38 protein-coding genes (1 of these 38 cut by a window edge) are annotated in these 57671 nt (G+C 73.3%); 21 read left to right on the forward strand and 17 right to left on the reverse strand.

The window, feature by feature from the left end:
- The 5 genes in view from IEZ03_RS20840 to IEZ03_RS20860 are tightly spaced (at most 52 nt apart) and all read right to left on the reverse strand, a layout consistent with a single transcriptional unit that may run on beyond the window.
- Nucleotides 1–62, reverse strand: the start of a protein-coding gene (locus IEZ03_RS20840; protein WP_184880525.1) for a hypothetical protein. Its footprint begins 745 nt before the window's first position; 62 of the gene's 807 nt are visible here — the first part of the coding sequence; the start codon lies at nucleotides 60–62; its stop codon lies off the left edge, out of view.
- Between the two features lie 44 nt (nucleotides 63–106).
- Nucleotides 107–931 (reverse strand): hypothetical protein, encoded by an 825-nt coding sequence (locus tag IEZ03_RS20845; RefSeq protein WP_184880527.1) that lies wholly within the window; start codon nucleotides 929–931, stop codon nucleotides 107–109.
- Between the two features lie 52 nt (nucleotides 932–983).
- Nucleotides 984–9851, reverse strand: coding sequence for a WXG100-like domain-containing protein (locus tag IEZ03_RS20850; RefSeq protein ID WP_184880529.1), 8868 nt, complete (start codon nucleotides 9849–9851; stop codon nucleotides 984–986).
- An 8-nt stretch (nucleotides 9852–9859) separates the two neighbouring features.
- Entirely contained in the window at nucleotides 9860–10162 is a 303-nt protein-coding gene (locus IEZ03_RS20855; protein ID WP_131988841.1) for a WXG100 family type VII secretion target, read from the reverse strand.
- A complete protein-coding gene (locus tag IEZ03_RS20860; RefSeq protein WP_184880531.1) occupies nucleotides 10159–10560 on the reverse strand; it encodes a YbaB/EbfC family nucleoid-associated protein in 402 nt (133 codons plus the stop codon). The genes IEZ03_RS20855 and IEZ03_RS20860 overlap by 4 nt, the downstream gene beginning before the upstream one ends.
- 280 nt (nucleotides 10561–10840) lie before the next feature.
- On the opposite strand from IEZ03_RS20860, the gene IEZ03_RS20865 reads away from it, so the two are divergent.
- Nucleotides 10841–11068, forward strand: a complete 228-nt coding sequence (locus IEZ03_RS20865; protein WP_184880533.1) for a hypothetical protein — start codon at nucleotides 10841–10843, stop codon at nucleotides 11066–11068.
- A gap of 266 nt (nucleotides 11069–11334) precedes the next feature.
- Nucleotides 11335–12984, forward strand: a complete 1650-nt coding sequence (locus IEZ03_RS38595; protein WP_184880535.1) for a MinD/ParA family ATP-binding protein — start codon at nucleotides 11335–11337, stop codon at nucleotides 12982–12984.
- A 25-nt stretch (nucleotides 12985–13009) separates the two neighbouring features.
- On the opposite strand, the gene IEZ03_RS20875 is transcribed toward IEZ03_RS38595, so the two are convergent.
- Complete coding sequence (locus IEZ03_RS20875; RefSeq protein ID WP_184880537.1) at nucleotides 13010–13816, reverse strand: hypothetical protein; 807 nt, start codon at nucleotides 13814–13816, stop codon at nucleotides 13010–13012.
- A gap of 246 nt (nucleotides 13817–14062) precedes the next feature.
- Here IEZ03_RS20875 and IEZ03_RS20880 point away from each other — a divergent pair, with 246 nt between their 5' ends.
- The gene (locus tag IEZ03_RS20880; protein ID WP_229808435.1) at nucleotides 14063–14527 is read left to right on the forward strand and encodes a hypothetical protein; all 465 of its coding nucleotides are present in this window, start codon (nucleotides 14063–14065) and stop codon (nucleotides 14525–14527) included.
- Nucleotides 14528–14530: 3 nt separating this feature from the next.
- Here the strand turns inward: IEZ03_RS20880 and IEZ03_RS20885 are convergent, their stop codons facing one another.
- Nucleotides 14531–15952, reverse strand: coding sequence for a DUF1266 domain-containing protein (locus IEZ03_RS20885; RefSeq protein ID WP_184880539.1), 1422 nt, complete (start codon nucleotides 15950–15952; stop codon nucleotides 14531–14533).
- A gap of 104 nt (nucleotides 15953–16056) precedes the next feature.
- On the reverse strand, nucleotides 16057–16998 hold the full coding sequence (locus IEZ03_RS20890) for a DUF6177 family protein (RefSeq protein WP_221480561.1): 942 nt from the start codon (nucleotides 16996–16998) through the stop codon (nucleotides 16057–16059).
- Nucleotides 16999–17108: 110 nt separating this feature from the next.
- Here IEZ03_RS20890 and IEZ03_RS20895 point away from each other — a divergent pair, with 110 nt between their 5' ends.
- Both IEZ03_RS20895 and IEZ03_RS20900 read left to right on the forward strand, forming a co-directional pair.
- Nucleotides 17109–18542 (forward strand): LCP family protein, encoded by a 1434-nt coding sequence (locus IEZ03_RS20895; protein WP_184880541.1) that lies wholly within the window; start codon nucleotides 17109–17111, stop codon nucleotides 18540–18542.
- A 187-nt stretch (nucleotides 18543–18729) separates the two neighbouring features.
- A complete protein-coding gene (locus IEZ03_RS20900) occupies nucleotides 18730–19791 on the forward strand; it encodes a glycosyltransferase (RefSeq protein ID WP_229808436.1) in 1062 nt (353 codons plus the stop codon).
- On the opposite strand, the gene IEZ03_RS20905 is transcribed toward IEZ03_RS20900, so the two are convergent.
- Nucleotides 19767–22910 carry a sialidase family protein gene (locus IEZ03_RS20905; RefSeq protein ID WP_184880543.1) on the reverse strand — a complete coding sequence of 1048 codons (3144 nt, stop codon included), beginning with the start codon at nucleotides 22908–22910 and terminating at the stop codon, nucleotides 19767–19769. The genes IEZ03_RS20900 and IEZ03_RS20905 overlap by 25 nt on opposite strands.
- A gap of 92 nt (nucleotides 22911–23002) precedes the next feature.
- Nucleotides 23003–24499, reverse strand: coding sequence for a sulfatase family protein (locus IEZ03_RS20910; RefSeq protein ID WP_184880545.1), 1497 nt, complete (start codon nucleotides 24497–24499; stop codon nucleotides 23003–23005).
- Nucleotides 24500–24614: 115 nt separating this feature from the next.
- On the opposite strand from IEZ03_RS20910, the gene IEZ03_RS20915 reads away from it, so the two are divergent.
- The gene (locus tag IEZ03_RS20915) at nucleotides 24615–26090 is read left to right on the forward strand and encodes a family 43 glycosylhydrolase (RefSeq protein WP_184880547.1); all 1476 of its coding nucleotides are present in this window, start codon (nucleotides 24615–24617) and stop codon (nucleotides 26088–26090) included.
- On the opposite strand, the gene IEZ03_RS20920 is transcribed toward IEZ03_RS20915, so the two are convergent.
- Genes IEZ03_RS20920 through IEZ03_RS20930 form a run of 4 tightly spaced genes read right to left on the reverse strand, consistent with a single transcriptional unit; the run spans nucleotide 26072 to nucleotide 31132 of the window.
- The gene (locus IEZ03_RS20920) at nucleotides 26072–27655 is read right to left on the reverse strand and encodes a glycosyltransferase family 39 protein (RefSeq protein ID WP_184880549.1); all 1584 of its coding nucleotides are present in this window, start codon (nucleotides 27653–27655) and stop codon (nucleotides 26072–26074) included. The genes IEZ03_RS20915 and IEZ03_RS20920 overlap by 19 nt on opposite strands.
- Nucleotides 27652–28608: a glycosyltransferase family 2 protein gene (locus tag IEZ03_RS20925; protein WP_229808437.1), complete on the reverse strand. Its 957-nt coding sequence runs from the start codon at nucleotides 28606–28608 to the stop codon at nucleotides 27652–27654. The genes IEZ03_RS20920 and IEZ03_RS20925 overlap by 4 nt, the downstream gene beginning before the upstream one ends.
- The gene (locus tag IEZ03_RS38045) at nucleotides 28605–29810 is read right to left on the reverse strand and encodes a hypothetical protein (protein WP_229808438.1); all 1206 of its coding nucleotides are present in this window, start codon (nucleotides 29808–29810) and stop codon (nucleotides 28605–28607) included. Before IEZ03_RS38045 ends, IEZ03_RS20925 begins: the two co-directional genes overlap by 4 nt.
- Nucleotides 29807–31132 (reverse strand): hypothetical protein, encoded by a 1326-nt coding sequence (locus IEZ03_RS20930; RefSeq protein WP_184880553.1) that lies wholly within the window; start codon nucleotides 31130–31132, stop codon nucleotides 29807–29809. Before IEZ03_RS20930 ends, IEZ03_RS38045 begins: the two co-directional genes overlap by 4 nt.
- A 137-nt stretch (nucleotides 31133–31269) precedes the next feature.
- On the opposite strand from IEZ03_RS20930, the gene glf reads away from it, so the two are divergent.
- The 11 genes from glf to IEZ03_RS20985 all read left to right on the forward strand — a co-directional run bounded on the left by glf (nucleotide 31270) and on the right by IEZ03_RS20985 (nucleotide 48794).
- Nucleotides 31270–32439: a UDP-galactopyranose mutase gene (glf, locus tag IEZ03_RS20935; RefSeq protein WP_229808439.1), complete on the forward strand. Its 1170-nt coding sequence runs from the start codon at nucleotides 31270–31272 to the stop codon at nucleotides 32437–32439.
- A complete protein-coding gene (locus IEZ03_RS20940) occupies nucleotides 32436–34535 on the forward strand; it encodes a glycosyltransferase (protein WP_229808440.1) in 2100 nt (699 codons plus the stop codon). The genes glf and IEZ03_RS20940 overlap by 4 nt, the downstream gene beginning before the upstream one ends.
- Nucleotides 34532–35401 carry an ABC transporter permease gene (locus IEZ03_RS20945; protein ID WP_184880557.1) on the forward strand — a complete coding sequence of 290 codons (870 nt, stop codon included), beginning with the start codon at nucleotides 34532–34534 and terminating at the stop codon, nucleotides 35399–35401. The genes IEZ03_RS20940 and IEZ03_RS20945 overlap by 4 nt, the downstream gene beginning before the upstream one ends.
- Before the next feature lie 3 nt (nucleotides 35402–35404).
- The gene (locus IEZ03_RS20950) at nucleotides 35405–36187 is read left to right on the forward strand and encodes an ABC transporter ATP-binding protein (RefSeq protein ID WP_229808441.1); all 783 of its coding nucleotides are present in this window, start codon (nucleotides 35405–35407) and stop codon (nucleotides 36185–36187) included.
- 60 nt (nucleotides 36188–36247) lie between these two features.
- Entirely contained in the window at nucleotides 36248–38938 is a 2691-nt protein-coding gene (locus IEZ03_RS20955) for an HAD family hydrolase (RefSeq protein WP_184880559.1), read from the forward strand.
- Nucleotides 38939–38984: 46 nt separating this feature from the next.
- Nucleotides 38985–40046 (forward strand): class I SAM-dependent methyltransferase, encoded by a 1062-nt coding sequence (locus tag IEZ03_RS20960; RefSeq protein ID WP_221480562.1) that lies wholly within the window; start codon nucleotides 38985–38987, stop codon nucleotides 40044–40046.
- Nucleotides 40047–40116: 70 nt separating this feature from the next.
- Nucleotides 40117–40980 (forward strand): class I SAM-dependent methyltransferase, encoded by an 864-nt coding sequence (locus IEZ03_RS20965; RefSeq protein ID WP_184880561.1) that lies wholly within the window; start codon nucleotides 40117–40119, stop codon nucleotides 40978–40980.
- A gap of 257 nt (nucleotides 40981–41237) precedes the next feature.
- The gene (locus IEZ03_RS20970) at nucleotides 41238–43277 is read left to right on the forward strand and encodes a hypothetical protein (RefSeq protein ID WP_229808442.1); all 2040 of its coding nucleotides are present in this window, start codon (nucleotides 41238–41240) and stop codon (nucleotides 43275–43277) included.
- A gap of 181 nt (nucleotides 43278–43458) precedes the next feature.
- Nucleotides 43459–46437: an ATP-binding protein gene (locus IEZ03_RS38600; RefSeq protein WP_184880563.1), complete on the forward strand. Its 2979-nt coding sequence runs from the start codon at nucleotides 43459–43461 to the stop codon at nucleotides 46435–46437.
- A gap of 118 nt (nucleotides 46438–46555) precedes the next feature.
- Complete coding sequence (locus tag IEZ03_RS20980) at nucleotides 46556–48424, forward strand: AbeC-like domain-containing protein (RefSeq protein ID WP_506269202.1); 1869 nt, start codon at nucleotides 46556–46558, stop codon at nucleotides 48422–48424.
- 16 nt (nucleotides 48425–48440) lie between these two features.
- Nucleotides 48441–48794, forward strand: a complete 354-nt coding sequence (locus IEZ03_RS20985; protein WP_184880567.1) for a DUF5955 family protein — start codon at nucleotides 48441–48443, stop codon at nucleotides 48792–48794.
- A 28-nt stretch (nucleotides 48795–48822) separates the two neighbouring features.
- Here IEZ03_RS20985 and IEZ03_RS20990 read toward each other — a convergent pair whose 3' ends face one another.
- Nucleotides 48823–49680 carry a hypothetical protein gene (locus tag IEZ03_RS20990; protein ID WP_184880569.1) on the reverse strand — a complete coding sequence of 286 codons (858 nt, stop codon included), beginning with the start codon at nucleotides 49678–49680 and terminating at the stop codon, nucleotides 48823–48825.
- Between the two features lie 140 nt (nucleotides 49681–49820).
- Entirely contained in the window at nucleotides 49821–51740 is a 1920-nt protein-coding gene (locus IEZ03_RS20995) for a hypothetical protein (RefSeq protein ID WP_184880571.1), read from the reverse strand.
- A 367-nt stretch (nucleotides 51741–52107) separates the two neighbouring features.
- Here IEZ03_RS20995 and IEZ03_RS21000 point away from each other — a divergent pair, with 367 nt between their 5' ends.
- The 3 genes from IEZ03_RS21000 to IEZ03_RS21010 all read left to right on the forward strand — a co-directional run bounded on the left by IEZ03_RS21000 (nucleotide 52108) and on the right by IEZ03_RS21010 (nucleotide 55581).
- On the forward strand, nucleotides 52108–53358 hold the full coding sequence (locus tag IEZ03_RS21000) for a Mur ligase family protein (RefSeq protein WP_184880573.1): 1251 nt from the start codon (nucleotides 52108–52110) through the stop codon (nucleotides 53356–53358).
- Entirely contained in the window at nucleotides 53348–54073 is a 726-nt protein-coding gene (locus IEZ03_RS21005) for a type 1 glutamine amidotransferase (RefSeq protein ID WP_184880575.1), read from the forward strand. Before IEZ03_RS21000 ends, IEZ03_RS21005 begins: the two co-directional genes overlap by 11 nt.
- Before the next feature lie 77 nt (nucleotides 54074–54150).
- The gene (locus IEZ03_RS21010) at nucleotides 54151–55581 is read left to right on the forward strand and encodes a purple acid phosphatase family protein (protein WP_184880577.1); all 1431 of its coding nucleotides are present in this window, start codon (nucleotides 54151–54153) and stop codon (nucleotides 55579–55581) included.
- Nucleotides 55582–55748: 167 nt separating this feature from the next.
- Here the strand turns inward: IEZ03_RS21010 and IEZ03_RS38055 are convergent, their stop codons facing one another.
- Nucleotides 55749–56024, reverse strand: coding sequence for a MerR family transcriptional regulator (locus IEZ03_RS38055; protein WP_229808462.1), 276 nt, complete (start codon nucleotides 56022–56024; stop codon nucleotides 55749–55751).
- A gap of 749 nt (nucleotides 56025–56773) precedes the next feature.
- Here IEZ03_RS38055 and IEZ03_RS21020 point away from each other — a divergent pair.
- The gene (locus tag IEZ03_RS21020) at nucleotides 56774–57658 is read left to right on the forward strand and encodes an NmrA family NAD(P)-binding protein (RefSeq protein WP_184880581.1); all 885 of its coding nucleotides are present in this window, start codon (nucleotides 56774–56776) and stop codon (nucleotides 57656–57658) included.
- Nucleotides 57659–57671: the final 13 nt, after the last annotated feature.

Consider the following 57671-nt stretch of genomic DNA (forward strand, 5'->3'; position numbering starts at 1 on the left):
AGGACGACCGGCCGTTCGTTGTACACGAAGTACCGCGGATAGGTCTTCCTCACCAGCTTCACAACGACGACTCCCGTGATGGTTCGATGCCGGGCCGTGCCCGGCGCTAGGCCCGCGCCAGGCGGTCGAGTTCGTCCAGCCCGGCCGCCCGGCCCTCCTGCGCGTCGGCGGCGACACCGCCGGCGAGCGGGTCCTCGGGCGTCCCGCGGAGCCGCCGGACCGCGTCCGCCGCCGGGACGCCCGCACCGAAGGCGTGCGCCAGCCGTGCCTCCCAGAGCCCGCCCGCGATCTCCCCGTCGCGGCCCGCGGCGGCCCGCCGGAGATACGCCGCCGCCTGCTCCGACAGCGCCGCCCACACGTAGCCGAGGACCGTCCCGCCGCGCGTCACCGGGTAGAACAGCACGGGCGCCGCCGTCCGCGCCGCGTACGACGGCGGCCGGACGCTCACCAGCGGGCCCCAGCCCTGCGAGCGGTCCTCGGGCGTCCCGTCCGGGTACAGGCCGTCCTGCACGAGCGGCCCCGGCGACACCGGCGCGCCCGGGTTGGTCAGCTCGTGCAGGGCGCCGAGGCTCACGGCCCGGAACTCCCGCGCGTCCGCCGGGATCGCGCCGCCCACCGGGTCCTCCGCCGCGCCGACCCAGCCCCGGACCGCCTCCAGGGCGGGCAGTCCGCGGTCGTGCGACTCGTCCAGGCGGCGACCCCACACGGCGGCGGCCTCCGCGCCCGCCGCCTGGGCCGCGGTGCGCCGGACGAAACCGGCGGCCTTCGCGTTGGACTCCGCGGCCCACAGGTGCCCGAGCAGCTCCCCACGGCGGACGACGGGCAGGTACAGCACCGCCTGCCGGGTGAACCGCTCGTAGCCGGCCTTCGGCGGCCGGAGCCCGCCGTCGATGGGCGGGGCCTGCGGAAGGTCCGGAAACCCGTCACTCATGACGTGCGCGCCTTTCCCTCGTCACTGTCGTCCGCCCGCATACGCGCGCGGCTCACGGCGGCGTCCCGGGCGGGATGACGTCCGCCTCGATGGAGAAGACCGGCTGGGTGCCGTTCCACCCGGTCTGCACGACGTTCCTGATGTAGTACCTGGTTCCGCGTGGAAGCACGAGTTCCCGCTGGTCAGGGTACGCGCTGCTCTGGCCCATCCACACCCCGTGCGCGCCCTGCGGGAGGTTGAGGCTCAGCCGGTAGTTGAAGCCCTGCCCGTCGACCTCCGTCGTACCCGAACCCAGCGATGTCGACATGTAGCCCGGCTCGTTCTGCACGGCCCCGACGAGGAGCATCGGATGCCTGCCCGCCAGAGGCATGCCGTCCGAGGCGAGCATGAAATTCACGTCGTGCAGCCCCCGCACCGCCTGGACGGGTTCTGGCAGCGGCCGGCTCAGCGCCTGGTCGAGTTCGTCGATCCGCCGCCAGAAGGCGTCGGGCGTGGGCTCACCGCCGAGGTAGCGCCGCAGGAACTCGCGCTGCTCATGGTTCTTCCACATCTCCTGCAGCCGGGCCTCCGGGTCCGTCTGCGTGACGACGTGCTGGATCAGCCGGCGCTGGTAGTCGGTGAGGTCCGGCCGGTTCCACATCTGGATCAGCTGGTCCCGATGCACCGGCATGGCGCCGCCGTTCAGGTACGCGAGGTGCTGGACGTAGTTCTGCTCCGTGTACAGGTGGGTCAGGTACCGTCCCACGTCCGCGCCGGGCCGCAGGTGCGGATTCGGCATCGACTGCACCGTGTACCAGTGCAGCGCCTGCTGCAACTGGTGCGGCAGGTCGTGGTACACGTGCGCCAGCCGGTTCTCGCCGTACCGCTCGCCCTGCTCGTCGGTGTCGAAACGGCGGTAACCGTCCCGGTCGACGTGGCCTTCGCGCCGGAACCAGTCGCGCAGCCCCCGCGACTGCGCGTCGTCCCCGGGCCTGGCGGGATCCGTGCCGCGGTGCTCCTCCCGGCCCGGGGGACGGCCGTCGCGCCCGGCGGGCGATGCGGTGCCGTCCGGACCCGACGTCCGCCAGGTCCCGTCCGGCGGCCAGCCGGGGCGGGTCTGCCCGTCGGGACTCGTCCGGCCGGACGAGGCGTACACGTTGCCGTCGGCGTCCGTCCAGGCCAGTCCGCTGGGGGCGGTGACCGGCACGCCGAGCCGCTGCGCGAGCCGCGCGGCGAAGTCGCCGTCGCCGGTCCGGCACGACAGCAGCAGGACCTCGCGGCCGTTCCAGTTCGGGTCGTTGCGGATCAGGTCCGCCAGGTCGTCGGCGTCCAGCCGGCGGCCGCCGGGGAGCCGCAGCCCGTCCGCGTCGCCGTGCCCGTCCACCGTGAACCGCTGCGGGTCCGCCGGGACGCGCCGCGCGAGATCCCGCATGGCCGGGTCGGCGGGATCGTGGAACGACCGCCCCGCCGGGGTGGCGTCGCTGTCGCGGAAGACATCGTGCAGATGCTGCGGCAGACCGTCCGGAACGGTCTCCGGGGCGTCGGCCTCGTCCCGCCGGACGGGCGCGTCCTCGCGATCCGGTTCCGCGTCGCGAACGGATTCCGCGTCGCGGGAAGACCCCGGGTCCCGGGCGGGGTCCGCGTCGCGGGAAGGTCCTCTGCCGGGGGGCGGTTCCGCGTCGGGGGCGGGCTCTGCGGCCGGGGCCGGCTCGGTTTCCCGGGCGGGGTCCGCGTCGCGGGCCTGCCCGTCGCCGCGGTCGGTGCGCAGGTGCGGCGGCAGCGACTCGTTCAGCGCCGCGTCGAACCGCTCGTTGAGGCGCCGGTTGATCGCCTCACGGACGGCCCGCTCCTCCGGCGTCAGCGGCGCGTCGCGCTCACCGCGCGCCGCCCGCTCCTCCGCGACGTTCGGCAGGTCCCGCGACACCTCGTACAGCGAGTGCTCGTAGTCCGCAACGTCGTCGAACGACCGCAGGTGGAGGCGCAGCTCTCCGATGTGGCCGTTCGGCATCCGCACCGTCATCCGGATGTCGCGGTAGCCGCTCGGCTGCGGCTTGCGCAGCCGGTCCTTGATCGACACGATCTCGACATCGTGCCGCCGCGCGACGTCCTGGACCCGGTCCAGCGCCCGGTACAGGTCCGCGACGCTGTCGAACTGGACCTTCCCGCCCAGCAGGTCGTTGAGCGCGGACGCGTCCCCGTCGCTCTCGTTGATGATTTTGTCGAGGGCGCGGACCCGGTCCTTCGGCCCCGGCCGCATCTTGGCGTCGCCGGGATCGTTCGCCAGCTCGTTCAGCACGTTTCGGAGCGGCCCCGTGCCCTCCGCGGCACGCTGGTACAGCTCGTCCAGGTACCGGTTGACGAACTCGTTGTCCTTCGGGAGCGGCCCGCCGCCGGCGCGCTCCCGCTCGGCCTCCAGCGCCGCCTCGTCGAACCCCGGCTGCTTCGGGGACTTCCCCGGCCCGATCTCATCGATGACCCGGTCGCTGATGGCGACCTGCCAGTCCTCCAGCGGCGTCGGCGTGGGCTCCACCTGGCCTTCGCGCAGGATCGTGCCGGCGCCCCGCTCGTTCACCTCCCGGACCGAGTCCTCCAGGATGCGCACGGCGTCCGGATTGGTCAGCAGGCTGTGCAGCGTCCTCGGCCGCGCCAGCAGCGAATGCCGGAGCGAGTCCTCGGCCGGTGTCAGCGGCGGCGGGCCGCCGCCCTCCACGATCCGGGCGAGCTGGGGATGGTTCGGCAGCCGGTTCCGCAGGTCGTCGTCCAGCAGATCACCGAGCCGGTTCCCCTTGTCGTCGACGATGGTCCCGCGGGCATCGTCCACCACCCGCCGGATCTGCTCGTTCTCGTGGATCCGCCGCATGAGCTCGGCATCGGCCGTCCGCTGCGGCGCGCCGTCACCCTCGGCCGGCCGGGGCGCCGCGGACTGCATCGGCGCCCCGGACTCACTTCCGGTCGTGCCCGCGAGCATCGCCGGCGCGCCTGGCGCGGGTGCTTCCGGAGCGGCCGTGCTGCTGGTCGGTGCAGCCGCATCCGCAGCGGGAGTGCCTTGCGCAGGCGCAGCGGGCGTCGCCGGTGCAGGCGTGCCCGTGCCCGGTGCGGGGGTGCCCGTGCCCGGTGCGGGGGTGCCCGGTGCGGTCGGCGTGGCCGTGCCTGGCGTGGGTGTTCCGGTGGCCGGTGCGGGAGCACCCGGTGTGGCCGTGTCCGGCGATTGCGTGCCTGCGGCGGGAGTGGCCGTGTCCGCCGCGGGCTCGCCGGGCGTGCGAGCAGGGGGTGTCGCCGGAGTGGCCGGGCCTGCGGCCGGCGCGGGAGTACCGGGCGTGCCCGCCGCGGCGGCGTCCGGCGTGGGCGTGCCCGCGGCCGGGGCGGGCGTGGTCTGCGTCGGGGTGCCCGTGGTCGGGGTGCCCGTGGTCGGGGTGCCCGTGGTCTGGGTGCCGGGTGTCTGCGCGGTCCCCGGCTGGGACGTCTCGTACCACCCGTAGTGGGCACGGGCGTCCGGGCGCGGCGGGACCGGGGCGCCCGTGGACGCGGCCGGTGATCGCGGGGTCTCCGCGGCCTGCGGCGCTTCCGCGCTCCCGCCGGTCTGCGATGGCTCCCCGGTCTGCGGGGTCTGCGGGGTCTCGCCGGTTTGCGGGTCGGGCGGGGGCTGGTCGCCGTTCGGCTCGGGAGTGGGGCTGCTCCGGCGGAACCTTGGCTGTCCCGCGTCCCCCGGCTCGGCGGCCGTGTTCCCGTCCGTGCCCGGTGGGCGGGCCTGGCCGTTCCCTGCGGCGGGATCGGCCGACGGCGTCTGCGGACCGGTGCTCGCTGGGGCGGGGTTCGGCGGGACGGGCGGCGTGCTTCCCGGCGGCTGGGCGGGCGGGGCGGTGCCCCCGGGCGGCGAGGAGGCGGGAGGCGTCGTGCCGCCACCACTGCGCTGGCTCGGGTCGAGGTTGTGGTAACTCCGGTAGTGCGTGGTGGTGACCGGGGGGTTCTGGGAGTTGTCGGTCTCCGTCCAGCGGGTGTGGACGACCTCCGGAGTGATCCTCGGATCGTTCGGTTCCGGGAAGAAGTCGATCCGCTCGATCGTGACGTCGGGGTTGCGGGTGTGCCGCTGCTCGAGAAGGCTCTCGAACGACTGGCGCCAGGTGTCGGAGGGGAGGAGGTCCGCGCCCGAGTTCCCGCGGTTCGTGGGGCTCCACTGCGGGAAGTAGTTGATCCGCTCTCCCGGCCCCCGCCCCTCGTGCGGGAAGATGTGGCCGCCGTCGAAACGGCCGCCCGGGTACTCGCCGGTGCCCTTGCCGATGTGGCCGACCTTTTTCTGGACGGCCTCGTTGCGCTGCTCGTCGTCCGAGTGGGGCGTGTCGTACTCGGGACGTCCGCTGGCCGTGTCCGTCTGCCCGCGGCCGTCGGTGTGGAAGAGGAACGTCCCGGGCTCGACGCCGTTGTCGCCGAAGTCGCCGGTGCGGGCGGCGTCGGGCGGGTCGAGCGGCGGGTTGGGGTCGGCGGTCTGGAAGCGGTCGTGCGGCTCGACCAGGTAGTGGGTGTCGGGCCGGGGGACGCCCCACTTCTTGACGGTCCTGTTGCTGTCGCCCAGTTCCGGGTTGTAGCCGTGCTCCCGGTCGCCGTACCACGTCCGGACGTGCGTGACCTGCCGGTTCGCGTCCGTCCAGAAGACGCCGTGGAGCTTGCCGTCCGGGCCGCGCACCTCGATCCGCGAGTTCGGCGGGAGGTCCTGCCGGGCCGAGAACGGGCCGTCCGCCCCGACGTCGTAGGTACCCGGCCACCGCACCGGCGTCGCGTCCGGCGGGGGGTCGAACCTCGTGGCGGCGGGCGCCATGCCCTCGTCGCCGCCGGTGTGGGGCTCGCCCGTGAAGATGTGCGGCTCGTCGAACCCGAGCTCGACCTTGTGCGTGACGCCCGGGTCGGGACGGGTCAGGTCGACGTTCTCGTTCGGGTCGACGGTCGGGGCGCCGGGGTCCGCGGGCGTGACGTTGGTGACGTGGGTGACGTTGCCGTCGCCGTCCGTGTAAGCCTCGCTTCGGGGGACCTGGTTCCCCGCGGCATCGGTCTCGTAGACGGTGTACTTGGTGTTCGGCTCAAGCGGCGCCTGGTCGACCACCCGGTCGCCGGGCGCGAGATCGATGTTCTCTTCGCGGGTGTACGACGGCGGTGCCCAGTCGGCTTGCTGGTGAGGCAGCCCGCGCCCGGCCGGAGGATCGGTCCGCGCCTCCGCTTCGCCGTCCCCCGGCGGCGTGTCGTCGCCGGCGCCTTCGTCGGTGCTTCCCCGCCGGAAACGGGGGTCGCCCTCTCCCGGTCGAGGCTCGTCGCCGGAGCGTTGAGGCCCCTCGTCCGTGCGGGGCGGTGCGCTGTCCGCGGGCGGTGCGCTGTCCGCCCGTGGCTGCGTGCCGGTCGGGGGCGGCTGCGTTTCACCCGCCCGGGGCGGGGTCGCGTTGCCCTCGGGCGTCCGCCCCTGGCCGGCGGGTGCACCCTCCGCGGGGCTCTCACCGACCCGGTTCTGTGCCGGCGAGGTGTTCGGATCGGCCGGCGGCGCGTTGGGGTCGGGTGGGGGCGTGTTGGGGGTGGACGGCGGGGTGTTCGGGGCGGGGTTCGCCGGACCGCCGGACGCCTGGGGGGTGTTGGCGGGGGTCTGGGCGCCGAGGTGGCGGTCCATGACCTCGCCGATGGCGCGAGCCAGGTCGCGGGGGTCGTCGGAGAGGCGGTACTCGGTGAACGCCTCCGCCAGCATCTCGTGCGGGTCGCCGGAGCCGTACTCCGACAGCCCGTCCGCGACCCGCTGCTGCGTGGCGGGGTCGTGCGGCTGCGTCGCGTCGTACGGGATGCCCAGGGCGTTGGACACGGCCTGGTTCAGGTCGGCGAGCATCTGCGGGTCGTTCAGGAGCTGCTCGCCGAGGTGGTGCCCGAACTCGTGCGTGAAGACGCCTTCCGTCGAGCCGCCGCCGGGCACGGTGAACCCGGTCTGTTCCTCGCTCGCGCCGTCCTGTGCGCGCTGCGCGTTGTCGGAGAAGGCGTCGTCGTTGATGTAGATGCCCGGGTCGTTCGCACCGGGTGTGGCGTAGGCGAGGACGTCCTCGTTGCCAGGCCCGAGGGACTGGGCGAAGTCCTCGGAGCCGATGTGGGACAGGCCCCGCATCGTCTCGGGATAGTCGGCGGCGAGCTGCCGGATGGCGTTGTTGATCTCCTGTGCGGCGGCAGGGTCGAGCGGGCTCGACGAGAAGTCGACGGTGGGCGCGTCATTGCCGAACTGGCTGAGGGCGTCCCGCGCCTGCTGCTCGGCGTCCGCGAGCTGCTGCGCCCGGTCGGGCCCGGCAGCGGCGTCGGACCCGTCACCCGGTGTGGTGCCGTCGGACTCCTTGTTGCGCGGCGGGTCCCCCTCCTGCGGGGAGGCGTCGTCCTGCCGTGGCGCCGGCTCGTTGCGGATGACGCCGTTGTCATCGATGTTCTCGATCGGCGGCGGGTTGGGGCGTCCGCCGGGGTCGTCGCCGCGCGCGGGCCGCGACTCCGGGCCGGACGACGGCGCCGGCCCGGGGGTGCCCGTGCCCGGTGCCGGCGGTGCGGGTGAACTCGCCGGGGACGAGGGCCTCGGGGCGCCACCGCCGGACGCGCTGCCGGACGGTGCGGGCGCGCCGCCCGGGGACGCCGTTCCCGCCGGGCCGCCCATCCCCATCGGCATGGGCGCGACGAAGGCGGACGGTCCGCCGGAGCCGCCCTGCTCCGGCGGCTGCATGGCGTCCTGCGTCCCGGGGTTTCCGTCCGGGCTGCGCGGATTCGGGTCGGCGGCGGTCTCGGCGGTCTCGCCGCCGGGCGCGGAGTCGCGGTCGGTCCCCGGGTCGCTCCCCGAGTCGGCCGCGGGGTCCCCGGCCGCGGGGCCCCCGGGCGGGGCGCCCTCGGTGCCGGTGCCGGGGGAGGACGAGTCGCCGTCGCGGGTGGGCGAGCCTCCGCCGCTCTCGTTCCCCGGCGCGGGTGAGCCGGTGCCGGTCGTGGACGCGGGCGCGGACGCGGGCGCGGGCGCGGGGGGGCTTTCGGCCGGCCGGGAGCCGATTCCGTCGCCGGGCGTCTGTGCGCCGCCCGGAGTCTGTGCGGTGTTCGCCGGCGTGCCGCCGTCGGGCGTCCCCGGAGCGGGGGACCCGGCGGTGGGCTGAGGCGCGCTGCCGTTGCCCGGTGCGGCGCTTCCGTCGCCGGGGGTCGGTGTGCCGCCCGGGGGAGGCGTCCCGGCGCCAGGTGAGTGCACCGCGCCGCGGGTGGACGAGGAACCGCCGGACGAGCCGTCGCCGGACGTGGAGCCGCCCCGGGACCCGGGACCGCTCCCCGGCGAGGGCGAGGACGACGAAGAAGATGACGGGGAAGAAGATGACGGGGAAGAGGAGGACGTGCCGGGAGACGAGCCGCCGCCGGCAGGCGCCGAGCCGCCGCCCGCCGCCGGTGCGCCGCCGCCCACCGGGGCCGCGCCACCGCCGACGACGCCTCCGCCCGCGGGAGCGGCGCCGCCGCCGGACGGGCCGGTGCCGCCGCCGAAGGAGCCGGAACCGGACGGGCTCGCGACCGAGCCGGCGCCGCCGGGGCCGGACGGGTTGCCGCCCAGACTCCCCCCGGAGGGGGATCCGCCATCGGGAGCCGATGAGGCCAGCGAAGATCCGCCGCCTCCGCCGCCGGTGTCGCCGAGCAGCGTGGCGATCCGGTTGCCGCCCCCTCCCCCGCCGGAGGATCCGCCACCGCCGGAATCACCGCCGCCCGAGTAGCCGCCGCCGCCCGAGTAGCCGCCACCGCCGGAGCCGCCGCCACCGCCGGAGCCGCCCCCGCCGGATGAGCCGCCACCACCGCCGGAGGAGGAGCCGCCTCCGCCGCCGCCGCCTCCGGAGCCTCCGGAGCCGCCTCCGCCGCCGGACGACGAGCCCCCGCCGTCACCGCCGCCCCCGCCACCGCCTGACGACGAAGGTGAGGGGCTCGGGTCGCCGCCGGACGCCGGTGTGGGGGTCGGGGTGGGTGTGGGTGTGGGTGTCGGTGTGGGGGTCGGCGGGTCTCCCCCGGGCAGCCCCGCGTTGTAGCTGCTGAGGCCGTCCCTGCCGCCGCCGACGGCACCGCCGAACGCCCCCGATGTGGCGCCCTTGGCGATGGCGTCCCAGGTCAGCGGGTCGCCATGGATCGCGGCCGTGGCGACCGTGCCGGCCACGCCGCTGATGCCCTCGGACAGCCCCTCCCGCAACATGCCCCGGCCCATGTTGCCGAGTGCGGTGTCCGCGGTGTCGCCCAGGCCGGGAACCTTGCCCATGCCGTGCGAGACGCCGCCGGAGATGGCGCCGCCGATCGCGCCGTCCAGGGTGGCCGCGCCGGTCTTCTTCCAGTCGACGCCGTCACGGTTGCCCTGCGCGATCTGCACGCCCTGGACGAGCAGGTCGAGCCCGCCGCCCTCCACGGCACCGACGATGGCGCCCCTCAGCACGGCGCCGAGGAACCGCTGGCTGAGCCGCTCCAGCAGCTCCTTGGCGATCGTTCTGGCGGAGACCTGCGCCGCGACCTCCACGGCCGGGATGGCCGCCGTCGACGCGCCGAAGGTCGCGAACGCCGCCGCGATCAGGTAGGCGATCTCGATCGCCGTGATGATCAGCAGGGCGATGAACATGTACTTGGCGTACTCGATGTCGAGTGCGCCGCCGTCGAGCGTCTCGGCGAGCTGTCCGCACGACTCGACCAGTTTGGTCAGGATCTGCGGGTCGGTGGTGACCCACTGCTCCCATTTCTGGCCGAACGCCTCGGCCGCGCCGCTGTCGAGCGCGGAGCGCACGTCGGACGCGGTCTGGACGAGCTCTTGGATCAGCCCGTCGACCTCGGTTCCGGCGGTCCGCCACGCCTCGGCGCAGCGGCGCATCGCCGTTTCGTCGCCTTCGGGCCAGTCGGCGCCGATGATCCAACCCAGCCACTGGACCGGTTCCGGTATCTCGAGACCCACGGTTCAGTTCACTTCAGCCTTGAGGCGTCCTCGGCCGCCTTGTAGGTCCTGGCCATCTGGTCCACGCCCTTCTTGATGCCTTCAAGGCCGTCCTTGAGCTTGGGAAACGACTCCTGGACGCTTGTGCTCGGCTCCTTGTAGCCCTGCGCGAACGTCTTGCCGGTCTCGTCGGCTCCCCAGCACTCGCCCTCGGCGCTGAGCGCGGAGCTGAGCCGGTCGTAGATCGCCTTGAGCTGGCCGGCGCCCGTCTTGAATCCCTCGCCCGCGCGCTTCAGTTCCTCTGTGTCGACCTCTAGGTGCTCGTAGGTCATGGCGGCAGGATCCCCAGTCGTTCGCGGACGGCGTTGATGTCGTCGGGGCGTTCGGGCAGCAGCTTGGCGATGTCGAACCCGTGCTCGGCCGCACCCTCGGGGGCGAGCCCCTGCATCGCCTCGCGTATCAGGTTGGTGACCTGCGTCTGCGCGGCCTTGGTCGCCTCCATGATCGCCTCGGCGAGTTCCGTGGCGCCGAGCCTGCGCTGGACGCGTGGATCGAGGTCGAGCGAGGCCAGCCGGCCCTGCCGGTCGACCTTGACGCGCACCATGCCGTCGGCGGCCTCGGCCTCGGCCTCGATGGCCTCCAGCTTCGACTGCATCTCCTGGATCTGCCGGCGCTTCTCCTGGTAGGTCTGCAGGAGTTCGTCGATATGCGCCTGCCATTCAGCGCGCACAGGCACCCCTCAGTTCGTCGGGAGCTTGGGAAGCCCGCGACCGCGCACGATCACAGGTACACAGAGATTGATCATTTATAGAGCCATTGCTGGCTTTGTCGCAACCTGTCCCGGACAGTCCGTAGCGTGTGGGTGAGGCCACTGACGTTGTGGAACACTGCGGGGACCGCGCGGTGCGCCGCGCAGGCCGAGCCGGAGACCGGGAAAGGGTGGGTGGACGATGCGCAGGAAGCCGAACATCTGCGATGCCTGCGTGCGGTTGCAGAAGAGGTCCAACCCGGTGAGCAGTAGCTCGCTTGACCGGTGGATCCCCTATTGCGACGCCTTTCCGGAAGGCGTGCCGAACGAGATCTACCGCGCCGGGTTCGATCACCGGAACCCGTTCGAGGGCGACCGGGGCATCCGGTTCGAGCTGCGTCCCGGCGGGGAGCGGGCCCTGGCCGCGTACGAGGCTTCGATCGCCAGGCGGCAGGGCGCCCGGGGCGCCGAGTCCGGCCAGAGCGGCTGACTCCGGCCGGTGCGGCCGGGGAGTCCTCCGCCTTGCCGAGGTGGGGGGCATCGTCGCTCCGGGAGGTCTCACGGGCTGGGGGCGCTCGGGGTTGAGGACAGGCTAGCGGGAGCCCTTGGCGGTTTCAGGGGTTAGACGGCCGGATAGGGCTTTTGGTTCGGTGAGACCCTTGTACGGAAAGCTCCTAGGCTGTGGGGCACGGGCCCGACCCGGTCCGGTGTGCACGGGGCGAGGCTCTCGTAGGCTGACCGGTGAAAGGGGGGCGGGTGACCGACTCCAGTTGGCAGCAGGCCGTCCTGAGCGACGTCGGCGTTTCGCGGCGGGGGCTCCAGGTGCTCGACGAGGCGCCGACCAGCGTCGCGCAGCCGTCCTGGGGAGCCGACGCGCCGCGTCCGGCGGCTGAGCAGCGGCCCGCGCCCGTGCCCGTACCGGGCTCGGCGGCGCCCCCCGCCGCACCGTCGTTCTCCCCGCCCGCCGAACCCGCGCCGGCGCCGGCGCCTGAGCCCGCGCATGCCGAGCCCGCGCCGCCCGAGCCGCCGAAGTTCGAGCCCGCACCGCCCGTGCCCGCGCCCGCGCAACCCGAGGCCGCACCGCCTCCGCCGCCCGTGCAGCCCGAACCCGCGCCGCCCGTGTCCGGGGGGCCGGAGTCCCAGCCGTCGCAGCGGCCGGCGCCCGAGCCGTCTCCCCAGGTGGCCCGGCAGCCCGCCGCCCAGGAAGCGGCGTCCCCGCAAACGACGCAGCCGCCCCCGCAGCCGCCCCCGCAGCAGCCGTCGCCCCCGCAGCCGGATGCGGTGCCGCAGCCGGCCGCCGAGCAGCAGGGGGCGGACGTCCCGGGCGCGCCCCGGCAGGCCGAGCCGCTGATCCACTCCGACTTCGACTGGGAGGCGGCGGTCAATCCCGTGCTCGGCGCCGTGCCCTCCGGCGAGGAGCCCGAGCCGGCGGACGCCTCGTCCGGGGCCCCCGCGCCGCCCGCGCCGCCCCATCCCGCGCCCGGGCAGGCGGGGGGCGGCCACCCGGTCCCGGCGGTCGATCTCGTCCGCAAGAACCAGCACGGCGACCCCCTCGCCCGCCGGATGGGCCGCGGTGTCCGCAACGCGATGGGCGGTGGCGCGCGGGAGGCCAGGGAGCGGGCCGCCTTCGCCGACCTGATGCAGCGTTCGGTGCCGAGTTCCCGGCAGATCGCGGTCGCGAGCGTCCGCGGCGGCGCGGGCAAGACGACGATGGCCGCGATGCTGGCGACCGAGCTGGCCCTGCACCGCGCCGACCGGGTGCTGGCCGCCGACGCGGACGCGGAGCTGGGATCGCTGCCGCTGCGCCTCGGCGTCAGTCCCCAGCTCTCGCTGTTCGACCTGGCCGCCCACCGGCCGAACACGTTCCAGGAGGCGGAGGGTTTTCTGACGCGGACCCCGCACGGCCTCTACGTGCTGTCGTCCACGCGCGGCGGCCGCATCGCCGGTGAGTTCACGCTGGAAACGTTCCAGACGGCGCTCAGTTCGGTGAGCCGCTACGTCGCCGCGACGGTCGTCGACTGCGGCGCGGGCATCCTCACCGAGGTGAACCGCGGCGTCGTCGCGGGTTCACACGGCCTGGTCCTCGTCACCCCGGGCACGGTCGACGGCGCCTTGAGCGCGCGCGGCGCGCTGGAGTGGTACGCGGCCAACGACCAGCAGGGAGTGCTCGGCCGCACGGTGATCGCGATGGTCTCGCACGCCCCGCAGGTGGGCGCCGACCTGCGGCGTGCGCAGGAGATGCTCGCCGCGTGGGGACTGCCCGTCGTGTTCGTCCCCTACGACCGGCATCTGGCCACCGGCAGCTCGGTGGAGCTGGCCAGGGTCTCCGCCGCCGCCCGGTCGGCCTTCACCCGCATCGTGTACGAGGTCTTCTCGCGGTCGCTGACCGGCGGCGGCGTCCGCTGACCGGCGGTCCGCCGGCCACCGTCCGTCAGTTCTTCCAGATGAGAACGTTGGTCACTTCTACTCCCAGTTCGCCGGCGATGGCGAAGACGGTGCCGGTGCGGCCGCCGGCGGCGGCGCCGGACGACCAGTACGACTGGGCGTAGATGACGTTGGAGCCCTGCGTCCAGGAGCGGGTCCAGTAGGCGGGGTCGGGCCTGGGCTGGGGGAGGCCGCTCGCCTGGGACGGGGTGAGCAGCTTCGGCCAGCCCTGCTTGGCGGTGACGCGGCTGACGGCGCTCGCCGCCGACGGGCTGGAGAACTTCGCGATCGACACCGCGGTGATGATCTTCTTGGTGGGGTCGGCGTAGACCGCCGAGTGCATCGAGCCCATGCACGGGTAGCTGCGCAGCGTCGTGCGGAGCGTGGTGTTGGCGCGGGTGTTGCACGACTCCGTCCGGGTGCCCGCCCGGGTGAACGTCTTCCCCTTGGCGGTCCGGATGGTCGTGGAGAGGATGGAGGCCGGGTCCGAGCCCGTGCCGGTGCCTCCCCTGGACGTCGTGGGCCTCGGTGCGGGCGTGTAGGAGGGGGAGTAGGGCGTGTAGGTCGGCAGCGTGGTCGTCCTGCGGGGATCGTCGTCGTCGTTGCTCTCCAGGATGACGAAGGCGCCGATGCCCACGAGGGCCAGGACCCCGACCAGGCCGAAGATCAGCAGGGGGACGAGTGCTCCGCCTCCGCTCCGCCGGGGCGGCGGCGGGAAGCCGGGGCCGCCGGGCAGCGGCGGCGGGCCGGGCGGCGCCGGTGGCGGGAAGCCGGGTCCGCCGGGCGGCTGACCGGGCCATTGGGGGGAGTTCATGAACGCTCCGAGCTGGGGTCGAGCGGGGTGGCCGATGAGATCCGACCAGAGTAGCGGGCAGAAGTTGGCGAAATCGCGGGGGATGGTAGGTATGTCGTGGATGTACGTGCCCACGGACGGCGGCGGCGCGTGCGGAAGCGTCATAGGGTTGCGATGGAGAGGGAGGCAGGTGTCCGACACAAGCCGGCGACCCGTCGCCGCGCGCCGCGGCGGCCCGCCGGGTCCGGCCGAGGCTGGGGTGACCTGATGAGCAGTGACCTGGTGGCGCTGGTGCGCCGCCGTCCGGACGTGCACGCCGTGGCGGACGGTCTGATCGCCATGGGCGAGCCGCTGGAGCTGCGCGGCGGGGAACCGGAGCCGACCCTCCTCTACGACGCCGAGGGCCGGCTGCTCGTCTCGATCGAGGACGCGGTGCAGGTGTCGGCGCAGAGCGAGATCCGCCGGCTGCTCGGCGCGGAGTTCGCCGACCGCGTCACCGCCCCGATCTGGTGGGTGGACGTCCGCGCCGCGGCCGACCTGCCCGACGCGGTGCGGGTGGCGCGCAGGTTCGCCGACTCGCTCGTGCACTGGGCCGGCGGGACCGTCTACCCCGACGGGGCGAGCGAGGCGCCGGCGCGCAGCTGGAAGGCGGCCCAGCAGGGCGGCGGTCCGGCGGTCGGCGTTCCCGGGCAGGACGGCGCCGCGTACCACGGCGGCGTCATCGGGGGCTGACGGTCACGTCCAGTCGCGGGTGAGGGGAAGGTCCCAGGGGAGGGTGTTCCAGGGGCTGCGGGGCTCGGTGAGGAGGTTCTCGACGAGCCGCTCGTACTCGGCCTGCGCCTTCCCGCCGCCCGACCAGAGCAGCCGTCCCTGCAGGTAGCAGGCGGCCATGTCCCGCCAGGACGAGTACCGCCGCTGGATGTCGATCGCCAGCGGGAGCATCCGCTCCCAGCAGTACTCCTCGGTCAGCCAGCCCACCATGTGGCCCCAGCGGTAGAGCATGAGGGCGCGCCCGTAGTCCCAGATGAGGAAGCGCTCCACGTTCGCGCGCAGCGCCGGGTCGGCGAGGACCCGCAGGCGGTGCAGCTCCTCGGACGCGTGGTTGCGGTCGTTGAACAGCTGGTGCAGGAACTGGGCGAGCTCGGCGCCCTCCTCGCTGACGTCCGCGCCGGGCTCGTCGCGGAGCAGCCGCGGGACGAGCCGCGCGTACGAGCCGCCCTCGTCCCCGTACCGGAGCCGCACCAGCTCGATCAGCCGCTCGACGAACGGGGGTTCGAGGTCGTCGCGGGCGATGAGGGCGTCGACCTCCCGCAGCAGCGTCCCGTACTCCTCCTGCGCGGCGGGCGGCCGGGCGGCGAGGCGGGCGTCCCGGGTGAAGTCGGCGCGGTGCCCGTCCTGGACGAGCCAGTTGACGGCGCCGAGGAGCTGCTCCAGGTCGTAGGCGCCCCACGGGTCCTGGAGGAGTTCGTGGGCGGTGCGGCGGTCGGCGGCCTTCGCGGACTCGCCGGGCGCGGTGCCGAGGCGGTCGACGAGGAAGCCGTTGATCGCGCCGTAGGGGGCGCCGGCGGCGATGATCCAGCGCTGCACGGGGGTGAGGCCGCCGTCACCGGGGGCGTCCGCCAGCTCGGGCGCGGCGATCAGCTCCCACAGCCGCCGCCGGAACTCCGCGGCCTGGCGCTCCTCGCTGCCGAAGAACCCGGCGAGCTGCTTGCGCAGGGACGGGTGGCGGACGTAGAGGCGCCGGAAGAACCACCCGTTCTTCCACACCAGGTGCTCGGGACGGAGCTCGCCGAACGGGACCCGCTTGCGCCGGTGCACCATCGCCCGCTCCGCGAACCGCAGCTCCACGTCCGACCAGAGGGCGGCCACCGGCGTGAAGCGGAGCAGCAGCACGATGCCGAGCGCGCAGCCGAGCAGCCCGGCGCCCGGTGCCAGCGCCCACCGCGCCTCGTCCGGCAGCCCGGCGAGGGACAGCACGGCCCCGGCCATCAGCAGCGCGACGCCGACGACGCCGCAGGACAGGAACCAGGTGGTCGTCAGGACGGGGGACCCCTCGATCCGCAGGACCGCCGCGGCGTCGTCGAACTCGAACGACCCTTCGGCGAGCGTCCCCTCGACGGCCCGCTCAAGTGCGTCGAGCTGACCGGCCTGTCCCATGGGCAGGACCGTACATCATCCCTTACGGGTAGATCATCAACTCTGTGTGCCCTTTGCCGTCGGTAGTGGGAGGAACGTCGCATTCAGGGCGGCGGTGCCGCCGGTCAGGCCGACTGGAGGTGCTGCATGAGGTGGCTGTGCCGCTGCCAGCCGTCCTGCGAGCGGCCGTCGCCGAGGGGGAAGAACGTCAGCGGCGCGCGCGGCGGCCCGACCGGCTGGCCGGGGACGCCGTTCGGCCCGGAGACCGTCCCGGCGACGGCCAGCGCGACCGGGGCGGGCGCGCCCGTCCAGCGGGGCTCGGTGGTGAGGTCGGCGCGGCCGGGGGTGAGCTGGACGAACAGCGACGCGATCGTCTGGTCGGCGGCCAGCGCGCCGACGAGGGTCGGCAGGTGCTGCAGGGGCGGCGGGTCCTCCGGCATGTAGCCGATGGTGACGGTGCTGACCTCCCCGACGGCACCGCCCGCGCTCGCGGTGAAGTCGCAGATCGCCTGCGCCGGGCGCGGGCCGTCGCCGACGACCAGGAGCCGCGCGGTCGAGCGTCCCCGCGCGTACTCGGTGAACCGGTCGCGGCGCCACGGGTGCTCCAGCGGCTCGGCGGGCCCGAGCGCGCCGGGCGGCTTGCCGGTGAGCAGTTGCAGGAGGCGCTCGACGGGCCCGCCCAGGTCGCCCTCGGCGCCGTGCCTGGTGCGGTAGACGAGGGTGAGCTGCGAGCCGATGGGGACGCTCGGGCGGGTGGTGAACCCGGGCGCGTAGTCGCGGGCCTCGGGCACGGGGACGAACGTCCCGCCGCTCCACTTCAGCGGCCGTCCGGTCAGGCCCTCGTAGTAGCCGTCGCCGTTGCGGACGACCCACTGCACGTCGTTGCCCGACGCGGCGGTGCGCAGGGGGAGCGACAGCCGGGAGTCCAGGGGGGTGACCAGCTGCAGCGTGCGGCCGCCCGCGACGCAGTCGCCGAGGGCTTTGTTCAGCCAGGCGCTCAGGGGCACCAGCGGCCGGTCCTGCAGCACGACCATGGCCTGGTCGGTCAGCGCGTCTACTGTGCTCATCTCCCCGGGAGTCTAGCGATCGCGGGCATCCCGGGCAGACCCGCCCGCCGTGCGGCCGACTTTGCCGCGGCCCGGGAGGCGGGTGTCCAATCTGTGCTGAAATGTTGCGGATGCAGCGAGCCGCCGCGCCGTCTCCCGTGTACTACGCGGGCAACGCCCCGCCGCCACCGGAACCGCCGGTGCGGGGGCGTCTGTGGCGCGTGCTCGGCGTGCTGTCGATCGTCATGTCGGTGGTGCTGGTGGCCGGGAGCCTGACCGCGTACGGGTTCTGGCGGCGCCTCGACGGCCAGATCGACCGCGAGAACGTGGACGGCCGGCTCGGCGTCGACCGCCCGGAGAAGCTCAACGGCTCCCTGAACATCCTGCTGATCGGGTCCGACAGCCGCGCCGGACGCAACGCCCGCTACGGCACCGAGCCGGGGCAGCGCTCCGACACCACGATCCTGCTGCACATCTCGCCCGGCGGCGAGAACGCCATCGGCATCAGCTTCCCCCGCGACTCGATGGTGCAGATGCCGTCCTGCAAGCGGAGGAACGGCACGACCGTCCCCGCCCAGTTCGGGATGATCAACACGGCGTTCTCCAACGGCGGTCCCGCCTGCACGTGGAAGACGATCGAGTCCCTCACCGACATCCACATCGACCACTACGTCGAGGTCGACTTCGCCGGCTTCAAGCGGGTCGTGGACGCGCTCGGCGGCGTGGAGATCTGCGTGCCGCGGCGCATCGACGACCCGAAGGCCGAGCTGCGGCTCCGGCCGGGCCGGCAGGTCGTCCGCGGCGACCAGGCGCTCGGCTACGTCCGGACCCGCTACGCGCTCGGCGACGGCTCCGACCTCGACCGGATCAAGCGGCAGCAGGCGTTCATGGCGTCGGTCACCAAGAAGGCCACCGACAAGGGCATGCTGACCGACCCCGGACGCACCTACGACTTCCTCTCCGCCGTCGCCAAGTCGATCAAGGCGGACGAGGACCTCACCCTCTCGGTCATGCAGCGGCTCGCGGGCAGCCTGCGGGGGATGAGCGCCGGGAAGGTCCGGTTCGTGACCGTCCCGGTGGAGGCGTACCCGCAGGACAGGAACCGCGTCCAGTTCAACCGGGCCTTGGCCGAGCCGCTGTTCCGGGCCGTCCGGGAGGACAACAAGCTCCCCGAGCCCGAGCCCGTCCCGGTGGGGAACCAGGTGAAGCCCGTCCCGCCCGCCCAGGTCCAAGTCGGCGTCTACAACGCCGCCGGCACCCCCGGCCTCGCGCAGCGGACGGCGGACCAGCTCACCGAGCGCGGCTTCCAGGTCGTCAAGGTCGGCACCGCCGACCGGACGTACGCGCGCACCCAGATCCTCTACGGCGCGGGCGCGGAACGGCAGGCCGCCCGCGTGGCGATCGCCGTCCCCGGCCCCAAGCCGCGCGCCTGGCGCGCCGCCCGCCCCGGCCGGGTCTACCTCGTCATCGGCAAGAGCGGCGCCCGGCTGCGCGGCCTGAACGCGTCGGTGCCCAGGGTCGCCGGCGAGATCCGCGCCGACCGCGACGTCTGCGCCGCCACCTGAAGCCCGCCGAAACCCATCTGTCACGGGAGATCGGTATCGTGTCGGGCGCGTAACCCGGCACTGGCATCAAAGCGTCATAGGTAGGACAGCACTCCCAAATCCCCCAGCCCCCGAAGCCCCCCTGCCCCAAGGAGCCGCCCCCGCACAGGGCTCTACCGGGCGCCCACGCTTCCCCCGGAACGGACGCATGCAGCCCGAAGCATTCACCTTGCTCATGACCGTCTACGGCGGTGATCGAGCGGAGCACGTGAGGGTCGCCTTCCGCAGTGCGGTGCACGAGCAGACCCTGCGCCCGGACCAGGTCGTCCTGGTCCAGGACGGCCCCGTCGAACCCGAGATGGCCGCGTGCCTGCGCGAACTGGTCGACGGCAGCCCGGCCGAGGTGTCGTTCGTCCAGCTCGAGCACAACCGCGGCCTCGGCCCGGCCTTGGACGCGGGCCTCCGCGCGTCCCGGTACGACATCGTCGCCCGCATGGACGCCGACGACGTCGCGATGCCGCACCGCTTCCAGACCCAGGTGCCGCTGGTGCGCGCCGGAGCCGACCTCGTCGGCGCCGGCCTCCTGGAGTTCGACACCGACATCTCCGACATCGTCGGCCGGCGCACCCCGCCGAGCGACCCCGCCGACATCGCCCGCTACTCCCGCCTCCACGACCCCTTCAACCACCCCACGGTCGTCTACCGCCGCAGCGCCGTCGTCGCGGTCGGCGGCTACGGCGACCTGCCGCTGATGGAGGACTACTGGCTGTTCGCGCGGATGATCGCGAACGGCGCCCGGATCGTGAACGTCGCCGAGCCGCTCGTGTACTACCGGGTGGGGGACGGCGCGTACGAGCGGCGCGGCGGCCGCGACCTGCTGCGCTCGGAGCTCCGGCTCCAGCGCGAGATGCTCGGCGAGGGCTTCATAACGCGCCCCCAGTACGTGCGCAACGTCGTCGTGCGGGGCGGTTACCGCCTCGTCCCGACCGTCGTGCGCAAGCCCTTCTACCGGATGGTCGTCGCCCCGTACGGCGCGCGCCGCAACCGCTCCCGCGACCGCGAACGGGACCGGGACGCCGCCTTCGTGCCCGCGCCGCGCACCCCGGGCTACGTCCCGCGGCACGCCCGCCCGGAGCGCTCTCCCGACTCGCCGGCCCCGCTCTCAGCGGCGCCGGGCGAACCGCCCGCCGCGCCCCAGCCGGTGGAGCCGGACCTCGCCGGGCCGGCCGAGGCGGCGGTCGCGGATCAGCGCGACCACAGCACGGGCTGATCGCCGTTGGAGTCGGCGCTGCGGCCGACTCCCAGCAGCGTGCTCCCGAAGCTCGCCAGCCCCGTGATCTCCTGGTCGCCGACGCCGCCGAGACCGGTGCCGCCGGGCGTGGAGGCGCTCCAGGCGAGGCCGTCCGGGGACGTCCACGACACGACGTCGGTGCCGCCCGCGGCCCCGGTCGTGCCGGTGGCGGCGAAGCCGTCCGGCGTCGCGGTCAGCGCGGTGACCTTGACGGGGGTCCCCTCGCTGGGGGACTTCAGCGGCTGCCACGACTTGCCGGCGTCCGTGGAGACGTAGCCCAGCCAGTCCAGGCCCTTCTGGGTCGCCGCGAGGCCGGTGGCGACGAGCGTGCTCCCGCGGGCGGCGACGTGGGTGAAGTGCGCCTCGTTCACGCCCGCGGGCAGCTGGAGCACCTGCAGCGTCCACTGCTTGCCGTCGGGCGACGTCCAGACCGAGGGCCGGTTGCGCTTGGCCTCGCGGCTGCCGCCGACGGCGGTGAAACCGGACGGGCCGGCGGTGACGTCCAGCATCCAGCGGCCGGCGTTCTTCCCGCCCCTCATCATCTGCGGATCCGTGCCGGTGCCGCGCTCCCAGCTCTTCAGGTCCGGGGAGAACCAGGCGGCCACCGAGGCCCCCTGGATGCCGACGACCACGTACCCGGCGTCCCCGGCGGCCGCGGCGTTGGTCACGGGCACGCCCTCCCTGGAGGCGGCGAACGCGGCGTCGGAGTCGGCGGTCTGCCAGGTCGCGCCGTCCTCCGAGGTGACGACGAGCGGGCCGCGCGGGGCGGCCTGGTCGTAGCCCACCGCCAGCCAGCCCGCGGCGCCCCCGGCGACATCGGTCAGCTGCTGCGGGCCCGGCCGCGTGAACGCGGCGCCGAGGCCCTGGGCGGGCGTCCACGCGGTCCCGTCCTTCGACGACCAGGCCGCGGCGTCGCCCCGCGCGCTGCCCACGGCGACGGCGAGGGCGTCGGTCGCGCCGACGGAGGTGACCGAGTGGTCGGGCCGGACGGCGCCGGTGATCTTCGCGAGGTCGACCGGGACCGCGGTGCCCGCGGCGTCCCAGACGCCGAGCATGGCGTCGGTGTCGCCGCCGCCGGGCTCGTGCCCGGCGAGGACCGCCTGGCCGCCGGCCAGCGCCGCGCCCATGACCTTGAGGCCGGGCTTCAGCTCGGCGGTGCCCGCGTCCTTCCAGGACGCCCCGCCGTCGGCGCTGCGCGACACCAGCACGTCCCGGTCCCGGAAGACGATGGCCGCGTAGCCCTGCCGGTCGCCGACGATGCGGCTGGTGTGCTTGTACCCCTCCGCCTTCAGCGTCCCGGCCTTGCCCCAGGTCCTGCCGTCCCGGGAGAAGTACGCCTGGCCGTAGAAGTCGCCGGACGACTTCATCTCGCGCACGGCCAGGAAACCGGCCTCGCTGCCGCCGATCATCAGGCCGCGGCTGCCCTTGGGCACCGGCACGTCGGAGCCCGCCCAGGTCCGGCCGCCGTCCTCGGAGCGCCAGACCCTGCGGTAGGGGTCCTTGCCCCCGTCGGGCGTGACGAGGCCCTCCAGGAGGATCACGTTGCCGCTGTTCGCGGCCTCCACCAGGGCGAACTCGCCGCCGCTGATCTGCAGTCCGATCTGGTCGGCGACCCGCGGTTCCCAGCGCCGCCCGTCGGTGGACAGCCAGAGGGCCGGCCGGGAGTCGCTGAAGTCGCCCTTCGGGGAGTTCTCGCCGATGGCCAGGTACCCGTTGCCGGTGGCGACGATCCGCTGCACGCGGTTGTTCAGGCCGAACACGTCGCCGACGGCGTCGGGCTGCCTGCGCCACTCGCGCCCGTCCTCGCTCAGCCAGACGGCGCCGCCGCCCGTCCGGGAGCCGATCGCGACCCAGCCGCGGGACGAGCCCCCGACCGCCTCGGGGATCCCGCCGGGCGCCGCGGCGCCGCCGTCGGTGCCCTGCGGCGGGACGGACTCGAACGTGCGGCCGCCGTCGTTGGACACCAGGAACACCCCGCGGGCGTTCTGCGGGTCCGTCTCGCCGCCGACCGCGACGACCGTCGAGCCGACGGCGGCGACGCCCGCGATCTCCTGGTCGCGGCCGTCGGTGCGGGCCGTGCCGCTCACCGGGAAGATCGAGCCGGCCAGTTCCGCGCCGGTCTTCTTCTCGCCGTCGCCTTCGAGGAGGCCCGGCACGAAGACGGCGCCCGCCGCGACCAGCGCCGCGACCGCCAGGCCGGCGACCCCGATGAGCAGCGGCTTCTTGAGGCTCTTGCGGGGGCCCTTCGGCTTCTTGCCCTGCGGGGTGCGCCACGGCTCGTCGATGACGGGCGGCGGCGGCGCGGGCGGGCCGGCGACGCCCTGGTTCTGCTGCGGTGCCCCCGGCACCTGTGCCCCCGGCACCTGCTGGGCCCACGGGAACGGCTCCGCGGCCGGGGGGCCGCTCGGGGCGCCCGGGACCTCCTGCGCGTAGGGGAACGGCTCGCGGGCCGGTGCCGCGGGCGTGCCCGGGATCTCCTGCGCGTACGGGAAGGGAGCGTGGGCGGGAGGGCTCTGCGACGGAGACGCGGCCGGCGGGGCCGCAGGCGGCGCCTGCGGCGGGAATCCGGGAGGCGGCGGGGGCATCGGGGACTGCTGGGGGATGCCTTCCGCGCGGGTGGCGTCCGGAATCTCCTGCCCGTACGGGAACGGGGGCGGTGCGGGAGGCTGGGCAGGGGGCTGGGCTGGGGCCTGTGCCGACGCGGCCTCGGGTGCCTCCGGCGTGTACGGGAACGGCGGCGGCGCCGGGATGTCGGTCGACGTCGCCATGGGAACGACCACCGTGTGCGACGGCTCTTCGCCGGAGTCGGCCATGGTGCGGTCGCTGATGGTGCGGTCGACCATCTGGGTTTCGGAGTCGTCCGTCGCGGCCCCCTGGGAAGAGGACTCCTCCGGTGCTTCCTGCGCGGCGGTGCTCTGCCCGGAGCCGGTGCCGGCTTCTCCGGGGCCGTCCTCCTCCGGGTCGTCGCCGGGGAGCAGCGAGGCGGGCGACGACGGCTGCTCGCTCAGCCACTGCGGCGGCGGAGGGGCCGGAGCCGGCTGCCCGGGTTCGGGACGCTCCACCGCGTGGTCGTCATCCGGCTTTCCGGTTGCAGTCACACCCGCTCCCCCAGCATCCGGTATATGGACGTGTCTCCGCGCATCCGCGGTCAATCAGCGATGATAGCGGCGCATAAAGGGACGGAACTCGCTCAGCGGCTCCGGCCCGCGGTGGCGCAGGTCGCGCCCGAACAGTGGGTCAGCGCGTACAGCAGGTCGGAGAGGTGCCGGCGCCGCTGCTCGGGCAGCGTCCCCACGATGTTGTTCATCTCCTGGGGGTCGCGGGCGCGGTCGTAGTACTCGCGTTCCCCGTTCGCGTACTCCACGTAGAGCAGCTCGTCCGTGCGGAGCGCGTTGTAGGTCGTCGGGGCGCCGGGCGCGGAGTCCTGGCGGTCCGGGTCCTCGGCGGACGGGGGCGGCTTGACGTGCTCGATCAGCACCGACTGCCGCCAGTCCGGCGGCGCGGCGCCGCGCAGGAACGGCACGAGCGACCGGCCGTCGGTCGCCGGCGGCGGCCGCAGCCCGGCGAGGTCCAGGAACGTCGGCGCCAGATCGGTGTTCTGCGCGGGCCGCCCGACTTGGCGACCGGCGGGAACACCGGGGCCGACGACCAGGAACGGGACGCGGACGTCGCTGTCGTACGGGGTCATCTTGCCCCCGGCCAGCCTGTGCTCTCCCATGTGGAAGCCGTTGTCGGAGCCGAAGACCACGTAGGTGTCGCGGTCGCGGCCGAGCTCCTTCAGGGTTGTCCGGATCCGGCCGACCATCTCGTCCACCGACTGGACCATGCGGACGCGGTCGCGGTAGCCCTCGTCGATGCGGCGGATCGCGGGCGGGCCCAGCCGCGGCCGCGACCGCAGCCACGACGGCTTGTCGCGGACGTCGGCCTCGTTGAACGACGGCGGCCGCGGCGCCTTGAGCCCGCCGGACAGCCCGGCGTGCCGCGGCGCGGGGACGAACGGCCCGTGCGGCGCGAACGTCGAGATCTCGACGAAGAACGGCTGCGACGACCCGGCGGCCCGCTTGATGAACTCGACCCCCTTGTTCGCCAGGACGTCGGTCAGGTAGTCCTGCGGCCTGCGCCCGTAGCGGACGAGGCGGCCGTTCTCGTTCAGGTTGTAGTCGTACTCGCCGTAGCCGTTGCCGGCGACGTACCACTCGGTCCACCCCGGCGGGACGTACGGCGCCGTCCCGCCCTGGGTGTCGTTCGGGTGGTAGCCGTTCATGTACTTCCCGAGCAGCGCGGTGCGGTATCCGGCCTTCTCCAGGTGCGGCGCGAACGACTCCTGCTCGTTGCCCTCCTCCTTGAAGACCTGGAAGCCGCCGTCGGGCGGGAAGTTGGTGCGGACCCCCGTGTTGTGCGGGTACCTGCCGGTGAAGATCGTGGCGCGGGACGTGCAGCACAGCGAGTCCGCCACGATGAAGTTGCGGAAGGTGAGCCCGTCCCGCTCCATCCGGAGGACCTCGGGCATGTGCGCGACGAGGTTCCAGGAGAGGTCGTCGGTGAGGACGAACACGATGTTCGGCCTCTCCGGGGCCGGGGTCCGCTCCGCGGCGCCGGACGGTCCCCCCGGCTGGAGGAAGCAGCCGCTCGCTCCGAGGGCCGCGACCAGGCAGAGGACGGCCGCGAACCGCCGATGTCGGATCAACGTCCGCCTCTCCTCCGTGCCGCCGGTCCCGGCAAAGCCTAACCACCGTCCGGGCGATTCGCGTATGAGGGATCGTTCGCCGTCCGATGACGGTTATTGGCATGATCGGGGTGCTATGACGAGTACGGGCGGGCATTCGCGGACGCTGCTGACCCTGGCGCCGCTGGTCACCGGTGCCGCGATCAGCGCGCTGGTGGCGCTGGTCGTCGGGCTCGCCGTCTCGTGCGGGCCGTCTCCGGGCGGGACGGGCGCGGCGGCGGCGCAGGGGTCCGGCCGGCCGTCCGGGCCGCCGCTGCCGAGTCCCGCGGGCGCGCCGGCGCCGATCGACCCGCCCGGCTACTCGCCCGTCGAGCCGGTGATCGACACCGCGTTCGCCGACCCCACGGTGATCAAGGCGGACGGCACCTACTTCGCGTACGGCACGAACAACGCGGACGCCACGATGCCGGTCGCGACGGCCGCCTCGCCGACCGGGCCGTGGCGCCTGGCGCGGGGCGACGGCCTCGCCCACCTCCCGGCATGGGCCACCGAGGGGTGGACGTGGGCGCCCGAGGTCGTACCGCCGAGCGGAGGGAGCAGGTCGTACGTCCTCTACTTCTCCGCGCGCCGCAGGGACAGCAAGCACCAGTGCATCGGCGCGGCCACGGCGTCCTCGCCGGCGGGACCGTTCATCCCGCTGCGGGGCGGGCCGCTCGTGTGCCCGCTGAACCTGGGCGGCGCCATCGACGCCGCGTCCTACATCGAGGAGGACGGCACCCGCTACCTGCTCTACAAGACCGACGGCCGGGCCACGGCGGCGATCCACCTCGTCAGGCTGAACCCGGACGGGCTGGGCCTGGCCGGCGCGCCGAAGCAGATCATGGGCCGCGGCCCGGGGGAGCCGGTCCTCGTGGAGGCCCCGGACCTCGTGCGACGGGACGGCGAGTACGTGCTGTTCTACTCGGCCGGCTGGTACTTCAAGCCGAACTACCAGACCCGCTACGCGGTGGCGTCGTCGATCGAGGGGCCCTACGAGAAGGCCCCGGCGCCGCTGCAGTCCACCGGCGGGTACCGGCGGAAGATCGAGGGGCCGGGCAGCGCCGACGTCCTCGCCGGCGAGGGCGGCGACCACCTGGTGTTCCACGGCATCCTCGACTACCACGGCGGTTCGCAGGTGACCCGCGGCATGTACGTCGCCCGGCTCGGGTGGGACGGTGCGCGGCCCGCCGTCCAGGGCGTCCCGGTCCGGTACGAGGCGGAGCGGACGCGGCTGAACGGCTGCGCCTCGGCGATACCCCGGGAGCACGCGTCGGGCGGCGCCGCCGTCGGCCCGTTCGTCCGCCCCGGCTGCCGGGTGGACGTGCACGTGTTCGCGCCCGCCGCCGGCCGCTACTCGCTGAGCGCGCACTACGCCAACCGCTCCGGGCAGGACTCCGATCTCGAACTGTCGGTGAACGGCCGTGCCGCGGCGTCGCTGCGGCTGCCCGCCACGAAGGGGGCCGGATGGCAGTCCGCCGCGGCGGAGGTCCAGCTGACCGCGGGCTGGAACACCTTCGGCCTGCGGAGCCTGGGCGGCGGCCTGGGAGAGGTCGACTACTTCGAACTCCGGTAGGGACCGGTCCGCTCGAACAGGGTGAGCCAGCCGCCCGTGAAGTTCCAGGTCCCGGCCCTCCGCCAGGGGCCGCCGTCCTGCACCGCCCGCTTCCGCCGCTCGATGAGGGGGCCGTGCGGTTCGAGGCCGCGATGGTTCATCACCCACACCCTGTCCACGTCGGCGAGCTTCGGCGCCAGGTGGCGGGGGTGCACGTCGCGGCCGCCGAGATTGGCCGCGGTCACCGGATCAACGCGCATGCTGACGTCGCGGAGGCGGCCGAAGACGCCGGGGTAGGCGGCGGCGTTCCACCGCACGACGCCCCCTAGGTAGACGATGGCGTCCCCCTGGCGGGCGTGCGCGCGGATCACCTCGGCCGCCGTACGCGTGTCGTCCGGCCGGCTCTCCCGCTCGCGGATGTGGCCGTGATCGTCGAGGGACGGGACCACCAGCGCCGCCACGGCCACAGCCATGACCGCCGCCCGGACGGCGCGGCGCCGCCCCGCGGCGAGCAGTCCGGCCAGGCCCGCCCCGACGAGCAGCGCGACGGCGGGCAGGCAGAAGGTCGTGTACCGGAAGTAGAAGATCGGGTCGCCGACGAGGGAGTAGCCGAGGAGCAGGACGGTCGGCACGACGAGCCACGGCAGCGCGACGGCGGCCAGCGAGGGCGAGACGTGGGGACGGGAGCCGTCAGTCTCGGGGCGCTGTGCCCGGACGCCCGCCACGACACCGATCACCGCCAGCGCGGCCACCGGCGCGACGAGCGCGCGTCCTCCGGACAGGAACTGCACCTGTGTCCACACCACGTTCCAGGACGGCTCCGGGAGCCACTGAACCTGGTCCTTCTGGTCACGGGCGAGCAGCGCGAACGGCAGCAGCAGCGCCGTCGCCGCTCCGGCGGCCGACAGCCAACCGGCTGCCGGCCGGGCCCCGGGCCGGGCCAGCAGCAGCGTGACGCCGTGCGCCACCACCAGCAGGACGCCGTGCAGATGCATCAGGCCCAGCAGCGCGACGGCGGGAACGTAGGCCGCGAACCACCGCCACCGGTGCCGCCCGTCCCCGTCGACCGCGCGGACGAACAGGTACGTCGCCAGCACCGCCAGCGCCGCGGTCAGGGCGTAGGAGCGCCCCTCCTGAGCCCACCTTGTCGTCTGGACGCCCACCGCCCACGCGAACCCGGCCAGCAGGCCCGCCGACGTCCCGAGCCTGTTCCGGCCGATGACCGTGATGCCCGCCGCCGCGGCGGCCATCGCCAGCGCGCTCGGAAACCGCAGTGCGATCTCGCCCGTGCCGAAAACCGTGACCCACGGCTTCATGAGCACGTAGTAGAGGGCGTGCACGAGGTCCTTGTCGTGGAAGACGCGCAGCATGTCGCCGTACGAACGCGTGGTCATGGTGACCGTGGCGGCCTCGTCGAGCCAGAGCGACGGGGTTCCGATGCCGATCAGCGTGACGACGAGCGTCAGCGCGGCGGGAACGAGCGGCAGAACCCACGGGCGGGCCGGAAGCCGCGGCGCGAGCCTCCTGCCCGGCGCGCCGGCCTCCGGTGAGCCGGTCCCGTCCGCCTCCCGCCGCGTCGCCGTCATAACCGGGGGACCTCGACTCCGACCTCGCGCAGCAGCGCCGCCGTGGGCCTGGGCCGCCCGGAGAGGCCCTTCCCGATACCGCGGGCCATGGCCCGGAAGAGCACCGCCCGGTCCGAGGACGCCGCGAAGGTGCGTGCCCAGCGGCGCAGCGTGGAACCCGCGTACAGGACGCGTTCCCCCGGAGCCAGCCCGGGGCTCCCCGTGAACAGCCAGATCTTGTTGCGGACCTCGTAGAAGAAGCGGTCGCCGGGGTCGGCGTCCGTACCGCCGAACTCCCGGGTCTTGTGGACCGCGACGCTGTCCGGGCACAGCACGCCGCGGCGGCCGCGCAGCAGCCGGGTGGTGAACTCGAAGTCGTCGTTCCAGAGGAAGTAGTCGGCGACGGGGAGCCCGCGCTCGCGCACCGCGGCCGCGTCCACCAGGATGGACACGAACGACGCCGAGCGGATCGGCACACAGCCCGCGGCGCGGGCGATGCGGGTCTCGGCGGCCGTCGCGCGGGGCTTCGGGCGCGGCGTGTTCATCGGGTGGTCGCGCCCGTCCGTCCAGACCACACGGCTGGCGGCCAGCGTGGGCGGACCCTCGTCCGCCGTCGTCGCCCGCTCCCTGACGGCGAGCAGCGCTTCGAGGGCCCCGGGCTCGGGGACGGTGTCGTCGTCCAGCAGCCAGAGCAGGTCGGCACCGCCGTCCAAAGCACGGGCGATGCCGGCGCTGAATCCCCCTGCTCCGCCCACGTTGCGGGGCAGCGTCAGCAGATCCACCTCTGGGAAACGGCCTGCGACCGCCTCCGCAGTGCCGTCCGAGGACGCGTTGTCGATGACGACCACCCGGTCGGGGACGCGGGTCTGCGTCCGCAGCGCGGTCAGCGCCTCGGTCAGGAGATCGCGCCGGTTGTAGGTGACCACCACGGCCGCGACGCGTGCGCCGCCGCGCCCTTCCGGGCCCGGGGTCACGGGTTGCGCTTCCCGGTGGCGCGGCGGGCGGCGCGCTGGAGGGGCGGGGACGGCGCCGCGGCCGCCTCCAGCAGCCGCCGCAGGTTCTCCTGGACGCCGGCCATCTCGCTCTGCAGGTGGGCGAGCCCGATGCGTTCGTGCGCCAACGTCAGCTCCTCCAGCAGGTGCGCCACGACACCGACGGACGCGGTCGCGATCAGCTCCTCGGGGACGTCCCCGGGGAGCATGAAGGGCGCCGGATCCGGCGCGGTCGCCAGCTCGCCGAGGTCGCCGGCCACGTCGTATCCGGAGGCGCGCAGGGACTCGGCCAGTTCCCGGGTCCGCAACGCCGCCCATTCGTTATGACGCGCGGGAAGGCCCATCCGTGTACGGCCGGCCGCGCCGCCGGCCCCGTCCGGCCCGTAGCCGGCGAGGTGCTCGCGGACCATCCGCTCGTAGTCGCGGCGCAGCGCCGGGCCGATCCGCTCGTTGAGCCGGCGGAGCAGTTCCGCCTCGACCGCCGACAGCGGCCCGCCCGCCGGGATGCCCTCGATGTCGCACACCGCGGCGCCGATGCCGGTCAGGCCGCGGAAGCGGTCCCACAGCACGCGGGGGCTCCCGTCCGGTGGCGGCAGGGTGAGGACGTGGATCCGCTCCTTGGGCACGGCCGAAGCCCACGTCCCCAGGACGCGCACCGGATCGTGCAGCCCCCAGAACATCTCCCCGAACGGCTCCGGCGCGTCGATGCCGCGGGCTACGAGGTCGTCGACGAACCGCTCGAACGTGACCGTGTGGGCGTGCCTCAGCTGCTCCTGCCAGTCCAGGATCAGCTGCCAGCCCAGGTCGTGGGTCGCGAACACCACGTGGACCTCGGCGGGCTCCAGTGCCGCCACGACCCGCGCCACCTGCTGCTCGGTCGCCCCGGCCAGCAGGCCCTGGGAGAGGACGGCCGCGTGGCCGTCCCACTCGCGGATCCGCTGGACGACCCGGTCCCACGCGCCGTCCCAGTCCGGTTCGCGCCGGCCGCCCCAGCTCATCTCGCGCAGGTCCATGACGGCTGCGAAGTGCTCCTGCGGCCCGGCCAGCGGGTAGCAGACGCCCGTGTCGCCGAGCCGCCGCCGGTTCGCCCACAGGGCCCGGGGCAGGAAGGACGTCCCGGCGGCGGGCGCCCCGACGTGCAGGTAGACCGACTTCACCGGCCGCTGGTCCATGGGGGAGCTCATCTCGTTCTCGTCTCTGCGTCGGACCGTTCCGCCCTGTTCTGAATCCTCCGATAGGCGCCGCGAAGCCGCCGCGCCGCCGGATACCGGTCGCTCGCGCTCTGCACCGCCCGCCGGACGAGGGGGGCGGCGTCGTGCGCGAGCCGGTCCGTGGTGTCCAGCAGGTCGGCGGAGTCCTGCCGGAGCATGTCCAGCCGGTCACCGACCGGCGTCCGCGCGCCCGGCTGCGATCCGGCGCGTTCCTCCCGCTGCCGGACGCGCTCCAGCAGCGCCGCGATGGCGTCGATGCCGGCATCGGCCATCTCCGGCCAGCGCGGCTCGTCGGGAGGCGGCGCGGGCGCCCGCCCGACCGCGGGGCCGGACGGGGGCAGGGGCATCAGCTCGTACAGGTCGCCCACCACGTCGTAACCGGCCGCGCGCAGCGCCTCGACGGTCTCGATGGACCGCTCGGTCGCCCACGGGACGTGCTCGGCGGGCAGCTCGATCCGCGTGGCGGACGTCCGCGCCGCCAGCACCTGCTGGGCGAGGAAGAGCTTGACGTCCTCGTTGTACTGGTGCCAGCCGACGCGTTCGCCGAGGGCGTGGTTGATCCTCAGCAGGAACTGGGTCTCGGCCAGGCCGAGCGACTGGTTGGCGAACGTCCGGGACAGGTCGTAGTCGTCCGGGACGAGGCCGGTGGCGGCGCAGAAGCGCCGCCAGAGCAGGTCGTGCGGGGCTCCCGGACGCGGCAGCGTCACGACGTGGACGCGTTCGGGCGGCAGGCCGGCGCCCCAGCGGCCCAGGACCGCGACGGGGTCCTGCAGCCCCCAGAACAGCCGCGCGCTCTCGAACGTGCGCCAGTCCCGCCGCCGCAGGGCCGTCACGAACTCCTCGAACGAGCTGGTGAACCGGTTCTTGACGTCCTCCTGCCAGTGCGCCGGGATCTGGCGGCCGAGGTCGCGCACGGTGAAGACCACGTGCACGTCGGCGAAGTCCAGGTCGGCGAGCGCCTGCCGGACGTAGGCGGGCCGGGCGGGCGCGAACAGCTCCTGCGAGATGATCACGTTTCCGGCGAAGTCGCGGGCCTCGTCGACGAGCGCCCGCCACGCCCCGGGGATCCGCGGGTCAGAAGCACCAGGGAAGAACGTCCGCCGCAGGTCGAAGGCGGCTCTGACGTGGGAGGCGAAGTCCGTGCCCGGGTAGAGGACGCCCCGCTCGCGCAACCGGTGCCGGTTGTGCCACAGGACGTGCTGCAGGAACGTCGTACCGCTCTTCGCGGCCCCGACGTGCAGGAAGACCGCGGGCCGCGCACTCGGCGCCGCGCCGCCGGGAGTGGGTGGGGCCACCGCGAACCTTGGATTCCTCCGCCGGTACCGAACGAACGCCGGGTATCTTATCCGCATTCCAGACACCTGGACCGGTCGGTGTTCCCCGCGCGCCCCGGTCGTTCGCTCCCCCCGCACGGATGGATGGTCGCCGTCCAGTGAATGTTGATCTCGTGGTGGCCGGCGCCGGATTCTTCGGGCTCACGGTCGCCGAACGGTGCGCGGCCGAACTCGGCCTGCGCGTGCTGGTGCTCGACCGGCGCGGCCACATCGGCGGCAACGCCTACAGCGAGGCCGAGCCGGAGACGGGCATCGAGGTCCACCGGTACGGCGCGCACCTGTTCCACACGTCGAACGAGCGGGTGTGGGAGTACGCGAACCGCTTCACCGCCTTCACCGGCTACCGGCACCGGGTGTACTCGACGTTCAAGAACCGCGTCTACTCGATGCCGATCAACCTCGGCACCATCTGCGAGTTCTTCGGCCGGGCCTTCACCCCCGACGAGGCGCGGGCGCTGATCGCCGGGCAGGCCGCCGAGGTCACCGCGCCGGCCAACCTGGAGGAGAAGGCGATCTCGCTGATCGGCCGGCCGCTGTACGAGGCGTTCATCCGCGGGTACACCGCGAAGCAGTGGCAGACCGATCCGCGGGAGCTGCCGGCGGAGGTCATCACCCGGCTGCCCGTCCGGTACACCTTCGACAACCGGTACTTCAACGACACCTACGAGGGCCTGCCGGTCGACGGCTACACCGCCTGGCTGGAGCGGATGGCCGACCACCCGCGCATCGAGGTCCGGCTCGGCACCGACTTCTTCGACCTGCGCGACGACGCCGTCGGCAGCGTCCCCGTCGTCTACACGGGGCCGCTGGACCGCTACTTCGACTACGCCGAGGGCGAGCTGGGGTGGCGGACCCTCGACTTCGAGATGGAGGTCAAGCCCACGGGCGACTTCCAGGGCACCCCGGTGATGAACTACGCCGACGAGGACGTCCCCTACACCCGCATCCACGAGTTCCGGCACTTCCATCCCGAGCGCGACCACTACCCGCCGGACCGGACGGTCATCATGCGGGAGTACTCGCGGGCCGCCGCGCGTGACGACGAGCCGTACTACCCGGTCAACACCGCCGCCGACCGCGCCCGCCTGCTCGCCTACCGCGACCTGGCCGCCCGGGAGGACGGCGTGCTCTTCGGCGGGCGGCTCGGCACCTACCAATACCTCGACATGCACATGGCGATCGCCAGCGCGCTCAGCATGTTCGACAACAAGCTGCGTCCCCATTTCGCCGGGGTCTCGCGTCAAACAAGCGGAGGTGTGGACGAGTGAGCCGACCCGACGAGAGCGGGCCCGCCCCGGACGAGCGCGGGGGCGAGAGCGGGGACGGGCGCGGGGAGCTGCGCGTCCTCCAGCGGGTCGTGATGCCCGTGGACCGCGACCTCGACGTCCTCAAGCTCTACGTCGAGGGCGAGATCGCCCGCGGCGCCGAGGCGGTCGCCGCGGAGACCGCCGTCGAGGCGGAGCTCCTCGCCGGGCCGGCCGAGGACGTCGGCCGCCGCAGCGTCGTCGTGCCGGTCGGCCGCCGCGTCTCGTTCGCCACCTACTTCAACGCGTTCCCGGCCAGCTACTGGCGCCGCTGGACGTCGGTGGACGAGGTGGTCCTGCGGGTCCGGGCGCGCGGCCAGGCCACCGTCATCGTCTACCGGTCCAGCGCGAAGGGCCACGCCCAGCGCGTCGGCTCCGTGCGGATCGACTCGGCCACGTCCCGCGAGGAGACGTTCCGGCTGACGCTGAGCCCGTTCATCGACGGCGGCTGGTACTGGATGGACGTCCTCGCGGGCGAGACCGAGGCCGTCCTGGAGCGCGCGGACTGGTGCGCCGGCCAGAGCGCCGCGGAAGGCGTCGGGCAGGGCCGGGTCAGCCTCGGCATCACCACGTTCAACCGGCCGGAGTTCTGCGTCGACCAGCTCCTGGCGCTCGCCCGCGCCCCCGAGGTCCTCGACATCGTGGACGACATCTACGTCGTCGACCAGGGCACGCAGCGCGTCCGCGACGACGGGAGGTTCGGGCGCGCCGAGGCCGAGCTCGGGCCGCGGCTCCGGCTGATCGAGCAGGGCAACCTGGGCGGCTCCGGCGGCTTCTCCCGGGCGATGGACGAGACGCTTCAGGCGGGCAGGAGCGACTACGTCCTGCTCCTCGACGACGACGTCGTCACCGAGACCGAGGGCGTCCTGCGCGCGGTCGCCTTCGCGGACTTCGCCCGCACCCCCACGATCGTGGGCGGGCACATGTTCAACCTGTTCGCCCGGTCCCAGCTGCACGCCTACGGCGAGACCATCGGCCGGTACCGCTGGTGGTGGGAGGAGGCTCCGCACACCAAGCGGGAGCACGACTTCGCCGTCCCGCCGAGCCTGAACCCCCGCGCGAAGACCAGCTCGGGGAGCCTGCGCCAGACGAAGTGGCTGCACCGCCGGGTGGACGTCGACTACAACGGCTGGTGGATGTGCCTCATCCCCGTCGACGTGGTGCGCAAGGTCGGCCTGTCCATGCCGATGTTCATCAAGTGGGACGACGCCGAGTACTGCGTCCGCGCGGGCGAGGCGGGCTTCCCGACCGTGTCGCTGCCCGGCATGGCGGCGTGGCACGTCCCATGGCAGGACAAGGACGACGGCATCGACTGGCAGGCGTACTTCCACGAGCGCAACCGGCTCGTCACCGCGCTGATGCACTCGCCGTACGAGCGTGGCGGCAACCTCGTCAAGGAGAGCTACATCATCTCGGTCAAGCACGCGCTGGCCATGCAGTACTCGACCGCCGAGCTGATGCTGTCGGCGATCGAGGACGTGCTGAGCGGGCCGGAGCACATGCACGCCGGGATCGCCACGAAGCTGTCCGAGATCACGGCGTTCCGGGCCGCGTTCCCCGACGCCCGCAACCGCGGCAGCCACGAGGAGTTCCCGCAGGTCCGCGCGACCAGGCCGCCCAGGCGGGGACGCGGGTTCAAGCCGCCGCGCGGCACGGTCGACGTCCTCGCCAGCGCGATGCGCGGCACCATCAAGCAGCTGCGTCCCGTCGACCCCGGCGCCCGCGCGAACCCGCAGGCGGTCGTGCCGCACATCGACCGGCACTGGAGCCTGCTGTCGCAGGTCGACAGCGCGCTCGTCTCCTCGGCCGACGGGACGAAGGTCGCCTGGTACCAGCGCGACCCGGAGCGCTTCAGGCGGATCCTCGCCCGGACGTCGCTGCTGCACGCGCGGCTCAGCCGGGAGTGGCCGGAGCTGAGCGGCCGGTACCGGGCGGCCATGGCGGAGCTGGCCGCACCGGAGGCGTGGCGCACGACGTTCCAGGCCGCCGCGGGCACCGGGGACACCGCGAGCACCGGTGACGCCGGGAGCACCGGTGACGCGGAGGGCGAACGGGCATGACCGTCACGCCCGTCAGCGCGGACGACGGACTCCGCGCGCCCGGCGGCGACGGCGGCCTCCGCCGGACGCTCCAGAACAAGTACCTGCTGCGCCTGCTGGTGCGCCGGGAGCTGCGGGCCCGCTACAAGGGGTCGCTGCTGGGGCTCGGCTGGTCCTACGTGCGGCCCGCGGTGCACTTCTCCGTCTACTTCTTCGTCATCGGCGTCTTCCTCGGCATGGACCGCCAGATCGAGGACTTCCCGATCTACCTGTTCTCCGGGATGGTCCTGGTCCACCTGTTCACCGAGACGCTGCACTCGACGACGCGTTCGGTGACCGGCAACGCGCCGCTCGTGCGCAAGGTGTTCCTGCCGCGGGAGTTGTTCCCGACGGCGTCGGTGCTCGTCTCGCTGGTCCACTTCCTGCCGGGCCTGACGATCCTGCTGGGCGCGGCCGTGGCCGCCGGGTGGCGTCCGTCGCCGGAGGCGTTCGGCGCCGCCGCGCTCGGGTTCGCGATCGTCGCCGTGCTCGGCTTCGGCATCGGCCTGCTGTGCGCGGCCGTCAACGTCCTCTTCCGCGACCTGGAGCAGGCCGTGGACATCCTGATGATCGTCGTCACCTGGTCGGTGCCGATGATCTATCCGTGGACGCACGTCCAGGCGCAGGCGCCCGGCTGGGTCCTGGACGTGTACCTCGCGAACCCGCTCGTCAGCGCCGTGTCCCTGTTCCAGAGGGCGTTCTGGCGCCCCGGAGCCGACGGGGACTTCGCGTTCCCGCCCGACCTGTACGCCCGCGCGGGCGTCTCCCTGGCGGTCAGCGTGCTCGTGTTCGCCGCGGGACACGCGGCGTTCGGGCGCATGCAGAAGCGTTTCGCACAGGAGCTGTAGCCGTTGACCCCCTCCATCGTCATCGACCGCGTCACGAAGAACTTCACGCTGCGCCACGCGCGTTCGATCAAGGAGATGAGCGTCCGCGCGTTCCGCGGACAGAGCCTCTCGGACCGGTTCCGGGCCCTGGACGAGGTGAGCCTCACCGTCCACCAGGGCGAGACCGTCGCGCTGATGGGCCTCAACGGCTCCGGCAAGAGCACGCTGCTCAAGCTCATCTCCGGGGTCATGCAGCCGGACGAGGGGTCGGTGCGCGTCCGGGGCCGCGTCGCCGGGCTGATCGACGTGGGCGCCGGGCTGCACCCCGAGCTGACCGGCCGGGAGAACGTCTTCCTCAACGGCGCGATCCTCGGCATGTCCCGGACGGAGATCGAGCGGAAGTTCGACGCGATCGTCGACTTCTCCGGCGTCGAGCGCTTCCTGGACGACCAGGTGAAGTTCTACTCGTCCGGCATGTTCATGCGGCTGGCGTTCTCGATCGCGGCGCACACCGAGCCGGACGTCTTCCTGATCGACGAGGCCCTCGCCGTCGGCGACCCGCCGTTCCGCGAGAAGTGCCTGGACCGCATCCGCGAGCTGCGCGGCGAGGGCCGCACGATGGTCGTCGTCGCCCACGACATCCGCATGCTCGTCGGGCTCTGCGACCGGGGCGTCACCATGCGGCAGGGCCGGCTGATCTTCGACGGGGACACGGAGGGGGCCGCCCGGCTGGTGCGCGAGGACCGCGCCGCCCGCCGCGCGGCAGGCCGTACGGCGGGCGCCGCGAGGGGCGAGGGCCGTGGATAGGGTGACCCGAGCCGCGGCCGGGGGCCGCGGCCGCACGTGCAGGAACAGGGGAGAGGCGCGGTGTTGACCAAGCAGGAGAGCGGATACCCGTTGCTCGACAACGTCCACCGCATCATCGCCGACCGGACGTGCTCGGTGCTGTCCCTCGACATCTTCGACACCGTCCTGTGGCGCCGGGTGCCGCGTCCCACGGACACGTTCGCCCTGCTCGCCTCCCGGTTGCGGGACGCGGGGCTGAGCCCGCCGTGGGTGACGGACGCGACCCTGCGCCGGATGCGGATCGCCGCCGAGCGCGACGCCCGCCGCAGCCGCGACGCGCTCGGCACCGAGGTCTCCCTCTTCGACATCTGGCGCGCCATGCCGGACGGGGTCTTCGGGGCCGCGCCGCTGGAGCGGCTCGTCGAGGCCGAGGTGGGCCTCGAACGCGAGCTGACCGTCGTGGACCTGGACGTCGCCGAGGTCGTGCAGGCCGCCCGGAAGCAGGACGTCCCGGTGGTCCTGGTGTCCGACACCTACTTCACCGAGGAGCAGCTCGCGCGGCTGCTCGACCGCCCGGAGCTGGGGCCGACGGAGGGCGTCCGGATCTTCCGGTCGAACCAGCACGGCACCGACAAGGCGTCCGGGCTCTGGGAGATCGTGCTGCGCGACCTGGGCCGCAGCCCGGAGCAGATCGTCCACATCGGCGACCACGAGATCGCCGACCACGAGGTACCGGCCAAGCTGGGCGTCCGCACCGTCCACTACCGCCGGCTGGACGAGCCGTACCTGGAGGTGCTCGAACGCGAGAAGGAGCCGGTCGAGGCCTTCGGCGACCACGCCCCCGGCCTGGACGAGCGCGACGGCGACTTCGGCCTCACCAGCCTGCGCGCGAAGGCCGTCCACGCGGGCGTCCCGTTCAGCACCTCGGCGCTGGACGTCGCGTACCGGTACGGCGCGGGCGTCCTCGGCCCGGTGCTGACCGGCTTCGCCGAGTGGGCGGCCTGGAAGGCGCACGAGGCCGGGACCCGCCGGCTGTGGTGCTCGATGCGCGAGGGCGAGCTGCTGTCCCGGCTGATCAACGAGGCGGCGCGGGCCCGCGGCTGGGACGTCGAGGCGAAGCCGGTCTGGCTGTCGCGGTTCGTGACGTCGCTGGCCGGTCTCGATCCGTACGACACAGACGCGGTGCACGCCTTCATCCGCACCGGGTACCGGCTGACCGTCCGGCAGGCGCTGGCGGTCCTGGGGCTCCAGCCGGGCGACGTGCCCGGACTCGCGGCCGAGCTGGACACCGTCATCGACAACGGCGACATCGCCGACCGGGTCGCCCGCACCCTCACCGAGACGCCGCACCTGTGCAACCGGCTCGCGGGGACGGTCACCGCCGTCCGGGAACGCCTGATCAGGTCGCTGCGGGACGCGGGCGCGCTGGACGGGGCGGCGGAGGGCGGACCGGCCGGCGGGGAGCTCACGCTGGTCGACCTCGGGTGGGGCGGCACGATCCAGCGGCTGCTCGCCCGCGCCCTGCACATCGCGCGCATCGACGTCCGGGTGTCCGGGCTCTACCTGGCCACCGACGACCGCGCCGAGCGGGTGTACATGGCGGGGCTGCGCGCCGAGGGGTACCTGGCGCAGGCCGGGCATCCCGCGCACGTCGCGGGCACGGTGACCCGCAGCCCCGAGATCGTGGAGCAGTGCGTCAACGCGCTGTGCGGGTCGCTCGTCGGCTTCGCCGAGGACGGCGCCCCGGTCCTGGCGGAGACGTCCGACTCGCCGTCCCAGAACGCCGAGCGCCGGACGGTGCAGGACGGCATCCTGGCGTTCCAGCACACGTGGAACCGGTACGTGGAGGCGTCCGGCGGCACCTGGCCCGACCTCGCCCGCCCGCGGGCGGCCCGGGAGCGGCTCGCGCAGATCCTGGTGGCCGCGCTGGAGTCGCCCACCCCCGACGAGGCCGCCGTCTTCGGCAACTGGACGCACGAGGACAACTTCGGCTCCTCCGAGGTCACGACCCTGCTGCCCGCCGACCTGGAGCCCGCCGTCCCGTACCTGTCCCCGGGCGACCTCGACGACCTCGGCATGCGGGACTCGTTCTGGCCGGGGCTGATCGCGGCGTCCGACACCGGCCTCGGCGCCATGACGCGGGCCATCGCCGCCGGCGCCATCGACCGGGAGGCGTTCGACCCGGCCGGCGAGCCGTTCGAGACGCGGCTGCGGTATCGGACGTCGGACGACCGCTGGCACGAGCCCGTCCGCCGCCGCGTCAGGATCAACCACAACGGCCTGTCGTTCGCCCGGCTCGCGTTCGAGCACCACGACACGGTCGACATCTCGCTGGCGATCCCCGGGCGTCCCGCGATCGTCCGGGTCGACTGGATCGAGGCCCGGGTGACCGCGGGCGGCCGCGACCGCGAGCACGTGCTGCGCTGGGACAAGCCGGAGGACTTCGTCGGCCTGCACTACGCGGACTGCCGCTACCTCGGCGGCAACCTCATGGAGTTCGACACCTTCTACGCCGCGGTGTGGCTTCCGCTCGCCCGCCGCGCCGGGGTGCCGGCGGTGTCGTCCGGGCAGGTCACCGTCGCGTTCGCGATGCTCCCCCAGTCGATGACCGGCATGGCGCCGCGGATGCCGGTCGACCGGAGGGCCGAGCGGTCCGCCCGGGCCGCGCGCCTCACCGAGCGGCTCCGCGAGGAGTACCGGTCGGCCGGCGTCAAGGGCGTCGCGGCCGGTGCGGGACGAGTGGCCAGGAGGAAGATCGGTGACACCCGATGAGTCCGCGTCCGCGACGAGGCGGGCGGCACACCGGTCAGGGGCCGCGGTGACCGGATCCCCCGCGGATCCGCACGCGCAGGCCCGCGCCGCGCGGGAGCAGCCGCTGCTGCTGCACTCGATGGCGGTCTTCCGGGAGCTGTTCGAAACGATCTTCCGGTGCCGGGAGATCGGCACGGTCATCGAGGTCGGGGTGGAGTCCGGGCAGGTCAGCTCCATATATGCCGACCTGGGCGCGACCGTGCACTGCGTCGAGCCCGACCCCGGTGAGGAACTGCGCGCCGTCCTCGCGGGCGACCCGAGGCTGCACCTGGTGGAAGGTTCGTCTCCCGCGGTGCTCGGCGAGCTTCCGGTGGGCGACCTCTACGTCCTGGACGGCGACCACAACTACGCGGTCGTCCGCGCCGAACTCGCGTGGATCATGGAGCACGCTCCCGGGGCGGTGGTCGTCCTCAACGACCTGCTGTGGCCGTGCGGGCGCCGCGACTTCTACTACCAGCCGTCTCCGCTGCCGCCCGGGGACCGGCACCCGGACACCGCGGACGGCCCGACGGTCTGGCACGACGACGTCACCCCGGCCGGGTTCGTCGGCGACGGCGCCTTCACGTTCGCCGCGCACGCGGGCGGCGAACGCAACGGGGTCCTCACCGCCGTGGAGGACGCGCTGGACGAGGCCGGCGGCGGCTGGCGGCTGGAGATCGTCCCGGCCGTGTTCGGATTCGGTGTCCTGGCCCGGACGGATGCACCGGGCACAGCGGACATCTTCGACGCGCTGCGGCCCCTGACGTCCTCCGGGCTCCTCGCGGCCATGGAGAACAACCGGATCGCGCTTTACACCCGCGTCCTGCAACTGCAGTACGAGCTCACGGCCCGCAGGGACGAGGCGGACCGGCTCGCCGAGACCGTCGGCGCGCAGCAGCGGGAGATCACCCGGCTGAAGTCCGAGCTCGACGGGGCGACGGCCGACAACGCGGCCCTGCGGCAGGACGTGGAACGCCTGCGCGCGGCGCCGCCGGCGCCCGTTCGGGACCAGGAGCTGGGCGAGGCCGTGTCGCAGCTGGGGCGGGCGCTGTCGGCCCGCATCCGGGGAAGATCCGGGCCGCTGCGATGACGTCCGCGATCCCCGGTGGCATCTCTGAGAGGGGCATCTGCCAATGACGGACTACGTATCGACCGTGGCCATGCATCAGGACACGTGGGGGACGTTCCTCGAACCGGACCCCGCCCTGGCCGACGTCGAAGACCTCCACGGCGCCCTCGGCATGCGGATCCGGGGCGGTCACCGCGCCGACCTGAAACTCTTCGCCGGCAAGAACACGGTCTTCGACCGGACCGCCGCCCGGATCGAGAGCATGGACCTCGCCTACGAGGACCACTGCAGCGCCTACCACTACTTCGATCTCTTCCGCCGTGCGGAGCAATGCCACGGAGAGCTGACCCGGCTCGTCGACCTCGGCGTCTACATGGGCGGCTCGTCCATGATCCTCGGGGGCTGCGTGGAGCCGATGGGGCTCGAACTCGACCTCGTCGACGTCAACGCCGCCTACCTGCGCTTCACCCACGAGAGGCTGCGGCGCGCCTTTCCCCGCGCCATGAACCGGGTCCGCATGTTCCAGGGCGACCTGCCGACCTACGTGGCGCGCGTCCTCGATGCCGAGCCGGGGGCACGGACGATGGTCCACCATGACGGCGCGCACCGGTTCGACCAGGTGGTCCGGGATCTGAGCGCGCTGTTCTTCGTCCGCGACCGCGTCCACGGCCTCGCGATCAAGGGCACGCACCTGCGCGGGAACATCGCGCACCTCAACTTCGTGGACGCCGCCGTCCACGCCGTGTTCGGGGCCGGGGTGAAGTACGAGCCGCTCGGCGCCAAGTTCCCGCCGGACGCGCCGGTGACCGTCCCCAACCGGTGGGACGGCAACTACTTCCTGGCCGGGCAGCCGGAAGGCATGCACATCCCGTTCGACAGTGTCGAATGGAAGTACCCGCACCCCATGATGGAGCTGGACGACTTCATGCCGGTGAAGGCACCTCCCGCCGGATGAGGCGGCGCGGCCGGACACGCCGGAAGGGGGTGGCCGGATGCGGTCACGGACTGGTGCCGGGGTGCCCGATCTTTACCGCAGGTGGACTTGGTGACCGAATTGGCGGGGTCGACCCGTGATGCGGGGACCTGTTCCGTCGAACGAGGAGCAGGAACGCGGCGAGGTCTTTACCCTGTGCGGTGTAGGACACCAACCCGGCAACCCCCAGGCGTTCCCTTCATTCCCGCGACTCCCAGGGGTCTCTCGACGTGACGGACATGGCGAGCGGGTCCGCGATGGCGCGGCTCACACAGGCCGACCGCGTCTATGTGGGCTGGCGTTACGCGCAGGTGCACCCCGACCCGGGGCCGCCCCCTGACCGCCCGGCGCCGCCCGAACCCGGCCCGGCGGCCCCGCCGGTGCGGCAGCCGGGCGAGCACATGGCGGCACTCCCGCTGCGGATCGTGTTCGGCGGCGCCCTGTGCGGCGTCGTCCTCTTCCTCCTGTGCGCCGTGGCGGGCGTCCTCCCGTGGGCGTTCGCGGGGGTCGCGCTGCTGGCCTGCGCGGTCATCATCGCCATCACCGGCGGGTCGCTGTGGCGGGACGAACGGGCCGTCCGCGAGAGGATCGCCCACCAGCGGGACGCGGAGGAGCGCAGACGCGCGGAGGCCGAACGCAAACGCGACGCGGCCGAGAAGGCGTACGCCAAGGCCAGGACGGAGTGGGAGCGCCGCCAGTCGGCGTACGAGAGCCAGCGGGAGTGGTACCCGGTCGCCGTCCCGCCCGGGGTCGACCGGGTGGACGTCGTCGGCGGCACCCTGGCCGGCTGGTCCGCGGCCGTCACCACCATGGGCGCGGCCCGTCTCGCCGTAGGGGCCCGCCTCACCGTCATCGACCTGTCCGAGGGCGCGGTCGCCCACGACCTCCTGCGCCTGGCCGCCGACCGCGGCGACGACCCCCTCGTCTGGGTGCTCCCCGCCGACCTGCCCCGCCTGGACGTCACCCGCGGCCTCAGCCCGGAAGCCCTGGCCGACGTGCTCTCCCTGGTCGTCAGCGCGGGCGAGGAGGAGGGCGGCACCCGCGACCTCTCCTTCGACAACTCGATCCTGGAAAGACTGATCGAGGTCCTGGGCCCCGAGACGACGATCCCGCGGATCACCGCCGCACTGCGCGTCCTGGCCCAGGTGGGCGACCCCCGCGACGACCTGCGCCGCGGCCTCCTCACCGACGAGCAGGTCGAACGCATCGCCACCCTCTTCGGCCGCGACGCCACGGACCGCATCGTCGTCCGCCGCGCCTGGGCCCTGGAAGCACAGCTCCGCAAACTCGAAAAACTCGCAACCGAACCAGTCCGTCTCCCGCCCTCCCGCCTGCACGTCGTCTCAATGGACCGCCGCGCCGGCGTCCTGACCAACCGCATCCTCGGCACCTACGTGACAACGGCGCTGACCCACCGAATCCGGGAATCCCCACCCGGCGGCCGCTGGGACCACACCCTCTTCCTGTGCGGCTCAGAGAAACTCCGCGGCGACGTACTCGACCGCCTCATAGACGCCTGCGAGGCCACCGGAACCGGCCTCGTCCTGATGTACCGGTCGATTCCCCACCACGTCCGCGAACGCCTGGGCCGCCGCGGCCACGCCGCCGTGGGCTTCATGCGCCTGGGCAACCCGGAGGACGCCCGCGTGGCCGCCGAACACATCGGCGCCGACCAGCCGCTCCTGGTCGCCGAGATCACCGACTCCGCAGGCGAGACCCTCTTCGACGTCGCGGGGGAGACCTACGCCAGCACGGTCGCCTACGCCCGCCCCCGAGGCGACGGCCTGACGGACCCGGTCTGGTCCCCGCTCCCGGCCCCGGCCGCGGACGACTCGGTCCTCGTCGAGGGCATCAGCTCCGCGACCGCCTGGGGCCGCACGGTCAAGGCCCGCCGCCCCCGCGACACCCCGTCCAAGCAACGCTTCCGCGAACTCCTGGTCGAACCCCCGCAACTCCAGGAACTCCCCCCGACCGCCATGGTCTTCACCCACTCGGGCGCCACGGGCCGCCGCACCCTCCTCGTAGACGCCAACCCCGGCATCATCACCCTGCCGACGGCGCACTCGATGGAATTCGAGGAATACCTCCGCGAACAAGAACGCCAAGACCAAGAGCCCCTGGACGAACCGTCCCCGCCCCCAGCGGACGTCCCGGCCCCGCGCCACCCACAACCCTCAAGAGCCCGCCACGCCCTCCCCCGAGGCGCCGGCCAACGCCCACCCCGAATAGTCCCCCCACTAAAACCAAACGGCAGACACAAAGCCGACCCCTCCTCCTAAGGGAATCGGTCATGCCGCCGGGCCGCGCTCTCATGGGGCGGGTTGACGGCGGGCGTTGGCGTGTTGGTGGGGGAGGCGTCAGGATGCTGGGGTGAGTTTGCCGTCTGGGTCGAGGTCGTCCGGGTCGATGCCGCCGCCGTTTCGGGGTGGGGTGCCCCCGGGTGGGGGGCCGCCGCCGGGGATGCGGGGGGTGGTTCCGGAGGCTCGGGGGGCTTCGGGGGACGAGTTCGTGCTTCCTGGGCCCTGGTATCGGATTCAGGCCGTGCCGGCGCCTCGGCGGGAGGCTTCGGCTGAGTGGGACTTTGTGAGTGTGCTGCCTGCGGCTTTGTCGGCGGCTCGGTTGGGGCGGCCGTTCGTCGTCGGGTGGCTGTCCATGGGTGGGGGCGCGCCGCTGCAGCTCATCACCAATGCGGGGCCGGTCGGGGAGCAGGAGGCCGGGGCCGAGTCGCATGGGTTGCTGTTTCCCAGTGGGGCTCGGGGGGTGCCCATTGGGGACGGGTGGTTGCGGCAGGCCGAGCGGATGGCTTGGACGCGGTGTCCCGGGCGGCTCGCTCCGCAGGTCGGCGGGGGCGATGCCGGGCCGGGGCTGTTCGAGGCGACGCTTGTCACGTTGATGGAGCGGCCGTTCGGGTGGTTCGTCGTCGCCGATCCGTGTGATGAGCGGCTGATCGAGACCGAGATGCGGGAGCTGCATCACGAGCTGCGGATGCTGCGGCGGGGCGAGGACGAGCAGGCGCGGCTAGCGGTGGCGCGGGCGGATCAGCGGCTCGCGGAGCTCGATGCGTTCCGGGAGGCGGGGCTCTGGCAGGTCAGGGTCGTGGCCGGGGCGGCGACGCAGGCTGAGTTGGGGCAGATCGCGCCGGTGCTCGTGGGGTCCATGGAGCTCGGGCACCATCCCTACCGGCTGCGGTCCGGGCAGGGGAGCGGGTCGTTCGGGGAGATGCTGCGGCCCGGGACGGCGCCTGTGGTGGCACCCGCCGCGGTGCGGCCGATGGCGGAGTCGGAGCAGCGGTTCCCGTTCGTGGCCACGGCAGGTGCGCTGGCCGCTCTGGCGGGGTTGCCGCGGCGGGAGGTGCCGGGGCTGCGGGTGCTGGACGCCGGGTACTTCGACGTCACGTCCGAGACCGAGGGGGAGGGCGACGCGCAGATCGAGCTGGGCGCGATCCTGGACGGGCAGGACCGGGAGGTCGGACGCCTCACCGTGCCGCGTTCGACCATCAACCGGCACGTGTTCGTGACGGGTTCGACGGGTGCGGGCAAGTCGCAGACCGTCCGGCATCTGCTGGAGCAGCTGACGCGGGCCGGCATCCCGTGGCTGGCGATCGAGCCGGCGAAGTCGGAGTACGCGGCGATGGCGGGGCGCATCCGGGATCTCGGCGGGCCGGTCACGGTGGTGAACCCGTCCGACCCGGGGTCGGTGCCGCTGTCGGTGAATCCGCTGGCGCCCGAGCCGGGCTATCCGGTGCAGGCGCACATCGACATGGTGCGGGCGCTGTTCCAGGCCGCGTTCGACGCCGAGGAGCCGTTCCCGCAGATCATGGCGCAGGCCCTCCAACGGGTTTATGAGAACAATGGCTGGGATGTGGTGACCGGGGCGGGTGTGCCGGGGTCGCTGATCGAGCCCGCGGTGCCCACGCTGGAGCAGCTGCAGAACGCGGCGCTTCAGGTGATCCAGGACGTCGGTTACGGGCGCGAGCTGATGGCCGACGTGCAGGGCTTCGTGGACGTGCGGTTGCGTTCCCTGCGGATCGGCTCGGCGGGGCGGTTCTTCGAGGGCGGCCACCCGGCCGACATCGGCGGGATGCTCCGCGACAACATCGTCCTCGCGATTGAGGACGTCGCAAACGATGAAGACAAGGCGTTCCTCATGGGGACGCTCATCATCCGCATCGTCGAGCACCTGAGGATGCGGGAGCGGCGCCGGGATCGGAGCGATGGGCCCGCGCTACGGCATGTGATCGTCATCGAGGAGGCGCACCGGCTGCTGCGCAACCGCGGTCCGGAGCGGACGAGTTCGCACGCCGTCGAGCTGTTCGCCGGGATGCTCGCCGAGATCCGCGCGTACGGCGAGGGCATCATCGTCGCCGAGCAGATCCCGACCAAGCTCGTCCCCGACGTGATCAAGAACACGGCGCTGAAGGTCGTGCACCGGCTGCCCGCGTACGACGACCGGCACCAGGTCGGCGCGGCGATGAACCTGGACGAGGACCAGTCCCGCGAGGTGGTCTCGCTGCGTCCGGGCGTCGCGGCCGTGTTCGCCGACGGCATGGACCGGCCGCTGCGGGTGCGCGTCCCGCTGGGGGAGGGGCGGGAGGCGGAGCTGCCCGGTCCGCCGCCGCCGGTGGACGGCCGCCGGTCGGCCGCCTGCGGGTGCGAGTGCCGGTCCGGACGGGCCTGCACGCTGTACGAGCTGCGTGAGGCCGATCTCGTCGCCGGCAATCCGGATTGGGCGTGGCTCCGGCTCTGGGCCGACACCCTCGTGCTTTCGCATGTCGTGAACCGTCCGATGCCGGCGGTCCCGTCCGAGCTGGGTCGTGGCTGGGCCCGGCTGACGCCGAGGCTTCGCGAGTGCGCGCTGGCGACCGTCCTGGAGCAGGCCGTGACGCGGCGGTCGCGGTCGTTGCGCACCGCCTACCCCCCGGCCGAGCTCACCGCGGCCGCGGCCGAGGTCGCGGGACGGCTCCTCGGCGGCGAGGCGCCCGGCACGGCCCCCGGCCCGTCGTGGGTCATTCCGCAGGTCAGGTGGCTGCACGAACTCGACCGGCTGTTCCCCTACGGCGACGGCGTCCCCGACAAGCACGCGTCGGCCCCGCCGCTCGACTACCAGCTGCCCGGCCTGAAGCAGCCGCCCGACCCCAAGCTCGGCCACCGGCTGCGGGCCCTGCGCCGCCATCCGCTGTCGATGGAGCTCGAACGCAACCGCCCCATCGCGCTCACCGCCCTCTACGGCGACGACGACCAGGCCGGCTTCTACCAGGACCTCGCCCTCGTCGCCGTCGGATTCGACGATGTGGACGAGCAGGTCGACCACGTCGCCGAGACGATGCTCGTCACCGAGTGGCTGGATCCCGTCCTGAACTGGTTCGAGCGCTTCATCGCGCCGTTCGAGGAACCCTCCAAGGGGCTCCCTTTCCTCGGCCAGACCCGCGACGCCGAGTGACCACCTGATTCATTCGCGTTTCGGTTTTAACTCACGTACTCCTCTATCTCGACGCTAGATTTTGCCCTTCACGGACGTTCGCGCCAGACCGACCTGTGGAGGAACCGGGGCATTGGACGTGCAGACCGGCAGCCCGTCGAACACCGGCCATTTCCGCCACGGGACCATGCGCGAACCCCGCACGGGCCCGATGCAGAACCTCACCCGCTACCTGTCCGCGGCGACGTACCTCGACAAGAAGCTGTGCGACGCCGTCCTCAAGGAGTACGTGTACGAGGCGCACCGCGCGATCGTCCCGTCCCACGGGTACGACCTCGAACCGGTCGTCCGGCACGCCCGGCAGGCCCGCCTGATGCGCATCATCCGCGACGTGGTCCTCGTCGCGATGTGGATCGCGCTGTGGGCCGTGGCGCCGCTGATCGCGCTGCCCTACTTCCTGATCTTCGGCTACGGGACGCTGCTGACCCGCGTCCCCTGGCGGCGGCTGTCCGGGTGGCGGCGGCTGGGCCTCGCCGTGCTCGCGCCGTGGCCGCTGTTCTGGCTCCTCAGCCTTGTCGCCTTCGGGCTCGTCTCGGCCTACCTCATCCCCGTGGGGTTCCTCACGACCGGCGCGACGTACGGCAGCGCGGGACTCGGCGTCGCCCTGCTCCTGACGGTGGTGCTGCCGCTGTCCTTGGGGCTGCCCGCCGTGACGCTGGTGCACCTCCACCTCGTCCTGCGGCGGCTCGGCCGGGACCTCGGGCCCGGCGCCCGCGGACCCGGGCCCGATCCCGGCGGCGGCCGGTTCCACCACGCGCTGGCGCATGTCCGCGCCGCCCAGAACGGCAACATCACCATGTACGCGGGCGACAACCCGTTCATCGGAACCGGGCACCCGCACTCACCGGACGCGCGGGTGTGGTCCATCGTCCTTGAACTGGACAGGAAGGCGTCCGGTCTCCTCGGCACCTCAACCGCGCTCGACAAGCCGGCGGACGCCGCGCCCGTGGATCCCCTCGTGATGTACGAGCGAATCCGCGAGAAGCTTCACGAGATGCGCGACGAGGGGCGAGCCGCGGGCGACGGGCGGCGTCCGCTGCCGCCCAACGAGCGCATCAGCGCCCTCATCACCGAATGGCACGTCACTGCCCGCGGCCGATGCGTGCAGCGCCCGCGCCCGGTGGACGGCCTCACCGCCGCCACCTACTCCGGGCACCCGCTGATCGACCCGTCCGGGCGGGTCCCGTACTCGACGGCGACCCAGGAGGCCATCGAGGCGGCCGTCCGCCACCCGCAGGCCGGCATCCGCTGCTTCCAGCGCGTGTCGATCGGCGCGCAGGGGCAGGCGATCACCACCCCGTCCGGCGGTGTGGTCGCCCCGGCCGAGGACCAGGAGGCCGCGCTGTCCGCCTTCGTCCACCTGGCGGTGGAAGGACGGATGCTGTACGGGCACTTCGCCGCGACCGTGCTGCCGCCCGTCCGCCCCGCCTTCAAGATCGTGGACGAGCTGCCCGCGTGGGACGGCGCGAAGCTGCTCGGCAAGACGATCGTCATGGGCTTCCCGAGCGTGTTCAGCGCCCCGCTGTTCGCGCCCTACCGGCTCGCGTCGGCGCTCTGGCGCATCGTCCGGGAAACGCTCGCGACGGACGTGGGACCCGACCCCGTCACCGACCTCGTCCACGACTACGGGTCCCGGATCAGCGTGCGGGAGCTCGCGGCGGACTTCGATTTCCACGACTACGTCCAGGAGATCGACGTCGACAAGTACGTGAAGCTGATCGAGCGGCGCGTCAACGAGGCGCTGCTCGACTACCTGACCGAATGCGGCGTGGACGTGTCCGCGTACCGCGAGCAGGTCGGCGCCATCCTGAACCAGGGCGTCATCATGACCGGCGGGACCGTCAACGGGCAGGTCGCCGCCGGCGGCCGCGTCGACCAGCGGCAGAGCGGCGGCCGGCCCGGCGGCGGACGGCCGGGCGGCGGTGGATCGGGCGGCATCAACCCATGACCCATGTGGAGGGCACATGACCGGGCACGGTGAGCGGGGCGTCAGCATCGGCGGCAGCGCCAATGTCTCCGGGCAGATCGCCACGGGCGACAACGTCACGCAGAACCAGCAGATCAACGCGGGGCCGGCCCCGGATGTGGCCGAGGCGCTCGCGAACGTCGAGCGGCTGCTGGAGGCGCACGCCGCCGAGCTCGACGAGCCCGGCCGGGCCCGCCGCGACCTCGCCGACATCCGCGAGGAGGCCGAGTCCGGCGACGCCGACCCCGAACGCATGGAAGGCGCTCTGGTGCGCCTCGGCCGGCGCGTCGCCGGCGTGGCGGTCCTGACGGAGGCCGTCCAGCAGCTAGCCGTGACCGCGGGGATCGGCTGAGCGGGCGCCGGCTCGCGGCGGACCTGCGTTAGATGTCGCTTTCGCCGCGGGACGGCAGGCCGGTCTCGCCGGCGATGGGCGACCAGTAGCCCAGGAACTCGCTCTTGGCGCTGCTCGCGCGCTGGTTGACGTCCGCGACCTCGCTCTCGGCCGGGCAGCCGGGCGCGACGTCAAGGTAGCGCTGGTTCGACTCGGTCGACGCCTCCAGCGCGCGGATCAGCGCGGCCTTCATCTCGGGGCCGTTGTCGAGCGCGCTCACGTCGAGGGCGCGGGCCTTCGCCAGCTGGGTCTGGCGCGCGTCGAGGATGCGCTGCATGCCGGACGCGGGGCAGCCCGCGGTCACGACGCCGCCGAGTTCGGAGCGGGTGCCGCCCATCTCCTCCAGGAGGTCGTCCACCTCCTTGGCCTGCCCTTCGACGTCGCCGCCTTCGCCGGTCTCCTCGGTCGTGGGCGCCGGCTCCTGCCCCTGCGCGGACGGGACGCCGCCCGTGGACTGCGCCGGCGAGTCCGATCCGCTCGGCCAGAACACGATCCCGAGGGCCAGCCCGAGCAGCAGCACGGCCCCCGCCGCGGCCAGGAAGTACGGCGCCCGGCTCTTCTTCGGCGGTGCGGGCGGCTGCCAGATCGCGGGCTCCGCCCACGGCTCGGGGGAGAGCTGCGTGAACGTCTCACCCGACGGCGGCATCGGCGTGGTGTATTCGTCGGGCGCCGGGCCGGGCGGCGGCTGGTCGAGCGAAGCCCCCCACTGGGCGGGTGGCTGCTGCGGCGAAGACCACGGCGGCGGCAGCGGCTCACCTGGGTGGCCGGGCATGCCGCCGCCCTGCGGATCAGGGGCCGTGGCGTCGTCCTGGCTGACCGGTGCGCTGCAGCGTGTGCAGCGGGGCAACGCCGGGTTGGTGTCGCTTCCACAGTTCGGACACCGCATGAGGCCCCCTACCCCGTGACGTACAAACGGTGACAAGATACTCCGCCGTCACGGGGCGCGGACGGCCCGGCTTCAGGTCGCAACCGGGTCGTGACCGATCGTCAGACGCGTTTCCAGCTGCGCTGCGGCTGGCCCGTCTTCTTCGCGACGGGGTTCCACAGGACGACGAACTCCTGCTTGGCCGTCGTCGCGCGACGCTCGACCGCGGCGCGTCCCGGGACGTTCGCCGCGGCCGGACGGGGCTTGCCCCGGCAGTTGCGCTGGTTCTGCTGCGCCCACCGCAGCAGGACCTGGTCGACCTGCAGCGACGCGGTCAGGGCCTCGCTGAGCTTCCCGCGCAGCCGCTCGCCGTTCGCGAGCTTGTCGACCTTCAGGTCCCGGGTGCGGGCCAGCTGGTTCTGGCGGCGCTGCGCGACGGTCTCGAACCCCTGGATCGCCTGCGGCAGCGTCTTGCACTTGCCCGCCCGGCCGATCGCACCGGCGAGGACGCGGCGGGTCGCGACGCTGTCGTCCAGGATCTTGTTGACGACCGCGGCCTGCTGCTTGGTCTCCGTCGGGATCGCGTTCTTCTGCGCGACCTGCTTGTTGGACGGCGACGCCGACGCGGAGGAGTTCGCGCTCGCGGACGAGTCGTCCCCGGACGGCCACACGACGAAGACGATGCTGCCCACCGCGATCGTCACCAGCGCGGCGACGGCGGCGAGGAGGGGCTTGCTCGTCCCGCCGCCCGGTCGTCCGCCCTGGTTCGGGGGGACGCCGTACGGGGGGACGCCCGGCCCGGCCTGGCCCATCGGAGCCATGGGCATGCCCTGGCCCGCCGCCATCGGGGGAGCGCCCATCGGTGCGCCCATGGGGGCGCCCATGGGGGCGCCCATCGGCGTGCCCGGGTCCATCCGGGTCTGGTCGAAGCCGCCGCCGAAGCCCATGGGCGGCGGCGGACCGCCCGGGTTCGGCATCCCGGGGCCGGGTGCGAGCTGGGTCGCGCCGGAGTCGGGCATCGCGGGCGGCTGCTGCGGGCCAGGGCCCGGCTGCCGGCCGCCCCACACCTGCGTGGCGTCGGCGTCCTGGGCGTCGGGCTTGCGCGGCTGCGCGAACCACGACTCCGGGACGATCGACTCCTTGGGCGGCGCCTCCGGCTCAAGCCCGAACGGGTTCGGCGGGGGCTCCGCGGATACGGCAGCGGCGGGCGCGCCGCCGAACCCGCCGGACGGGAGGGGGACCTCCGGCTCGTCGTCCTCGTCTGGGTTGAACGTCCAGGCCGCGGTGGACTCGGGGTCGACGGGCGGCAGCGGCGACCCGGGCGGCGTGGGCGTCATCCCGGCCGGCGGGCTCGACGGCTCGGACGGCTCCACGGACAGCCGCAGCGGCGGCCGCGACGACACCGGCGGCTCCGCCGAGAAGGACGGCTGCGAAGGAGACCCGATCGGGGCCTCCGGCACGCCGCCGGCGGGGGTGACGCCTCCGTCACCGGGCATGGGCCCGACGCCTGGGAAGCCCCCGGTCGCGGACATGGCCCCGTTCTCGTAGGCGCTCCCGGACGCCGCCCCGGCTCCGGGCGTCGTCCCGAATCCGGACCCGGAGGGATCGCCGGACATGGCGGTGGCTCCGGACATGAAACCGCCCCCGACCGTGGGCATCGCCCCCGTCCCGGACGGACCTCCCGGCGAGGGCGCGGCCTCGGGCATGTGCCCGGCCCCGGCTCCGGACAGGGCTCCGGCCCCGGGAAGGGGCGGGGTGCCCGGCATGGACGGAGGTTCGGGCGCCGTCTGGGACGGGCCGGCGAAGTCCGGTGCCGCGGACGGCTCGGCCTTCCCGGCCCAGGAGGGTGTGGGGGGCGGCACCATCAGCGTCCGGTCGCCGAGGACGTCGGCGGAGCCGGGCGCGGCGGCGTCCGCCACCGGGGCCGGCAGCGGGGTGCCCGGGCCGACCGGGCCGACCGAGTAGACGTCGATCGGTGCCGCACAGTGCGAACACTTCCCGAGGGTCCCGGGCGTGTCATTGCCGCACGTCGGACACTGCATCGCTCAGACCTCGCCTTATAGCCGCTTGTCCACGCCTGCGCTCGCGTCCGCCGGACCGGGCGGGCCGCACTCCCCCGCAAACCAGCAGGGCTCCCGACAAAAGTAGTGGGTGACGCCGTATTTAGATGCGTGGCTGGCAATCTGGCACACCGCAGTCGGAGGTCGCACCGAATCACGACATGTCAGTACTGGTCAAGATTCGACGCGCCGGTTTACCTGGGCATCTGTGATGCTTATCACACCATGCCGCCTCGTGCGCGCAACATCCGGAACCGCGGGGTGCGCCCCCGCCGGTTGCGCCGTGGGCGACGCGCCGAGCGGCTAGGCTCGGAACGGTTTCCCGGCGCATTAAGAGAAGACGGAGTCCATGAGCGATCTTCCGCTGCGTTCGCAGCTGGCCGTCGCGCTCGGTCGTACGGCCGCCAAGATGTCCCGAATGGCGGGCCGCGGAGACGGCTCGGTGATCGGCGGAAAGGTCGGCCTCCGCCTCGATCCCGAGCTGCTGACCAGGCTCGCCAAGGACCGCAAGCTCGTCCTCGTCAGCGCCACCAACGGCAAGACGACGACGACCCGGCTCATCACGTCGGCGATGACGCCGCTGGGCGAGGTCGCCACCAACGCGTTCGGCGCGAACATGCCCACCGGGCACGTGTCCGCCCTCGCCGCGGCCCCCACGGCCCGGTACGGCGTTCTCGAGTGTGACGAGAAGTACGTTCCGATGGTCCTCGCGGAGACGGGCGCCAACGTCGTCGCGCTGATGAACCTCAGCCGCGACCAGATGGACCGTGCCGCCGAGATCTGGCTGCTGGCCGGCAAGTGGCGCCGCGCCCTGGAGGCGTCGCCGCAGAGCCACGTCATCGCCAACTGCGACGACCCCCTCGTCACCTGGGGCGCGTCCACCGCGAAGAGCGTCACGTGGGTCGCGGCGGGCCAGCACTGGCGCGAGGACTCCTGGTGCTGCCCCGAGTGCGGCGGCCCGCTCGACCGCCAGGACACCGACGAGGACAGCGACTGGCGCTGCCGCCAGTGCCACTTCGCCCGTCCCCGCCCCGAGTGGACGCTGAAGGGCGAGACGGTCACCGGTCCGGACGGCCGGGCGTTCCCGCTCACCGGCCTCTCCCTGCCCGGCCGGGCGAACCGCTCGAACGCCCTGATCGCGCTGGCCGTCGTCGCGCAGTTCGGCGTCCCGCCCGAGCAGGCCCTCCCGCTGCTGTCGCAGGTCACCTCCGTCGCCGGCCGCTACACGACGGTCGAGCACGAGGGGCGGCGGATCCGGCTGCTGCTGTCGAAGAACCCCGCCGGCTGGCTGGAGGCGTTCGACGTCCTGCAGCCGAAGCCGGGCCCCGTCGCCCTGTCGATCAACGCGCAGGGCCCGGACGGCCGGGACACGTCCTGGCTGTGGGACGTCGACTACCGCATCCTCCAGGGCCGCCCCGTGTGGGTCACCGGCGAGCGCCGCATCGACCTGGCCGCGCGCCTGGAGGCCGCCGAGGTGCCGTTCACCATCGTGGACGACATCGACCAGGCGGTCATGGCCGTGCCGCCCGGGCACCTGGACGTGATCGCCAACTACACCGCCTTCCAGAACATCCGAACGAGGTACGGCCGTGTCGTCTAGCCGCAACGCCCCTGACCGGATCAAGATCGTCTGGATCTACCCGGACCTGCTCAGCACCTACGGCGACCAGGGCAACACGATCGTCCTGGAGCGCCGCGCCGCGCTGCGCGGCATCCCGACCGAGACCGTCCACCTGCGTTCGGACGAGCCCGTCCCCGCCGACGGCGACATCTACCTGCTCGGCGGCGGCGAGGACCGCCCGCAGATCCTCGCCGCGCAGCGCCTCGGCAACGACGGCGGCCTCGCGCGGGCCGTGGAGTCGGGCGCCGTGGTGTTCGGGGTGTGCGCGGGCTACCAGATCCTCGGCCGCGAGTTCGGCGGCGAGGAGGGCCAGCCGCTGCCCGGCCTCGGCCTCCTCGACATCCGCTCCGGCCGCGGGGAGCAGCGCGCCGTCGGGGAGATCGTCGGCGATGTCGCGGCGGACCTGAACGTGCCCCGCATCACCGGCTTCGAGAACCACCAGGGCGTCACGCGGCTCGGGCCGAACGCCCTGCCGTTCGCGAAGGTCGTGCACGGCATCGGCAACGGCGACGGCTTCGAGGGCGCCTACAGCGGCCGCGTCCTCGGCACCTACATGCACGGCCCGGCGCTGGTCCGCAACCCCGGCCTCGCCGACCTGCTGCTCCGCTGGGCCACCGGCACCGACCTGCCGCCGCTGGACGACTCGTGGGCGGGCCGGCTGCGCGAGGAGCGCCTCAAGGCCGTCGCGGGCTGACCCGTGACGGCCCTCCGTCCCCGGCGGCCGCCGTTTGGGTCTGGCCGCCGGGCCGCGCCGATGCCACCGTAACGGCCATGATCTGCTGCCGGCCGAGCCGCCGCGACCTCATCCGCTGGAGCGCCGTCGTCGCGAGCGCCTCCCTCGTGCCCGCCCTCGACGGGACGGCCGCCCGCGCGGCCGACGACGTCCGGCCGGTGAACCTGGAGCTGGTCACCGTCACCGAGACGACGGCCGTCCTCACCTGGTACACGGGCGTCCCCGGGACGGACGACGGCCTCGGCCGCATGAAGCCCGCCGCGTCGGACGCCCAGGTCGTCTACGGCACGCACCCGTCCCGCCTGACGCGCTCGGCCCACGGACCCTCGGGAACCCCGTACCACTACGTGGAGCTGACCGATCTGGAACCGGGGCAGACGTATTACTACAAGGCGCTCTCCAGAGGCCGGGCGGCCACCCCCACATTCCTCGCCTTCGGCCAGTCGGCAGGCGCCCCGCAAGGCGACGTGTTCGCTTTCACCACCCCGCAGCCACCCCCGGGACGTCACCTTTTCTCGATCGCCCTGTGCAACGACCTCCATCTCGGCGAAACCGTCGCGGGACTGGTCGGCCAACTCCCCTGGATCAAGGGCATCGAGCAAGTCCCCGGCCACCCGCCCTATCCCGAACTCATGGCGCAGGCCCTGGTAGCCGACGCCAAAGCCAGAGGAGCCCGGTACCTTCTCGCGGCCGGTGACATCACGAGCGAGGCGGCGCCGGTCGACCTCGCGAGCGCGAAGGGCATCCTCGACACGTTCGGCGCGCTGGGCAGCGACTACCTGGTGGCCCGCGGAAACCACGACCGGGCCCATTCGGGGGAGCGCTACGCGTCCTGCACCGCCGGTGAGCACCAGGGAAACGACTGCTACAAGGACGCGTTCTCCTCCTCCGGCGAAACGTACTTCGCCCAGAGCCTCAACGGCTTGCGCGTCATCGGCCTGGACACCTACGACAAGCCCGGCAACGGCGGCGACGCCGGCGGACTCTCCCCGGCCCAGGAAGCCTGGTTCCAAGCCGAACTCAAGAAAGACCCGGACCGCCCCACCCTGGTCTTCGGCCACCACCCCCTCTTCGTGGAGAACGACCCACTGGCCGTGACCGGCACACGCTCAATGGACGCGGCCCAATCCCTGAGAATCCTCACGGCCTACAACCGGACCCCCGGCGTCTTCCTCCACCATGCGGGCCACACCCACCGGAACCAGCGCTCTGTCTTCCCCCTCGCACCCCGACTCGTCCAGCAGGAGGTCGGCGCGGTCAAGGAATACCCGGGCGGTTTCACCCTCCTCCGCGTCCACTCCGGCGGCTACGCCCTGAACTTCTACAAGACGCGCAGCGACGAGGCCCGAGCCTGGAGCGAACGCAGCCGCCAGGAACTAGCCGGCCAATGGCCCCAACTATCCCTCGGCAACCGCCCCACCGACCGAAACTCAACAACCCCAAGAGACCTCACCGGCCTAACCCCCTGACCTAACCCCCGCCCCGCGGTGCTCACGGCCGATCGGACGATGGACGAGGTCATCCCGAGGTGTCGGCGGGCCGCGGCTGACCGGCTCGGCTATGCCGGGCGGTTTCACATTGGAGCGTGCGCGAAGTGGCCTCCGGGCTTGCCCGGGGGCCACTCGTCCGGCGTGGGTTACTTCGGTGGGGTTTTGGGGGTGTTGGTCCTTCGGAGTTCGGCGTTGATGCGTTGGGCCTCGGCCAGTTGGTCTTCGAGGATGATGATGCGGCAGGCCGCGTCCAGGGCGGTGCCCTGGTCGACCAGGTCGCGGGCGCGCTGGGCCAGGCGGAGCTGGTAGCGCGAGTAGCGGCGGTGCCCGCCGGACGAGCGCTGCGGGACGATCAGCCGCGCCGTGTCCAGGCTGCGCAGGAACGCCGGGGTGACGCCCAGCATCTCCGCGGCCCGGCCCATGCTGTAGGCGGGGTAGTCCTCGTCCTCGAACTTGTCCTCAAGCCCGTCGTCGGGGCCGTCCTGGGGCTCGCGCCGATGCTGGTCGTCGGTGTGAATCGACTGGGTTCCGTTCACAAAACCTTCCGTACTGCCACGGAAGCCGACGACAGGGGCCCCGGCGCCTGACTGCGGCGCCGGGGCCCAGAGGGACAACACCATCTACCCGGCCGTCCGGCCGGTACTTCTCGTCTTCCGCCCGGACGGGCGGGGACAGCTGGGATCGCGGATGCGTGACCGCAGATCTTTCTACTGCGGTACCCGCGCGGCGTGACTGGAGCCTGCGACGGGCGATCCCGATGGCGCCGATCTCTCCTTTCCTCGACTTCCCTACTGATCCTGCTACTTCTGTTCTGCTACCTCCGGTGGCCCGTTGGCCGCCGGGTGGCGGACCGGCTGCCGGAGCCCCTTCCACTGCGTTGGCCCCGGCACGCCCGGTCCGCGTCTTCCATCTGCTCGGGCAGTTCGTCCTCTGCCACGACTTACAGACTCTTCTTTCTTCGATGAAAGGAACACTACCCGGCCTCGGCGCGAAAAGCTACCTCGATCACTACAGATTTTCGTAGATCACATCCCATGCTTCGCCAAGAGGGCGTTGACCAGCCATGACGCGTCCCGCTGCGACCTAGGTCACAGTCCAACGCGGCCAGGATCTGGCCGCGTTCGTTCGTAGCGTGCCGGGGCAACGACACAGACGTCAGGAGGGAATCGAGATGACCATCGTCGTCACCACCCCGACCGGGAACGTCGGGTCGCGTGTGGTCCGGTTGCTGCTGCAGGCCGGCGTCCGGCCGCGGGTACTGGCCCGCGACCCGGCGCGACTGGACGCGGCGACCCGCGAGCTCGTCGACGCCCGGCGCGGAGACCTGACCGACGCCGCGTTCGTCCGCGAGGCGGTGTCCGGCGCGCGGACGGTCTTCTGGGTCGACCCGACCCCGCACACGGCCGAGAACCCGGTCGAGACCTCCGAGAGGACGGCGTCCGGCGTGATCGACGCCGCGCGGACGGGCGACGTCCAGCGGGTCGTGCTGCTCAGCAGCGTCGGCGCCGAGAAGCGCGGGGGAGCGGGCCACATCGACGGGCTGGCCCGCATCGAGGAGCGGCTGGACGCGACCGGGGCCGACACGCTCCACCTGCGCTGCGGCTACTTCTTCACCAACCTGCTGATGGACCTGGACGGGCTGGCCGAGGGCGTACTGACCACGTCGGCCCGCCCCGACGCGCCCCTGCCGTGGGTCGATCCGCGCGACATCGGTGACGTCGTCGCCGCGCGCCTGCTGAACGAGGAGTGGAAGGGCCGCAACGTGCAGGCCGTCCACGGTCCGGAAGACCTCACCTACCAGGGCATCGCGGACGTCCTCACCGAGACGCTGGGCCGGCCGATCCGGCTCCAGACGATCGGCGACGACGATGTCCGCGCCGCACTGACCTCGGCGGGCCTGGCCCCTATCGCGGTGGAAGGCATCGTAGGCATGACCGCTGGAACAAGGGACCTGGTCCCAGAACAGCCACGCGACCTACTGACCACTACCCCCACCACCCTCGCAGCCTGGTCCCACACCCACCTACGCCCCCTGCTCCCCAACCGGACGCCCTGAACCGCCGCGACGA

It is taken from the genome of Actinomadura livida (genome assembly GCF_014648675.1).
GTDB lineage: Bacteria > Actinomycetota > Actinomycetes > Streptosporangiales > Streptosporangiaceae > Spirillospora > Spirillospora livida.

Excerpts from the sequence above, each read along its gene's own strand:
- IEZ03_RS20845 (WP_184880527.1), bottom strand. The coding sequence starts at position 931 with ATGAGTGACGGGTTTCCGGACCTTCCGCAGGCCCCGCCCATCGACGGC.
- IEZ03_RS20855 (WP_131988841.1), bottom strand. The coding sequence starts at position 10,162 with ATGACCTACGAGCACCTAGAGGTCGACACAGAGGAACTGAAGCGCGCG.
- IEZ03_RS20875 (WP_184880537.1), bottom strand. The coding sequence starts at position 13,816 with ATGAACTCCCCCCAATGGCCCGGTCAGCCGCCCGGCGGACCCGGCTTC.
- IEZ03_RS20880 (WP_229808435.1), top strand. The coding sequence starts at position 14,063 with ATGAGCAGTGACCTGGTGGCGCTGGTGCGCCGCCGTCCGGACGTGCAC.
- IEZ03_RS20885 (WP_184880539.1), bottom strand. The coding sequence starts at position 15,952 with ATGGGACAGGCCGGTCAGCTCGACGCACTTGAGCGGGCCGTCGAGGGG.
- IEZ03_RS20890 (WP_221480561.1), bottom strand. The coding sequence starts at position 16,998 with ATGAGCACAGTAGACGCGCTGACCGACCAGGCCATGGTCGTGCTGCAG.
- IEZ03_RS20895 (WP_184880541.1), top strand. The coding sequence starts at position 17,109 with ATGCAGCGAGCCGCCGCGCCGTCTCCCGTGTACTACGCGGGCAACGCC.
- IEZ03_RS20900 (WP_229808436.1), top strand. The coding sequence starts at position 18,730 with ATGCAGCCCGAAGCATTCACCTTGCTCATGACCGTCTACGGCGGTGAT.
- IEZ03_RS20915 (WP_184880547.1), top strand. The coding sequence starts at position 24,615 with ATGACGAGTACGGGCGGGCATTCGCGGACGCTGCTGACCCTGGCGCCG.
- IEZ03_RS20920 (WP_184880549.1), bottom strand. The coding sequence starts at position 27,655 with ATGACGGCGACGCGGCGGGAGGCGGACGGGACCGGCTCACCGGAGGCC.
- IEZ03_RS38045 (WP_229808438.1), bottom strand. The coding sequence starts at position 29,810 with ATGAGCTCCCCCATGGACCAGCGGCCGGTGAAGTCGGTCTACCTGCAC.
- IEZ03_RS20945 (WP_184880557.1), top strand. The coding sequence starts at position 34,532 with ATGACCGTCACGCCCGTCAGCGCGGACGACGGACTCCGCGCGCCCGGC.
- IEZ03_RS20965 (WP_184880561.1), top strand. The coding sequence starts at position 40,117 with ATGCATCAGGACACGTGGGGGACGTTCCTCGAACCGGACCCCGCCCTG.
- IEZ03_RS20970 (WP_229808442.1), top strand. The coding sequence starts at position 41,238 with ATGGCGAGCGGGTCCGCGATGGCGCGGCTCACACAGGCCGACCGCGTC.
- IEZ03_RS38600 (WP_184880563.1), top strand. The coding sequence starts at position 43,459 with ATGCGGGGGGTGGTTCCGGAGGCTCGGGGGGCTTCGGGGGACGAGTTC.
- IEZ03_RS20985 (WP_184880567.1), top strand. The coding sequence starts at position 48,441 with ATGACCGGGCACGGTGAGCGGGGCGTCAGCATCGGCGGCAGCGCCAAT.
- IEZ03_RS20995 (WP_184880571.1), bottom strand. The coding sequence starts at position 51,740 with ATGCAGTGTCCGACGTGCGGCAATGACACGCCCGGGACCCTCGGGAAG.
- IEZ03_RS21000 (WP_184880573.1), top strand. The coding sequence starts at position 52,108 with ATGAGCGATCTTCCGCTGCGTTCGCAGCTGGCCGTCGCGCTCGGTCGT.
- IEZ03_RS21010 (WP_184880577.1), top strand. The coding sequence starts at position 54,151 with ATGATCTGCTGCCGGCCGAGCCGCCGCGACCTCATCCGCTGGAGCGCC.
- IEZ03_RS38055 (WP_229808462.1), bottom strand. The coding sequence starts at position 56,024 with ATGGGCCGGGCCGCGGAGATGCTGGGCGTCACCCCGGCGTTCCTGCGC.
- IEZ03_RS21020 (WP_184880581.1), top strand. The coding sequence starts at position 56,774 with ATGACCATCGTCGTCACCACCCCGACCGGGAACGTCGGGTCGCGTGTG.